The sequence below is a fragment of the Pseudomonas tremae genome (assembly GCF_023278125.1).
In the GTDB taxonomy this organism is placed as follows: Bacteria; Pseudomonadota; Gammaproteobacteria; order Pseudomonadales; family Pseudomonadaceae; genus Aquipseudomonas; species Aquipseudomonas tremae.
This window is the reverse complement of the sequence record NZ_CP066271.1, coordinates 57,672-98,897: the sequence shown is the minus strand read 5'-3', so window position 1 is coordinate 98,897 and position 41,226 is coordinate 57,672. Positions and strand designations below refer to the sequence as shown.

At 52.8% G+C, this 41,226-nt stretch carries 46 protein-coding genes and 6 pseudogenes (1 of these 52 cut by a window edge); 18 read left to right on the top strand and 34 right to left on the bottom strand.

Annotated features, from left to right (window positions below):
* Window positions 1-557 precede the first annotated feature (557 nt).
* From I9H09_RS26455 to I9H09_RS26440, 4 genes are all read right to left on the bottom strand, one after another.
* Window positions 558-911, bottom strand: coding sequence for a hypothetical protein (locus I9H09_RS26455; protein WP_024668964.1), 354 nt, complete (start codon window positions 909-911; stop codon window positions 558-560).
* Entirely contained in the window at window positions 902-1,552 is a 651-nt protein-coding gene (locus I9H09_RS26450) for an AAA family ATPase (RefSeq protein WP_024690823.1), read from the bottom strand. The genes I9H09_RS26455 and I9H09_RS26450 overlap by 10 nt, the downstream gene beginning before the upstream one ends.
* A 130-nt stretch (window positions 1,553-1,682) precedes the next feature.
* Entirely contained in the window at window positions 1,683-3,752 is a 2,070-nt protein-coding gene (locus tag I9H09_RS26445) for an LPD7 domain-containing protein (protein ID WP_327399554.1), read from the bottom strand.
* 314 nt (window positions 3,753-4,066) lie between these two features.
* Window positions 4,067-4,486, bottom strand: a complete 420-nt coding sequence (locus I9H09_RS26440) for a hypothetical protein (RefSeq protein ID WP_054990105.1) — start codon at window positions 4,484-4,486, stop codon at window positions 4,067-4,069.
* Between the two features lie 550 nt (window positions 4,487-5,036).
* On the opposite strand from I9H09_RS26440, the gene I9H09_RS27320 reads away from it, so the two are divergent.
* Window positions 5,037-5,270, top strand: a complete 234-nt coding sequence (locus I9H09_RS27320) for a hypothetical protein (RefSeq protein WP_032618268.1) — start codon at window positions 5,037-5,039, stop codon at window positions 5,268-5,270.
* A gap of 202 nt (window positions 5,271-5,472) precedes the next feature.
* Here I9H09_RS27320 and I9H09_RS26430 read toward each other — a convergent pair whose 3' ends face one another.
* Window positions 5,473-6,198 (bottom strand): plasmid mobilization protein, encoded by a 726-nt coding sequence (locus tag I9H09_RS26430; protein WP_236502506.1) that lies wholly within the window; start codon window positions 6,196-6,198, stop codon window positions 5,473-5,475.
* A gap of 219 nt (window positions 6,199-6,417) precedes the next feature.
* Here I9H09_RS26430 and I9H09_RS26425 point away from each other — a divergent pair, with 219 nt between their 5' ends.
* The gene (locus I9H09_RS26425; RefSeq protein WP_054990103.1) at window positions 6,418-6,957 is read left to right on the top strand and encodes a hypothetical protein; all 540 of its coding nucleotides are present in this window, start codon (window positions 6,418-6,420) and stop codon (window positions 6,955-6,957) included.
* 26 nt (window positions 6,958-6,983) lie between these two features.
* Here I9H09_RS26425 and I9H09_RS26420 read toward each other — a convergent pair whose 3' ends face one another.
* From I9H09_RS26420 to I9H09_RS26400, 4 genes and pseudogenes are all read right to left on the bottom strand, one after another.
* Window positions 6,984-7,556 carry a hypothetical protein gene (locus tag I9H09_RS26420; RefSeq protein ID WP_122347984.1) on the bottom strand — a complete coding sequence of 191 codons (573 nt, stop codon included), beginning with the start codon at window positions 7,554-7,556 and terminating at the stop codon, window positions 6,984-6,986.
* Window positions 7,553-8,303, bottom strand: a pseudogene (gene stbB, locus I9H09_RS26410) (StbB family protein). Before stbB ends, I9H09_RS26420 begins: the two are co-directional and overlap by 4 nt.
* 389 nt (window positions 8,304-8,692) lie before the next feature.
* On the bottom strand, window positions 8,693-8,968 hold the full coding sequence (locus tag I9H09_RS26405) for a type II toxin-antitoxin system RelE/ParE family toxin (RefSeq protein WP_060413327.1): 276 nt from the start codon (window positions 8,966-8,968) through the stop codon (window positions 8,693-8,695).
* A complete protein-coding gene (locus I9H09_RS26400) occupies window positions 8,968-9,240 on the bottom strand; it encodes a CopG family ribbon-helix-helix protein (RefSeq protein ID WP_015060662.1) in 273 nt (90 codons plus the stop codon). The genes I9H09_RS26405 and I9H09_RS26400 overlap by 1 nt, the downstream gene beginning before the upstream one ends.
* Window positions 9,241-9,457: 217 nt before the next feature.
* Between I9H09_RS26400 and I9H09_RS26395 the strand changes: the two genes are divergently transcribed.
* The 3 genes from I9H09_RS26395 to I9H09_RS26385 all read left to right on the top strand — a co-directional run bounded on the left by I9H09_RS26395 (window position 9,458) and on the right by I9H09_RS26385 (window position 13,707).
* Entirely contained in the window at window positions 9,458-10,081 is a 624-nt protein-coding gene (locus I9H09_RS26395) for a hypothetical protein (RefSeq protein ID WP_122346645.1), read from the top strand.
* Between the two features lie 95 nt (window positions 10,082-10,176).
* Complete coding sequence (locus I9H09_RS26390; RefSeq protein ID WP_122346646.1) at window positions 10,177-10,737, top strand: recombinase family protein; 561 nt, start codon at window positions 10,177-10,179, stop codon at window positions 10,735-10,737.
* A gap of 3 nt (window positions 10,738-10,740) precedes the next feature.
* Window positions 10,741-13,707 (top strand): Tn3 family transposase, encoded by a 2,967-nt coding sequence (locus tag I9H09_RS26385; protein ID WP_236502509.1) that lies wholly within the window; start codon window positions 10,741-10,743, stop codon window positions 13,705-13,707.
* A 50-nt stretch (window positions 13,708-13,757) separates the two neighbouring features.
* Here I9H09_RS26385 and I9H09_RS26380 read toward each other — a convergent pair whose 3' ends face one another.
* The 10 genes from I9H09_RS26380 to I9H09_RS26335 form a co-directional block, all read right to left on the bottom strand.
* Window positions 13,758-14,063: a conjugal transfer protein gene (locus I9H09_RS26380; RefSeq protein ID WP_122346904.1), complete on the bottom strand. Its 306-nt coding sequence runs from the start codon at window positions 14,061-14,063 to the stop codon at window positions 13,758-13,760.
* A gap of 67 nt (window positions 14,064-14,130) precedes the next feature.
* A complete protein-coding gene (locus I9H09_RS26375; protein WP_054990083.1) occupies window positions 14,131-15,063 on the bottom strand; it encodes a TrbL/VirB6 family protein in 933 nt (310 codons plus the stop codon).
* 10 nt (window positions 15,064-15,073) lie between these two features.
* Window positions 15,074-15,427 carry a hypothetical protein gene (locus I9H09_RS26370; RefSeq protein ID WP_054990082.1) on the bottom strand — a complete coding sequence of 118 codons (354 nt, stop codon included), beginning with the start codon at window positions 15,425-15,427 and terminating at the stop codon, window positions 15,074-15,076.
* Window positions 15,428-15,458: 31 nt separating this feature from the next.
* The gene (virB5, locus tag I9H09_RS26365) at window positions 15,459-16,145 is read right to left on the bottom strand and encodes a P-type DNA transfer protein VirB5 (protein WP_054990081.1); all 687 of its coding nucleotides are present in this window, start codon (window positions 16,143-16,145) and stop codon (window positions 15,459-15,461) included.
* The gene (locus I9H09_RS26360; protein ID WP_235667922.1) at window positions 16,142-18,640 is read right to left on the bottom strand and encodes a VirB4 family type IV secretion system protein; all 2,499 of its coding nucleotides are present in this window, start codon (window positions 18,638-18,640) and stop codon (window positions 16,142-16,144) included. Before I9H09_RS26360 ends, virB5 begins: the two co-directional genes overlap by 4 nt.
* Complete coding sequence (locus I9H09_RS26355) at window positions 18,546-19,031, bottom strand: VirB3 family type IV secretion system protein (protein ID WP_081032896.1); 486 nt, start codon at window positions 19,029-19,031, stop codon at window positions 18,546-18,548. The genes I9H09_RS26360 and I9H09_RS26355 overlap by 95 nt, the downstream gene beginning before the upstream one ends.
* 12 nt (window positions 19,032-19,043) lie before the next feature.
* The gene (locus I9H09_RS26350) at window positions 19,044-19,379 is read right to left on the bottom strand and encodes a hypothetical protein (RefSeq protein ID WP_016569406.1); all 336 of its coding nucleotides are present in this window, start codon (window positions 19,377-19,379) and stop codon (window positions 19,044-19,046) included.
* The gene (locus I9H09_RS26345) at window positions 19,379-20,086 is read right to left on the bottom strand and encodes a lytic transglycosylase domain-containing protein (protein WP_054990080.1); all 708 of its coding nucleotides are present in this window, start codon (window positions 20,084-20,086) and stop codon (window positions 19,379-19,381) included. Before I9H09_RS26345 ends, I9H09_RS26350 begins: the two co-directional genes overlap by 1 nt.
* Window positions 20,087-20,098: 12 nt before the next feature.
* On the bottom strand, window positions 20,099-20,341 hold the full coding sequence (locus I9H09_RS26340; protein WP_054990079.1) for a hypothetical protein: 243 nt from the start codon (window positions 20,339-20,341) through the stop codon (window positions 20,099-20,101).
* A gap of 88 nt (window positions 20,342-20,429) precedes the next feature.
* A complete protein-coding gene (locus I9H09_RS26335; protein ID WP_054990078.1) occupies window positions 20,430-20,963 on the bottom strand; it encodes a transcription termination/antitermination NusG family protein in 534 nt (177 codons plus the stop codon).
* 245 nt (window positions 20,964-21,208) lie between these two features.
* Between I9H09_RS26335 and I9H09_RS26330 the strand changes: the two genes are divergently transcribed.
* Window positions 21,209-21,565, top strand: a complete 357-nt coding sequence (locus I9H09_RS26330) for a helix-turn-helix domain-containing protein (protein WP_054990128.1) — start codon at window positions 21,209-21,211, stop codon at window positions 21,563-21,565.
* 305 nt (window positions 21,566-21,870) lie between these two features.
* On the opposite strand, the gene I9H09_RS26325 is transcribed toward I9H09_RS26330, so the two are convergent.
* Window positions 21,871-22,971: a polyamine ABC transporter substrate-binding protein gene (locus I9H09_RS26325; protein WP_054990077.1), complete on the bottom strand. Its 1,101-nt coding sequence runs from the start codon at window positions 22,969-22,971 to the stop codon at window positions 21,871-21,873.
* Window positions 22,972-23,079: 108 nt separating this feature from the next.
* On the opposite strand from I9H09_RS26325, the gene I9H09_RS26320 reads away from it, so the two are divergent.
* Window positions 23,080-23,853 carry a response regulator transcription factor gene (locus tag I9H09_RS26320; protein WP_054990076.1) on the top strand — a complete coding sequence of 258 codons (774 nt, stop codon included), beginning with the start codon at window positions 23,080-23,082 and terminating at the stop codon, window positions 23,851-23,853.
* A 27-nt stretch (window positions 23,854-23,880) separates the two neighbouring features.
* Here I9H09_RS26320 and I9H09_RS26315 read toward each other — a convergent pair whose 3' ends face one another.
* Entirely contained in the window at window positions 23,881-24,168 is a 288-nt protein-coding gene (locus I9H09_RS26315; protein WP_122346903.1) for a hypothetical protein, read from the bottom strand.
* Window positions 24,168-24,623 (bottom strand): annotated as a pseudogene (locus tag I9H09_RS26310) (DUF2778 domain-containing protein); the annotation flags it as partial. The gene I9H09_RS26315 and the pseudogene I9H09_RS26310, both read right to left, overlap by 1 nt.
* A 332-nt stretch (window positions 24,624-24,955) precedes the next feature.
* Between I9H09_RS26310 and I9H09_RS26305 the strand changes: the two are divergent.
* The 9 genes and pseudogenes from I9H09_RS26305 to I9H09_RS26265 form a co-directional block, all read left to right on the top strand.
* Window positions 24,956-25,321, top strand: a pseudogene (locus I9H09_RS26305) (saccharopine dehydrogenase NADP-binding domain-containing protein); the annotation flags it as partial.
* A 123-nt stretch (window positions 25,322-25,444) separates the two neighbouring features.
* Window positions 25,445-26,299: a saccharopine dehydrogenase C-terminal domain-containing protein gene (locus I9H09_RS26300; protein WP_235662928.1), complete on the top strand. Its 855-nt coding sequence runs from the start codon at window positions 25,445-25,447 to the stop codon at window positions 26,297-26,299.
* A gap of 21 nt (window positions 26,300-26,320) precedes the next feature.
* Window positions 26,321-27,043 carry a hypothetical protein gene (locus I9H09_RS26295; protein ID WP_024691566.1) on the top strand — a complete coding sequence of 241 codons (723 nt, stop codon included), beginning with the start codon at window positions 26,321-26,323 and terminating at the stop codon, window positions 27,041-27,043.
* Window positions 27,044-27,065: 22 nt separating this feature from the next.
* Window positions 27,066-27,779 carry a hypothetical protein gene (locus I9H09_RS26290; protein ID WP_234778524.1) on the top strand — a complete coding sequence of 238 codons (714 nt, stop codon included), beginning with the start codon at window positions 27,066-27,068 and terminating at the stop codon, window positions 27,777-27,779.
* 17 nt (window positions 27,780-27,796) lie between these two features.
* Window positions 27,797-28,135, top strand: a complete 339-nt coding sequence (locus tag I9H09_RS26285; protein ID WP_081032892.1) for a hypothetical protein — start codon at window positions 27,797-27,799, stop codon at window positions 28,133-28,135.
* A gap of 21 nt (window positions 28,136-28,156) precedes the next feature.
* Window positions 28,157-28,321 (top strand): rubredoxin, encoded by a 165-nt coding sequence (locus I9H09_RS26280; protein WP_081032891.1) that lies wholly within the window; start codon window positions 28,157-28,159, stop codon window positions 28,319-28,321.
* Between the two features lie 308 nt (window positions 28,322-28,629).
* Window positions 28,630-29,481 (top strand): annotated as a pseudogene (locus I9H09_RS26275) (IS630-like element ISPsy25 family transposase); the annotation flags it as partial.
* A gap of 64 nt (window positions 29,482-29,545) precedes the next feature.
* Window positions 29,546-30,708 (top strand): IS3 family transposase gene (locus tag I9H09_RS26270; RefSeq protein ID WP_122346372.1). Its coding sequence is split into 2 segments (ribosomal slippage): window positions 29,546-29,801 and window positions 29,801-30,708, totalling 1,164 coding nucleotides; the frame shifts between segments, so codons are not numbered across the junction.
* Window positions 30,709-30,717: 9 nt separating this feature from the next.
* Window positions 30,718-30,942, top strand: a pseudogene (locus I9H09_RS26265) (IS630 family transposase); the annotation flags it as partial.
* Window positions 30,943-31,358: 416 nt separating this feature from the next.
* On the opposite strand, the gene I9H09_RS26260 reads toward I9H09_RS26265, so the two are convergent.
* Both I9H09_RS26260 and I9H09_RS26255 read right to left on the bottom strand, forming a co-directional pair.
* Window positions 31,359-31,709, bottom strand: a complete 351-nt coding sequence (locus I9H09_RS26260) for a type II toxin-antitoxin system RelE/ParE family toxin (protein WP_054990073.1) — start codon at window positions 31,707-31,709, stop codon at window positions 31,359-31,361.
* Window positions 31,710-31,721: 12 nt separating this feature from the next.
* Window positions 31,722-31,970: a type II toxin-antitoxin system prevent-host-death family antitoxin gene (locus I9H09_RS26255; protein ID WP_054990072.1), complete on the bottom strand. Its 249-nt coding sequence runs from the start codon at window positions 31,968-31,970 to the stop codon at window positions 31,722-31,724.
* Window positions 31,971-32,291: 321 nt separating this feature from the next.
* On the opposite strand from I9H09_RS26255, the gene I9H09_RS26250 reads away from it, so the two are divergent.
* Window positions 32,292-33,254: a tyrosine-type recombinase/integrase gene (locus I9H09_RS26250; protein ID WP_054990071.1), complete on the top strand. Its 963-nt coding sequence runs from the start codon at window positions 32,292-32,294 to the stop codon at window positions 33,252-33,254.
* 125 nt (window positions 33,255-33,379) lie between these two features.
* Here the strand turns inward: I9H09_RS26250 and I9H09_RS26245 are convergent, their stop codons facing one another.
* Window positions 33,380-33,640: a hypothetical protein gene (locus tag I9H09_RS26245; RefSeq protein ID WP_122346902.1), complete on the bottom strand. Its 261-nt coding sequence runs from the start codon at window positions 33,638-33,640 to the stop codon at window positions 33,380-33,382.
* Window positions 33,641-33,901: 261 nt separating this feature from the next.
* Here I9H09_RS26245 and I9H09_RS26240 point away from each other — a divergent pair.
* Window positions 33,902-34,405 (top strand): annotated as a pseudogene (locus I9H09_RS26240) (IS5 family transposase); the annotation flags it as partial.
* A 152-nt stretch (window positions 34,406-34,557) separates the two neighbouring features.
* On the opposite strand, the gene I9H09_RS26235 reads toward I9H09_RS26240, so the two are convergent.
* The 9 genes from I9H09_RS26235 to I9H09_RS26195 all read right to left on the bottom strand — a co-directional run.
* A complete protein-coding gene (locus I9H09_RS26235) occupies window positions 34,558-35,169 on the bottom strand; it encodes a LysE family translocator (RefSeq protein WP_054990070.1) in 612 nt (203 codons plus the stop codon).
* 18 nt (window positions 35,170-35,187) lie between these two features.
* Entirely contained in the window at window positions 35,188-35,826 is a 639-nt protein-coding gene (locus I9H09_RS26230; protein ID WP_054990069.1) for an alanine--tRNA ligase-related protein, read from the bottom strand.
* 5 nt (window positions 35,827-35,831) lie between these two features.
* The gene (locus I9H09_RS26225) at window positions 35,832-36,593 is read right to left on the bottom strand and encodes a thioesterase II family protein (protein WP_081032889.1); all 762 of its coding nucleotides are present in this window, start codon (window positions 36,591-36,593) and stop codon (window positions 35,832-35,834) included.
* 9 nt (window positions 36,594-36,602) lie between these two features.
* On the bottom strand, window positions 36,603-37,025 hold the full coding sequence (gene cmaC, locus I9H09_RS26220; protein WP_004666824.1) for a coronamic acid synthetase CmaC: 423 nt from the start codon (window positions 37,023-37,025) through the stop codon (window positions 36,603-36,605).
* A 9-nt stretch (window positions 37,026-37,034) separates the two neighbouring features.
* Entirely contained in the window at window positions 37,035-37,964 is a 930-nt protein-coding gene (locus I9H09_RS26215; protein WP_054990068.1) for a chlorinating enzyme, read from the bottom strand.
* A 28-nt stretch (window positions 37,965-37,992) separates the two neighbouring features.
* Window positions 37,993-39,738, bottom strand: a complete 1,746-nt coding sequence (gene cmaA / locus I9H09_RS26210; protein WP_054990067.1) for an L-allo-isoleucine:holo-[CmaA peptidyl-carrier protein] ligase — start codon at window positions 39,736-39,738, stop codon at window positions 37,993-37,995.
* Window positions 39,735-40,583: an alpha/beta fold hydrolase gene (locus I9H09_RS26205; protein ID WP_054990066.1), complete on the bottom strand. Its 849-nt coding sequence runs from the start codon at window positions 40,581-40,583 to the stop codon at window positions 39,735-39,737. Before I9H09_RS26205 ends, cmaA begins: the two co-directional genes overlap by 4 nt.
* 10 nt (window positions 40,584-40,593) lie before the next feature.
* The gene (locus I9H09_RS26200) at window positions 40,594-40,824 is read right to left on the bottom strand and encodes an acyl carrier protein (protein ID WP_054990065.1); all 231 of its coding nucleotides are present in this window, start codon (window positions 40,822-40,824) and stop codon (window positions 40,594-40,596) included.
* A 233-nt stretch (window positions 40,825-41,057) separates the two neighbouring features.
* Window positions 41,058-41,226, bottom strand: partial view of a hypothetical protein gene (locus I9H09_RS26195; protein ID WP_162234135.1) — the 3' portion only. Its footprint extends 8 nt past the window's final position; the window shows 169 of its 177 coding nt (coding positions 9-177); its start codon lies off the right edge, out of view — the gene reads right to left on this strand; it ends in the stop codon at window positions 41,058-41,060.

The window sequence follows — 41,226 nt, the reverse complement described above, 5'->3', positions numbered from 1 at the left end:
GCTTCACCGCCCTGGCCAGCAAGTCGGCCAACAGGAAATGAAGCTACACAAGGGGCCAGTTGGGAGGGCAGGGTGCGATCATCGCCGGCACACAACTGCAGAAGAATTTTTTCCATAAGTCCACCGTTCAGCGGTGAACTGAAGGCTTCACTTTTGACGACTTGCACAAAGCCGCAGTGAACGCCATAATCAGCTCACGTTATGTGTGTGTTGAACAGGTACTCCGCAACCAAACGGCCTGTTCAAGATTTTCCAAAAAGCCCCGGCGCCAACCGGGGCTTTTTGGTTTCTGCTATTTGGCTAAATCGTTAGAAATTTTCCCGTCTACGCTCATTCGAGCATGAAAAATATGGCATCCCAGCAACGGTTGGCAGGCAAAGTGGGTGAACACTATCACCCGGATTCACCATCCGCAATGAAAATGCCATTTTTCAAAGCTTATATTCCGCCATTTTTTCAGCCTACTGCGTATGGTCATAGCCCTTGCATGACGTGGCTTTCAGCGGAATGAGTGATGTAATTTATGTAACCGAAATAACTTACGTAAGTTATAGAACTTACTCGTCTTCCGTAGAATCGGTTATGGGTTCAGCATTAGACGCATTCTCAAGCAGCGCAATGAGGTCTGCTTTATCAAGCTCCTGGAGAGCCATGATTCCTGCCCGAATCACATCGGATCTAGATATGCGGAAGGTCCGTGGCAAAAGAGAAATCTTATCTATCTGCCTGTTGACGTCCTTGGAGAGGGAAAAAGTAGTACGCACGAATGTAGAAGCTTTCTTACGCTTGCGCTTAGGCTCGGGCGTTGCACTTACAGGTGCCGCAGATATGAAAGCCAGTGCGGCTTCATCGTTGGCCTCAGACGATGGAGAGACCGGTTCAGCCTTACGAATCAAATCTTTCAATCCCATTTGGCATCCCCCCAAAGCTCTGCTGCCAACGTCTGTATTTCTTCTATAGCACGTGCGTCGGAGTTGCTTTCCAAGACGGAACAACCGTCTTCATCCGCATCGTCGTAGACATTGCGGGCTGTAGTAATAGCGTCAAGAGGTTGAATGCCGAAGGAGCGGCATGCTTCTTTGGCATCCAATATCCGCTGTATCTGACTAGGAAGGGCAGGGCATTGGGTGATCACTGCACGCACGTTCAATGCTGGGTTCACTGCAGTGGCCAACCGAGCCAGGTTATCGACCTTTGGGAGGGTTTTGAGATCTCGTCGCTTGGGTCGGAAAGGGATCAACATATGAGTTGCTACCGTCATAGCTGACCGCAGCGCCTCCGAATCAGACCCTCCAGCATCGACCACAATTTGCCTGTACCGGCCCCGAAGGTCTGTCAGTGTTTGACGAATATTGCCGTGTGCTTGCACAACAGGAATCGCAGGGAGGTCTCCCTGTGCAGAGCGTTCAGCAGCCCAGTCTGCAGTTGTACCCTGAGGGTCGGCATCCAGAAGTAGGACGTCACCTCCGCGGGCCTGCAGCCAGACGGCCAGGTTTTGAGCCAGACAGCTTTTACCGCTGCCGCCTTTTTCACCACCTAAAAGTAAGATCATGAACTGCCCTTGGTACTGATTATTGAAGTGACATAACTTACATAAGTTATGAAAATTTTGCTACGAGGAATCTACTGAGTCGTCAGAAAGGAACCCACCTCCATACTAAGGAGGTGGGTTCTCAAACGGCTCAGTCCACGCTCATGCCGTCATTTTCATCCGGCGATGACAGCTCCGGAGTGCCGGCAGCGATGGCCTGCCCTTTGGGCGTGGTTTCAGCGACTTCCCGCTCAGGCGCGGTCGGTTGCGCAGACCATTCGCGACGGTTTACCGTCTTGTCAGTCGTAGTGCCGTCCTCAGCAATTACCTGCACCACGACAGGCCGGGTGCCCAGGTCTTTCAAACGCACTTGGTCGCCTGGCTTCAGACCTGATTTGTTCATGGCATATTCAAGTCCTACGCCCCACACCGTGCGGGGTCTACCGCCCTCGGGCTTGAGCGTCACGAAGTAGCTCATCTGGTTGTCCTTCTTGTGATGATATGGCGCTTCCCCGTGCTCGATCAGCGCTCCCTCGATGACCTTGCTGCTGGAAGGGGTGGCCTGCGCGGATGCAGCTTGAGGTGCCGAGTACAGACGGTCTTCCACCTCATTGACGATTTCCGCAGCCATCGCCGTGAGGTGGTCCAGGTCATCAACTGACTGAGGCGAGTTCTCGACTGTTTTGTAAGCGGCTACGATGCTGCTTTTGAACGCTTCGCGGTAGCTATCGTTTTCCATATAAGACGCCAACATGGCAGCGGCTTCAGGAGTCTTGTCATCTGTAGCAATAATCCAGATGGCGTGGTCTTCACCTCGTAAGGCCATGACCGTATCAGAGGCCCTGACATCCGCTTCGGACATCGGGAAATCGCGACGCCATTGTGCTTCAAGCCTGACCAGCTCGCTGGGGCTCTGCAGGTCCGGGTCGTTGAACCGTGCAGGCTTCGCGGCCTCAGGGCTGGCCGACGCTGGGCTTGTGGCCACTGTCGGGGGCACCGCCCCGGGCGCGGTGTCTGAAGGCGTCGACACGTTGGCCTGCGCTTCAGACCTTGCCGTTGCTTCGGAATCCGCTGCCGGTTGGGCACGCTGCGCCTGCCACTGTGCAAACGCCTGGTCGCCCTTGGGCTCGCCACGTTCTGGAATGCCCAGAGTGATCGCCACCTTCTCCACGAATGCAATGCGCTCCGGTTCTGGCACGGTGTCCAGCTGGACGGCAAGCACCTGACTAACCTGCTCAGCGGTCTTTCCTTCTCCATACAGTGCCTCGATGCGCACCGTGACACCCATCCGGTCCGCTTGGTCCCGAACGTCACGTGTGGAATCGTCAACGTGCCGAGCCAGGTCAGTGGCAGGACCAATGCTCAAGCCATCACGTTCGATATCAAGCTCTGCTCGGCGATCCGCCAGGCTTTGGTTCATGGCCTTGTCAGTGAAATGCACATCCAGGCCGTTCTTGGCCACTGCCTCGATCACCAGCTTTTTAAATTCGGCGGTGCCGGTGATGGTCAGTGTGCTGCCGAACCTTTCTTTGGCCAACTGCAGGGCCACGGACACTCCGGACTCGGTAATCCCCGTGCGGCGCATGGAAATGGACTTACCCGTGTCCACAAACAAGGTCTTGTCGGTCTGCTTGTCCAGGTAATGCACGTTCTGGCTGAACTTGGCCTTGCGCGTGTAAAGGTCCTTGGCGCTAAGGTCACGCGCGCGCTGACTGGCGGCGGCTGGATCAATCTGTTTGGCAAAGCGATCCATAACCCGCTTTACTTGGTCGCGCACGCCTGCAGGGCCAGGCCCTCTGGCACCGCTGATGCTGAAGCCTGGGTCTTCCTTTTCGTCTTCTAAAAGATTGCGTATGGCTGCACTGCCCATGAAATTCACCTCGGTATTGGGTTGGGGTTTATGGAACTGTTCACGCGCTTTAAGCCGTTCGAAGGTCAGCACGGAAACCAGCTGCGCCTTGTCCTGGCGGGTTAATCGTTGATCGGAGAACACAGCGCGCCTGAGCGCGAAATACTGCTGATCGATGCGGCGTATGGCCTGACGATGAGCCGGGGCAATTCGGTTTTGCTGGGCTTCACGCGTGAAGTACGCAGCCACCGTCGAGGCCTGCCTGTTAACGGTCAGGGCCTTGATCGAGGCGCGCTTGAACACCAGCGCCTTGTCTGCGGGCCGTTTGAGCGGATCGAACAGCATCCGGCCGCGCTGCTCGATGTCAGCCACCGTCGCGACCCGGTGAGGGTTCTTGGCATAAGGTGGTACGACAGACCCTGGCCGCCATTGGCGGGGAGGGCGGGGCTTGCCTGTAGTCCGGGGCCTGCGTACGGCGGTAGGTCGGCCAGGCGTTGTCGTTGCAAACGTCGCCTTGGTCGCTTGGTCAGCCACCTGCAGGTGACTGGCAGACGTCCCGGCTGGTGATCTGTAGAACACCAGTGCGTTGTCAGATGGCCGTTTGAGTGGATCTAACAGCTGCCGGCCACGCGCCTCGATGTCAGCGATGGTGGCAACGCGGTGCGGGTTCTTGGCATACGGCGGGACTATGCGTCCAGCTCGTACTCTGGCGGTTCGGAGTTTTCCAGCTCCGGCCCGGCGTCGGCCTGTAGCGCCTGCAGGCGTTGCTGTTCCCTTTGCTTCCGCACGAACGGCGGCAGGCTCGCTTCTTCCTCCTCCTCGCTCAGTTGTGACCCTGCTCCCTCTTCCTCGTCCTCCTCCTGGTACAGATGGTCGCAATCCAGAATCTCCTCCTGGTTGCGACTGTCCCAAGTGAACGTGTGCATCACTGGGCAGTAACAGCGCACCGTCACGGCTTCGGGCCGATCCGGCTTGCCGGTGATCTGCCACATTGCTGACGGACAGGTTTTGCAAGCCATCGGCAGATGCGGCAGTGCGTCGCCTTGCAGTTTCAGCAGGACTTCGCTGGTGATCTCTCTGTCGTTGCCCGGTGTGTACTGAGTCATGGGATTCTCCATAAGTTTGATAGAACCTGGCTTCGCGCTCGGCCAGCAGCCGAACACGATCTTCAGGGGAGGCTTCGGAATAGGCTTTGCGAAACTTGGGGGTGGCCTTGTTGACGTACTTAATTTCCTTTGCGCGCTGTGGCCAGGCGAGCAAGCGTTCCTGAATCACACTGGCTTCAAGCGGTGGTTTCTTCAGTTCACGCCTGACAATGAAGTCATCCTGAAAGATGGTGTCTTTCAGATTCGTGCCCTTTGCGTCACCAGGTAACTTGACCGAAATATATTCAGTGTCCTTACCTTCGTTACGGATGCGTGTCTCACCGTGTTCAGCTACCAAGGCATAAAAGTCAGCCCGTGTAGTCACACCACGTTCAATTATCTGCTTGACCAAATCCTGTTTGAACTGGCGGTTCTTGCCGTAGAAGTCATCGCCCTTGTAACGAGACAGGACACTGGCCGCGTCGGTGATGTCCGCACGGACATTCTCACGCGGTGAAGACAGACCATACCTCTGATTAATGTGCTCCTGAAAAGCTTCAAAGTACTTCTCATGATTCTTATAAACATCGACCGGATTGGCCTCGTTGCCGCTCAGCAGGTTGATACGCGGGATAATGATATGGATATGGGGTTTGCGGTCGATCACCTCACCAGTTTTCCTGTCAGTGACAGTCTTCATTTTGGGCAAATGCGCTTCGGCATACAGATTAAATTCTTCAGGCTTGTACGCATGCATGAAAAAATCCTTAAAGTCGGTCGTCACTGCTTTAAGCAACTCAGGTGAAACCGTGTCTTCTTTGAAACTTAGCGTAAATGTCAAATAACGATCCTGACCATGATCAGGAATACTTTCATAGATGGCCCGAGTCACACTGAGTTGCCCCTCAATGATCAAGCGGTGATCCAATTCATCACGCGTAAACTCTCGACCTGATTTATTGCCTTGCTCTAAATACTCCTGCGCCCCTGCATTATAACCACTGTCTCTAATCAGCATGATCAATACCCGCTAATAAAATCGATTCGATGACCATCAGCGTTTCATACCATTTATCTCTCACACTTTCGGTGATGATCCCCCTATCACTCGCCGCTTTTGCGATGTAAGCCAACTGAGAAATGTTGTTGCCCGCCTTATTAACGATAAATACAATTCTCCTCTTAAACCCAGTAAACTCTCTAAATACTGGGAGTTGATTTAAGATCAGTCTCCTAAAGAAATCAGATACAGAACAGCCCGCCCGCTTGATCATGTCATCAAACTGGGCCATTTCGTCTTGTGTGAGTCGAAACCGGATGATATGAACCTTTTTGCCGGATGTATTAGGCGAACCACGGTTGCCGTTATGGACTGGCCTTATAGGTTTAGGTGGGTCAGTCTCAGGCAACACTGTGAGCAAAAGCTGTTGAATAGCGTTTAACCTATTAAGCCAGTGGAGATACTGCTTTTGATAAAGCGCGCCGTTATAGGGTGCCGAGTTCGCGGAGTAAGCAACTCGGTTTAGAGCATGTCCGGACTTTTCAAATACCTGCAGCATCTGCTTCTTGTCGATTGCAGACTGCTCGAAAGTAGGCGAACGACTGATCACCAGGTCACGAAAAAATCTTGCTGGCTTGAGACCGGATTGCGCGATGGGTTCGGCAAACCGGGCGAACTGTTCATCCGTTAAACGGCATGACATAGGGCACGACTTGTTCACTTTTTCAGCCACAAGATCACCTCCTGAGGGCTCCTAAAATGACGACAACCAACAACGACAACGCTTTCCCGCTCTGCGGGGTTCCAAAGGGGCTCCCCCTTTGGCACGTCGATTGGATACGAAAAAGGCGAAGCTCTTTTTTGTAGACAATCGGTAACGTGCCTGTTTATCGAATTCGAGATAGGGAGTCAGCAGGGTGAAACTGCGGGTTACATCAAAATTGCATCAGAAATGCTCGGGATTACGTCAGGATTGCTTTGCATTGCGTTTTTCTACATCACTGTTACGCTCAAACACGACAGATTTACATCACACCTACATCACTTTTCACGCAGCAAGGGGCAAACCGTGGCTCAAGACATACAAAACCGGCGTGAGGCTCTGGCAGAACTGGCCCAGGACAGCAAAGCCAGGTCGTACACTGCGCAAATCCGCGACCTGTATGACGTGATCGAAAACGCTCTGGATTCAGGTGTAAGCAGGACGGTGATCCACCAAAAACTGGTTGATACCGGACTCGCGATCAGCCTTCGTCACTTCGACCAGGCGCTGTACAGAATCCGTAAAAGCCATAAACGAGCCGGACAGGTCAAAAACCCCCTACCTGAAAAAAGCGACAGCGCAGCGGTCAGCAAACCCGCATTGCAGAATGGCGAGAAGACCAGGCCACAAGCCAACTTCAGGCAAAGCATGAAGCAAATCAGGGAGGAGGTGGAAAACACGAACTGGGCCGAAGTCATCAGTGAAGAAAACAGAACTTCCAAGCCATGACAGCTGTATGGTTGTTAGCTCAGTATTTACTGCGCGAACTGTTTTTTAATGGTAGACGGTAGCGTATCAATGACAGCCTGCTGTTTTTTGTATTCGTGATAGAACCATCGATTGGTTTCATTGACGTCCTGAGCCTTTATCGCTACACACCCCATTGCACACACCACCGCGATGCTCACGGCCACAAATCCCGCCAGGACAATGTAGTTGAACCGTGAGGCATGGGTATCACGGAAGTTACCGGATAAAGCACTAACCTGCTTTTCCAAAGCATCGATTTTGATCGCTGCGCGCTGCAAAGCAGGTTCGAACACTCGCTCTAAACTCTGGTGAATGGCCGTGGACATTTCCAGAGTAACGTCCACACCTGCTTTGGCGGCAGTCGCTTGAATGACTTCCTTTGTCGCTTCTTGCAACTGCAACGCGGTGTCTTCAGCATCCTCTACAGCGTCGGCCACAATATCCAGAGAATCCCTCATGGATAGTTCAAGCAACTGCGGAATGCGTTTCACATCATCGTGTAAACGACCTACATCGCCCAGAAGCTCAATGATCAGAGCATCACGCGCAGTAGAGGGAATAGTTTCGTGTTCGCTCATTTGATCACCTCAAGGTCAAACAACGCTGCGAAAACTCGATCAAGCTTGCGATTGACGCCTTTACACAAGAGCTTCAGCCCGAACATATCAGACCAACGATCACGCTCTTGTGCGCTGGCATCTTTATTCTTGAGGAGTGTTTTGTAATCGGTGTCATCGTCCATCACGGTTTGCATTGAGATACGGTGGATCGACAAGGCATCAAACAATGCAGATTCGAACACGGCACAGTCAGCATTCAGCATTCAGCGTGAAGACACCGGCGCGCTGGTGATAAGCAAAAATAATCGGAAACTCTGTTTTCACGTCTTTTTTGACACGATTGAACAATACAAGAATCTTTTCAGGGGGTACGCCAAGGGAGGACAGGCTGCCAATCATGCTGACGGTTTCTTTTTGCTCCTTGGTGCCCGAGGTGACCGGGACCACGAAGTAATCAACTTCCTCATGGGCTTCGTCAAACTCCTCCAGGCTGGCCATGAAGTCTTCAACGTTGGACGCTCCAACATCGATGATTGCCTGATCCTCAAGCATGAGTCGTTTGAACAGCTCACGGAATGCGTTGCCGCGCAGCTTCTCAACATCCAAGCCAAGGTTCTCAGCCGTTTCGTTGATAGACTCAATGGCATAGAGCGGCGCGCCGCCCATGCGTGGCCACAACAGGTTGGCAGCGATGGTAGTTTTGCCAACGGTGCCGGTGTAGTTAATGACGACGACTTTCTTTTTAAACCATCCGATCGCTTTCATTTGGGTATTCCTTGAATAAAGGGGTTCGCACCGGGTAATCACTACCCGATGTGCTTGATCTGAAATTTGAGGTCGCTGGGCGGTTTGAACACCAAGGGCGCGGCCCTTGTCATCCCGCAACGGCCGCGTTGACCTCGGGAGCGCGGGGTGGTGAAGCTACCCCACACTCCCAAGGTGAGCCTTTTCTGAACGAGGTAGCGTCAAGTGTGCGCTGCGCCCGTGCTTCCGTTCGCCGCGACGGTAAGGCGCGTCACGACGAGCCGGGAGCGCGGCACCTGACGTGTTCAAGTCCGAGAATGGGTATGGGGGAGCCTACAGAATTCGGAAAAAATCGTACGCTAAGGTTTTCCGATCAGTCGTAGGCCCGCCAGTTGATGTGTTCCGTTCCTCTATCGGTCTTCGCGGGTGTGCCACAGGCGCAGCAGGTAGATAGTGGAATCCGCTATCTCGTAACGCATCTCGTATTGGCCGATCTGAATTCGGCGTACGTCCCTTGGCTCGAATTCCTCCAGGCGTTCTCCAATGCGCGGATTGGTCAGCAGCGTGGTAGGTGCGGTGGTGAGTTGCTGCACTGCTCGTGCGGCAGCAGGTTGATTCACAGAGGCCAGAAACTCGTATAGCCGGGTAATGTCGGAAAGCGCCTTGCTTGTCCACTTCAATTCCATCAGCGCGGCACCGGCAACGGAGTGTCGGTGCTGAGACTGTCAGCCCAGGCCTGGACGGCTTGGTGGTCAATAACGCGTCCAGCGTCAACATCAGCCAAAGCCTCACGGGTCAGGCGACTACGCTCTTCTTCTTGGTCTATCCAAGCGGACAGAGCTTGCTTGACGATCCAGTTCTTGGAGCGCTCCAGACGCTCAGCCATCAAATCGACTTTTTCCGCCAGTTGCACCGGAACGTGAGCTGTGACGGATCGGGTTTTGGCGGTGGTTGCCATATTTGGTTAATCCTAATTTATTTCGATTTAACCTAAATCATAGTGAATAATCACGCGTCGTCAAGCTTGTTGTCAGGTTGGGCTATACCCTAACCAGATGTCAGGTTAATCTATGCCAATCCGTCAGATTAGAGCATCTGATTTTATTTATTGACACGTGCTATCACACATTAAAGAATTCAACCTGACATATTTGGGAGGTGGCATGAGTCACGTAATGAAGAAATTGATAGCTGTGCTGTCTCTTTACGCTCTCTCTGCCGCTACGCAGGCGGACACTTCAGTTCAGGCTGATTCGGCACCTGACTATTGCGTCGGTTTTTTACCTGAAGCGTGTTCGCGGATACGATCTATCGTGGAATCTAAAATTCGGCCGGACTATTGTGCTTTAGGGTTCGGCCTGACGGACAATGGCCTCAATCTAACGAAAGAACAGCTCCGAATTTGTTACGCCCTGCCACAAAAACCTCTAAGTCCCGAGATGGAGCGTGCTGTAACCAAAAGTGAGGCCATAAAAAGCCAAAGGACTGAGGATGCCAGAGCCGCCGTCAGAGAGAGTTGGGAAAACTATAGAGGATTAGTGGAGGCCATTGAGACTGGCTTTCAGTGCCAAGTGATAGATCCACTGCACGCTAATGTTTCGATCCTGAAAATTGAGGACGCCATGTACGAAGAGCAAATCCAAGCTGGTCTCATTGGTGATCCTACGATGAGCGTTAAAAGTTTCACTGCCGAGGCCGTACAGACAGGCAAATCCGCAGCAGCGGATGGCGCCTGCGCTCGCTTGACCCCAGCATGGCGCGGCAGACTCCGCTCTATGGTCTCAAATTTGATGCGATAAGCGTGGCCCGCACGCATTTCGGTACCTCCGCTTTACCAAGTGCTATATAACGTCGAGCCCGATCAGTAATCACATATCGAGCCTAGGGAGGCGCCTTGCAGGGACAACGTATTGGCTATGTCCGGGTCAGCAGTTACGACCAGAACCCGGAACGCCAATTGGAACAGACCGAGGTGAACAAACTGTTCACCGACAAGGCCTCTGGCAAGGATACCCAGCGTCCGCAACTGGAAGCCATGCTCGGCTTCGTCCGCGAAGGTGACACCGTTGTGGTACACAGCATGGATCGCTTGGCCCGCAATCTTGATGACCTGCGCCGCCTGGTGCAAAAGCTGACCAAGCGCGGCGTGCGTATCGAGTTTTTGAAGGAAGGCCTGGTATTCACCGGTGATGATTCGCCGATGGCCAACCTGATGCTGTCGGTCATGGGTGCCTTCGCCGAGTTCGAGCGAGCGCTCATCCGTGAGCGACAGCGCGAGGGCATCGCCCTGGCCAAGCAACGTGGCGCATATAGGGGCCGCAAGAAGGCTCTGTCCGACGAACAGACTGTCGCAGTCCGGCAACGGGCCGCTGCCGGTGAGCCAAAGGCCCAGTTAGCCCGTGAGTTCGGTATAAGTAGGGAAACCCTCTACCAGTACCTACGCATGGATGACTGATACATGCCCCGTCGCTCGATACTCTCGGCTTCTGAGCGCGACACTTTGCTTGCGCTGCCGGAAAGCCAGGACGATCTAATCCGCTACTACACCTTCAACGAGTCCGACCTGTCGCTGATCCGTCAGCGACGGGGTGATGCCAATCGCCTCGGCTTTGCCGTGCAACTCTGCCTGCTGCGCTACCCCGGTTACGCGCTGGTCACCGACAGCGTACTGCCCGATCCGGTCATTGAGTGGGTGGCACGACAGGTTCAGGCGGCGTCCGAAAGCTGGGCGAAGTATGGAGAGCGCGATGTCACCCGCCGTGAACATGCCCAAGAGTTGCGAACCTACTTGGGCTTGTTGCCGTTCGGGCTGTCGGACTTTCGTGCCCTGGTGCGCGAACTGACCGACCTGGCACAGCAGACCGACAAAGGTCTGTTACTCGCCGGGCAGGCCTTGGAGAGTCTGCGTCAGCAACGGCGGATCTTGCCCACGCTGACGGTCATTGATCGGGCCTGCTCCGAAGCAGTAGCGCGAGCCAACCGAAGGGTCTACCGTGCCTTGATCGAGCCGCTGAGCCAGTCGCATCGCAACAAGCTCGACGAACTGCTGACCATCAAAACGGGCAGCAACAGCACCTGGTTGACCTGGCTGCGGCAGTCACCGTTGAAGCCGAATTCGCGGCACATGATGGAACACATCGAGCGCCTGAAAATCTTCCAGTTGGTGGCCCTGCCCGAAGGGCTCGACCGGCACATCCACCAGAACCGGCTGCTCAAGCTGGCCCGTGAAGGTGGGCAGATGACGCCTCAGGATCTGGGCAAGTTCGAGAACGAACGGCGCTACGCCACCCTGGTGGCCATGGTACTGGAAAGCACTGCGACGGTGACCGATGAACTGGTGGATCTGCACGACCGCATCCTGGTCAAGCTGTTCAGCAGCGCCAAGAACAAGCATCAGCAGCAATTTCAGAAACAGGGCAAGGCGATCAACGACAAGGTGCGTCTGTACTCGAAGATAGGTCAGGCCTTGCTGGAGGCCAAAGCGTCGGGTGACGATCCATTCGCCGCCATCGAGGCGGTCATGCCGTGGGACGAATTCGCCCAGAGTGTGACCGACGCCGAGCTGTTGGCCCGCCCTGAAACCTTCGACCATTTGCACCTGGTCAGCGAGAACTTCAATACGCTGCGCCGCTACACCCCGGCTTTTCTGGAGGTGCTTCAGTTGCGGGCCGCACCGGCAGCGCAACGTGTGCTGGATGCCATCCAGCAGCTGCGCGAGATGAACGCAGACAACCTGCGCAAGGTGCCATCGGACGCACCAACCGCCTTCATCAAGCCGCGCTGGAAACCGCTGGTGATCACGCCGGAGGGTATTGACCGGCGCTTTTACGAGATCTGCGTCTTGTCCGAACTGAAGAACGCGCTGCGCTCCGGTGACATTTGGGTGAAAGGCTCACGGCAGTTCCGTGACTTTGAAGATTACCTGCTACCACCCGCTAAGTTTGCCGCGCTCAAGAAGGAACAGGCGCTTCCACTGACGATCAACCCCAACAGCGACCAGTATCTGGAGGAACGTTTACAGCTGCTGGATGAGCAACTGGCGACCGTCGCCAAGCTGGCCAAAGACAACGAGTTACCCGATGCCATCCTCACCGAGTCCGGACTGAAGATCACCCCACTGGATGCGGCGGTACCGGACACCGCCCAGGCGCTGATCGACAAGACCAGTCAGCTACTGCCGCGCATCAAGATAACCGAACTGCTGATGGACGTGGATGAATGGACAGGGTTCACCCGTCACTTTACCCACCTGAAGGATGGTGCCCAGGCCAAAGATCGAACGCTGCTGCTTTCGGCGATCCTCGGTGACGCCATCAACATCGGGCTGACCAAAATGGCCGAGTCGAGTCCGGGCATGACCTACGCCAAGCTGTCTTGGCTGCAAGCCTGGCACATCCGCGACGAAACCTATTCGGCGGCACTGGCCGAACTGGTTAACAGCCAGTTCAATCATGCCTTCGCGGCCAACTGGGGTGATGGCACCACCTTATCTTCCGATGGCCAGCGCTTCCGTGCAGGCGGTCGAGGCGAAAGCACTGGCCACGTCAACCCGAAATACGGCAACGAGCCGGGGCGGCTGTTCTACACCCACATCTCCGACCAGTACGCGCCGTTCAGCACCCGCGTGGTGAATGTCGGCGTACGGGACTCCACCTACGTACTCGATGGGTTGCTGTATCACGAGTCAGATCTGCGGATCGAGGAGCATTACACCGACACGGCGGGCTTCACCGATCACGTCTTCGCGCTGATGCACCTGCTGGGCTTTCGTTTTGCGCCGCGCATCCGCGACCTAGGCGAGACCAAACTGTATGTACCGAACAGTGTCCAGGACTACCCGACACTGCGCCCAATGATCGGTGGCCCGTTGAACATTAAGCACGTCCGCGCTCACTGGGACGAGATTCTGCGCCTGGCCGCGTCGATCAAACAGGGCACCGTCACTGCCTCGTTGATGCTGCGCAAGCTGGGCAGCTATCCGCGCCAGAACGGCCTGGCCGTAGCGCTACGGGAACTAGGCCGGATCGAACGCACGCTGTTTATCCTCGATTGGCTGCAAAGTGTAGAGTTGCGTCGTCGCGTGCACGCTGGATTGAACAAGGGCGAGGCGCGAAATGCCCTGGCCAGGGCGGTGTTCTTCAACCGCCTCGGCGAAATCAGGGATCGGAGCTTCGAGCAGCAGCGATACCGGGCCAGCGGCCTCAACCTGGTGACCGCCGCCATAGTGCTGTGGAACACGGTCTACCTGGAGCGGGCAACCCAAGGGCTGACCGACGCCGGAAAGCCGGTGAATATCGACCTGTATCAATACCTGTCGCCGTTGGGTTGGGAGCACATCAACCTGACTGGCGATTACGTCTGGCGGCAGAGCCGCAAGCTGGAAGACGGGAAATTCAGGCCGCTACGACAGGTCGGCAAACCTTAGCGTACGATTTTTTCCGAATTCTCTAGGCTCCCCTACACGTGCTTCGCGGATCAGTTCGCGGAGCATTTGGAGTCGTTGGGTGGGGCCTCGGCGGGCTTTGCCGGGGAGGCGCTTGCGGCGGTTGCCGGGCGCTTTGGACTGGTGGTCTTGAGCGACCGGACCTTGGGCGCAGGGCTCGCTGCTGGCAGTACCCGGCCAGGCGCGGGCGTTGTCACGGGGGCAGCCCGAGGCGCAGGGGCATGTGTGAAGGGCATGTCTTCCCATTGCCCTTCCGGTTCGGAAAGTTTGGGTGCAGAGCCACACCCTGACAGCAAGGCAGCCGAAAGCAGCCCGCTTAAAGCAAGTTTGAAATTCATAGTGGAGTACCTGAAAGAAGCGAGGGTGTTGCGAGTAGGAAGAGGGCGTAGCCGGTAAAGCCGAGTGTTATTGGATGGTGTTGCGTCCCCCCCGCAGTTTAGAAATGCCGGCGGCGGCACCACGGGTCATGCTTTTGGCTGCACTAAACCCTGAAATTTTGCTGATCATTCCGCCTCCGGAGGGGCCGCCGCCCATGATGGAGGCTGCTTGCTGAGGCAGTTCGATGACAAGTGCTGTGAACGTGCCAAAGACAAGCAGAATAACGATATTTCCCACCAGAGTGGTATTCAACGTTCCGTCTTTAATCATCACGGTGTTGATAAAGCCGATTTCGATCGCAAGCACGACCGATATCAATACCTGAGCCAACATAAAGCCCGCAATGGCTCCAACCCAGCCCCAGAAATACTGCCTAGTCTGATCAAATAGCAGAAAGGCGATGAACAGAGGCCCCACGGCCACGATAGCCGTTGACGTGACTTTCAGTACAAAGAGCGTCGCCACGGCGGCAAGCAAGAATGGGACACCTCCAACAACATAAAACACCACAGCCTGAATCCCTAACCAAATGTCGGCAAAGCTAGTTGTTAGCATATTGAAATTCATAGCCGCTATCAGGGCTTTTAAGTTGGAGCCGTAAACAACGATCAAGCTGTCGATCTGGTTGGTTTGCGTGCCCTCCTGGCCGGACAAGATTCCCCCCATCCAGTTGGGAAAGCCGGTGATAAAGGGCACAATCGTCTGTACGTACCAGTCTAGGTTGAATGCACATGCGGTTATGGCTGCCATTTTCATAATTTCTTTGGCCACATCCTCGAAGGCAACGTTCATCCCCCGGTACAGCCACTGCATGTTGCGAAGCGTGAAGTGGATCAGCCACATGGTGCCAAAGAGCGCCCCAAGCCCCAGCATCACCTTGGCCATCCCAGTGACCAAGGTGCTTTGCAGAGCGGCATCAACGAAATCAAACAACGTCTGGGCTATTTTTGTTACGTCCATGCCGCCTCCGTTATTTTGACTTTAGAAATTCTGTGCCATCAAAATGTAAAACCCCTCCTTCCAAACGCATGGTTGCGAGGCCGCCTAGCATACTCAGTACCGTATCCGACTCAGCCTTGGCTTCAAACTTTTGTACACTCGTGTTTGGCTTTTCGTTACCTGATGCTTCCAAGGTCCTAGCAAGATCAATATGGAAGTTCTCTCCATCTTTTGAAATGGTCATAACATAAGTTGGCTTGTACATTCTCTGAGTATTTTGACCTTCCCAACGCCCGATAAAGTCATCACCTTTCCCTCCGTTGCACCCTGAAACCAGAAATGCAAACAGCACTAAACAAGACAGAGCGCTCATTTTTTTAAACATGGTCATATTCCCTTTTGAAATTATTAATTAATCACTCGTAGCTAGGACGCACGCTCGTTTTACCGTTCATGTAATCGCGGAACGCTTGGGCCCGTTTTTCGTTTTCCATTTTCTCTTGCTGCTGCTGGAGCATCTGCATGTTGGCCAGCCGCATCTGCTGGTTTTGCAGCTCGATCAACTCCTGCTGGTAGCGCAGCTGTAAATCCTCCTTCTGCTGTGGGGTCTGCACCTCGTTCAACCGCGCCCGTAGCAGCTCGGCGTTCTTGACCCGTTCAGTGCTGGCGTTGTAATTGCGCTCCAGCGCATCCGCAGCCGACATCAACTGGTCGAATTTCGCCTGCACGCTGGCATTATCCGAAGTTAAGCCGTAGCGGTCACGCAAACTGGCGATATCCCGTCCAGTGCTGTACACATCGGCCCAGTCCCCAAGGGGCATGACCTTGTTCAAGGCAGGGTCGTTCAGGAACCCACCCAACATGTCGTTGCCGGTGATGATGCTTTTGTAGTGGTTGTATTGCTGCGCGACCTGGGTGATGCCTTCCTTGGCTGTACTCAGCGCGTCCATCGCCTGTTTGGCCTGGGCCAACGCATTCGCCTTCAGTGCAAGCAGGTTAGACGGATCCAGGACCGGAACACCTGGCACTGCTGCGTGGGCAGCAGGCATCACTGCGGTCAACATGAACATGCTCAGCGCACAAGCCATCACCTGTTTTTTCATGACGAAACCTCTACTTCGTTGTGTTCTTGAAGGGCCTTCCAGGCTTTTTGGAAGGCTGGCATCCAGCGCTGTGCATCCCGCGTTTTCATGGACTGGCGCAAGCCCTCGGCATAGTCGAACGCAGGCAGCCACACAGCGGCATCGTCGGTGTTCAGCCATTGGCGCACGGCTTCAGCCACCAGGAACGCGTCTACCCATAGCTTGGGATCGGTCGTGTCCAGGTGTTGCCGGATACGCTCGGCCACCGCCAGGTTCTTTTTCGTAGCTGATAACAGCGGCAACCAGTACTTGAGGGGGCCGTCCAGCTCCATCTTCAGCTTCACCGTCTGATTACCCTGCTGCACCACCATTTCCCGGCTCAGCGGCCCCATATCACGCACGGCCTCGAACAACTTGCCCGTAACGCCAAACTTCGCGTAACTCTCAGCCTGGGCTTTTTTGTTGGGCAGCCAGATGGGGGTCGTCACTTGCTGAATGACTGCCGCAGCGTAAGGCGTTGCCAGCGCTTGCTCGGGGTACTGGGTGTCCATGATCAGGATTTCCCCGCGCATGCGTCCGCTCTGCAGGACCTCCTTGATTGCATCCGCTGTGCTTTTGAACGACAACGGTGCCCAGTACTCGGCCACCACGTTCAGCAGCAGGTTGCCGGGTCGGGCCTGGTGCATTTCGCGCTTCATGTAGAACAGCGTGTTCAGAAACGCTTCCATGACCTCTGGGTGCTTCTGGGCGTAGTCGTTGTTAAGCAGCTGCGTGCAATCGAAGGCCAGACGCCGGTAGGTCTGCGCATTGAACTGGTTGACCGGCGAGTCCAGCACCCAGGCGTACTGGCCTTCGCGGCCTTCACCCGCCAGGCGGCACCATTTCGATAGCCGGGTCCGCAAGCAGTTTTCGCCTTGCTCAGGGATGTTTCGCAGCAGCAATGACATGCTGCGATTGCGCACGTTGGTGTGCGCCATGACAGCCTCGACCGAGTCCTTGATCCTTTTCTGGTCAGCGTCATTGCTCTTATCAGGTCCACCGGCGCAGCACAGCACCAGGTCAAACAGCATTTGCCGCAACCCCGGACTGTCGTGAAACTGAAACGGGTTGACGCCGGTGAAGTGCCCAGGCTGCACGGTGTAATATTCGGCCCCCAATCCACACAGCAGGTGCCTCAGCGACTCGTTATAGTCGATGCCGAAAATCAGCGGATCGAAGCGGCTGAGAAAGGTCAGCAGGATGGCCTCAGCTGTGGTTTTACCGACCCCCGTTTGGCCTGTGTAGACCGCGTGACCTGGAAGCATTTCACCGAGGTTATTCTGGCCGGGTGGGCTGTCATGCACGTTAAGGACATACAACGCTTTGTTGACCGTCAGAACCGGCATCACACCCGTTCCATCACCAATAGGGTTGCCCTTGACCTTACCCGTAGGAGTGGCGTGCAGGGAAAAGCCACCCGCCAGGTTCTCGGTCGATTTCATCATCGGGTACATGGCCTCGGTCACACCGGGGAACTGTGTGTACCAGGTATCGACGTTGCTCATGGTCGAACGTACAAAGTTCGCATCGTGGACCGTAAACACCGATTGCATCGCGGTGCCGTTCTCGATGGCCTGGTCCGGGGTCTTGCCGTATACAATCAACGAAGCGTGATAGCGGCCAAAGGCTTTATCACCGAGAGTGATGGCCTCGATAGCCTCATCAAGCTCTCTTGTCTGCTTTGAATCGTTTTCGACGGAGCCCAGATCTGAAATGTGCTTTTGGAATTTGTCCTTGGCCTTGTTGCGGTCCTCGAACAGAAACGTTTGCACCAGGGTGTATTCGAATTGCTGCTCGTTGGCTTCATCCCACATGCCGGGGTAGGTCCCGCCACTGGGGTAGTCGCGCAGGTCAAAGGTGGTCGCGAAACGCTGACCGCCCCGGTTAGGCCGGTTCTCGACAAAATCGTAGTTTTCAAAGTTGGTGACGCTATCAATAATCGCGTCACCAAGGCGGGTGTCGCTGACCAGCACGTCTTTTTCGTGCCCATTGATCAGCAGGCTGTAGTAGCGCCCGATCTGCGAGAACAATGCGCCGTGTTCGTTTTCCTCCAGTCCCATGATGGCCGGGTCATATTCGTCCAGCAGGGTTCTGGTCAGTGACAACAGGTCTTCCATACGCTGGATTCCGTCGTCAAGCTCCCGGTATTTGAGGACCAGAGCAATGCCGTACCCGACCTGGTAGAAGGTGCCGTTGCGAAATGGTGCGGTGTAAGCGTCCACGAAGTCCTGTAGCGCGGGCAGCGGCAACGAGTATTCCGTGTCTAGCTCGATGCCTGTTTTGGTGGTGTAAGTGTGCACCAACAGGTTCTTTCCTTCTTTCTTGCCCAAAGCCAGAAAGTAGCGGTTGCGGGTGTTGTACAGGCGGATCAGCTCTTCATCACTACGGGTCTCTTGAGAAACCCCCTTGAGCTGGATAAGGCTCACCAGGCGATTGCCGGACAGCGTCGTCATGAACTCGTGCACCGGATAGCCCATCAGCGGCACTTTCTCCTCCGCTGGCATAACGCTTTTGTGAAAATCGTGCGCCATAGAATTTGCTCCATTGCGGATTAATGGGGGTCAGCAACAACGGCTTGCCGTACTTGAAGTTCAGCCGGAGACGCCGCAGTGCAAAGCGGACGCGGCGTAAATATTGAGGATCGATCAGGCCAACAACCCTCAAGGCAATGAGGGCAATCAGGAATGGGGAGGCAACGACCAGGCCCCACACCCAGGACAGCAGAAACGTCGCGGCAACACCGAAGACCAAGCCGCCCATCAGCAATCCCACCATCGGCATGATGGGGATGTTCCAGAACATCGCGGGCCGACTCATCGCGTTGTAGCTTGGGGAAACCTCTTTTTTGAGCACTTCGTTACCGGCCATAAGCGCTCCTGGTCAACCCGGCACGCCGGTGCCGAATATTCCCCAAACCGCTGTGCCAATGGCAACTGTGGCTCCGACAACCATCAACACAGCAACCTGCTCCAGGTAGTCCATGAAGGTGTGCGAGCGGTCGCCCGTGGAGCGAGCAATCATCCATTTGGCACCTGACCAGATCAGGCAACACAGGCCCAGGGTGCCCGTCAGCATATAAATGCCCAGGCGAATATTGCTGCCATATTGCTGCAACGTGGTCAGCCAGTCAGCGGAGGCGATACCGGGCAGGTAGGCCAGAGCCACCAGCAGAATGCCCAGCTCGCCTTTGTTGGGCACAAGGGTACGTTTGATCATCATTGATCCTCTTGAGGGAGAGTTGAGGGTTGTTCTGGGGGTGACGCGGGCACTGCGGATGGAGCGGATGGCGCAGAAGCTGGCGGTGGTGCAGGCGGCAGATAGCGCGGGAACTGGCGCAGTACGTCCCAGCTTTCGTAGGTCGGATCAACGGTGGACGCCGGGGCCTGAGCGCGCTGGAGCTTGTTCGGTTCAGGTGATCCGCCTTCCAGTGCAGGGACCGTCACGGTGGTCGTGCCGGCGTTGGCCAACACACGTTGCACGTGGCTGCTGCCACCGAATTCGGCCTCGGCCTTGAAGCCGCGTTTGGGGTTGCCGCTGTAGTAGCAGGAAATAGCCTTGTGTAAAGCTGCCTGCCGGTTGGGCTCCTTGGCGCTGGCCCTTGCATAGCACTTTTCAAGAACAGCGGCGGCCATGCGCAGGTTGGTGCAGGGCTCAAATACAGGTTCGGGTAGGTTGACATCGAAATGCTGCCGGTTGATTTGGCCCAGGCCGATGCTGAAGTCAGCCCCCTCCGCGACCAGCTTTTTCACCACCAATACAGCTTCATCCAAGGTTTGCGGTTGACGCGGCAACACTTTGCCGACCACGCCAATGGCATAGGGATTGAAGGAGGATTCTGTCTTGACGATGGGGGTAAGCGTGGCTGGGTGTATCGAGGGAGCGCATTGCATGGCCAGGGCCAGAAAGGCACTGGTGGTGAGCATTGCAGGTTCCTTCTAGTCAGTAACAGTAAGAGGCGAGCCAGGTGCCGCTTTTTTGGAATCTTCAATCAACTGCTCAACGGCCATTTCAAGAAAATTATCGATCAGATAACGAGCGAGTTTTGAGGGTGAAATCTGCCTGGGGCTTTTAGTTTCATAGCTCACCCGTGTCGCGGCTTTGTTCAGCGCCTCCACCCTGACCGCTCGGATATAAACGCTTACTGTCTTGGTGGTTGCTTCATCTTCGGATGACGCCATGGGAACTCCTGAAGGTTGTGAGAACGCAAAAAAACACCGCCTGGCTAGACCATGCGGTGAAATGGGAAATCGTGGGAAGTGGTAAAGCCTAGGCGGCACTTACCATCGAGTAGCAAAGGGTGCCGGATCGTCTAACAAGACGCTCCAGCGCTGCATCCTGGGCCAGGAGCGCAAAGAACGCTGCTCGGCGCGCAGCTTCAGATTTCATGTCGATGATTAGACGTAGCGTCTTTTCCAGCTCAGTCGGCAAATTACGAAACTCGATGCAATCAAGCGCACGGTTGGGACGAACCAAAGCCGCTGCCTTTAATGCCTCTACCGTGCTGTCCTGCATGACACACGCTTGACCGCCGAACTCACACGTTTGACCGCCGAACTGAACGAACCCATGAGCACCATTCAACGCTGTGATGGTGGTGGTATGCGTCACTTGGGGATCGAAGCGCAACAGCAGATACCCCGGAAACAAGCGCACCTCTTTCTCTATTGATGAGGGACGATCCGTGCGTTTGCGAGAGGTCTTTCTGGTGGGGGAGTACACCTCCACACCCAATCGCTCGATCGACGTGATAAGTGACTGGTAAACGGAGGAATTGTGCATCAAAACACGCCAATTTTTCATAATCGGATCCTTTTGATCAGGCGCTCTTTCGAATTCCCAAACCGCTGAGAGCAGGGGCGAGTGGTGTGCTGATGAAAACCAGCTCCATCTGTATCTGGGCCATGGGATGGCCAGCAGGTGATGGATTTGTAGATAACAAAATAGATCAAACAGAATAAAAAGTAAACAGAAACCTATCTATTAGATAGCTTTAATTCTTTTCTGCAAGGCATGCCCATGAAATCATGAGATTTTATGGGCTAAAAATGGACACGCTTCGAAGCTTTGTAGGAGCAAAAATCAAGGCTCTTCGTAAATTGTCAGGTATGAGCCAAGCCGCTCTAGCTGAGAAAATAGGCTGTGACGCTCCACTTGTAGGTTGTTACGAAAGGGGCATTTACCTCCCTGGTGTCGAGCAATTGATAAAAATCTCGATGGCTTTTGACGTAGCTCCTGGCGAACTGCTTCCAGGCGGCCAAGACGCACTGAGGACGCGCCTAATATCGCTTAGGCAGGCCATCGCTGACAAAGCAATAGAAGTCGACTCTCCAGAATCTCTGGAAGAGATACTGGCGTTCATGAATAAATTCACAATTTATAATAAGCCAGACGAAAAAAAATAGACCACTTCAAATCTCATTTAAGGCCGTATTTACGTGAAATCTCAATGATTCTAGAATGTCGCTCGTAATTTAGTTCAATTGCCTCGCTATCTATTGGAAAGATACCATCAGACAACAAAGAGTAGTACATATCGTCTAGACGTATCAAATCAATCAATTCTTTGATTTCTACCTGACATTGCTTTGTGAATACACTTGTTAGAGCACTCATAGCTTATTATAAACCTCAACTCAATACAGTCATTTGAGAACCCCTAAACTAAAAAAGTAAGCAAAGGGGCACTCAATATTAAATATATTAAGGATTACATACCGCTTTTTATTTTAACCCAAGCACGGGTACGAATCCGTTCCAGCTTCAAAGGTAGTGGCTCCAAAGGGAAAAGCCTAGCGATAGCATCTTTATCCAGATATATAGATGTGTTACTACTAAGCTTTGCGTCTACAAACTGCAGAGCATCTTTGTTCGCGCTAGGGTACAGTGTATGATTTGAAGTTTTAGCAATCACCTCAGGACGCAGAATATAGTTTATGAACTTCATGCCCTCTTGAGGATGAGGGGCATCTTTCAACAAAACCATATTTTCAGACCATACTAAAGCGCCTTCACGTGGAATGGAGTACGCAATCCGTCGTCCAGTCCTGTTCTTTTCGTTTATTTCTTGCGCGGCAAGTGCACCATTTGCCCACCCGACAACGACGCAAATGTTTCCATCAGCAAGATCAGCGTCAATTTTGGACGAGTCAAAATAGCGCACATAAGGACGAATCTTAAGCAGCAGGGCTTGAGCTTTCTTATAGTCCTCAGGGTTCTTGCTGTTGTGAGGCAATCCAAGATAGTGCAATGCAATAGAAATAATTTCACTAGGGGAATCGAGCATTGCTACACCGCATTGCTTCAGCTTGCTAATATTTTCTTCCTTGAATACCAAATCCCAGCTATCGACCGGGGCATCATCGCCGATGGCAGCCTTCACCTTATCGACATCATAGCCGATTCCGGTAGTACCCCAGAGGTAGGGCACTGCGTAAAGATTTCCTGGATCATTGACAGAGACCTTAGCCAACATATCTGAGTCAAGGTGAGACCAGTTACTGAGTTGACTACGATCCAGAGGTTGGAGAACTCCAGCAGTGATCAAATTTGGTAACACATTTGAAGTGGCTACTACTACATCATACCCTGTGCGTCCAGCCATAACCTTGCTTTGCATGATCTCGGCGCTGTCAAAGGAATCAATGAGCAATTGGTTGCCGGTTTCGTGCTCAAACTCCTTAGGGGTATCTGGTGCGATGAAGCCATACCAGTTGTACAGATTAACACTGGGCGGGCTTGCCACCGCTGTAGTCAGGCCCACGCTGAACAAAGAGGCAGTCAAGAGGGTCAATAGACACACGTTTTTCATAGGCTTTCTCCATGCCGGTTGTCAGTAATCATTAGTAGGCTCCGAATCCGCGAGGCTGCAATATAATCGTACCGAGTCCGATTTCAAATAACCCAAAAGGGGTAGATGATGCTAAACCAGCTCCAGTGCAATATTTGGCACAGATCAATAGCCAAGCTGATCGAGAAGCTAAACCGGCCTGAGTTTTGGAATTCGCTAGTCAGGTTGCTGAACGAATACTCTCCAATTGACAACTGGGTAGTGCTAGTTTTCGGGAACAATGGCGTGCAGGCACTCTGCCACATCGAAACTGCAGATGCAGAGGAAATAGACGGTCTGATCAACCACTATGTTAAGGGGCTTTACATGCTTGACCCTTTTTACATAGCCAATCGCGAAAATCCGCAAAGTGGTTTTTTTCATCTTTTAGATATTGCACCTACTCACTTTTCTGAAACTGAATACTATCATCTGTATTTTGAGGAGTTTGTTTCAGTCGATGAGGTACAATTTAACGTTCAGCTTGATTCTGATAAAACACTATGTCTATCATTAGGAAACAAGAGCCGCTTTACTCAAGACAATATCGCTACATTTGACCTGATTAAACCTTGGGTATTAGCCTTAATGAAGCAGCAAATAGCCTCTGAAATCGGCGAGTCAAAAAACTCACGCCCGCAGCAATGGCAGGACAGAATTGTAGCACTCGCACCAAAACTCACAGGTCGTGAGATCGAAGTTTTAAAGCTAGCATTGAGCGGCTTTTCAAATAGCGAGATTGCTGGAAAACTATCAGTATCTCCAGAAACTGTTAAAGTACATCGGCGAAATTTGTACAGCAAGCTCAATATAAAATCGCAGTCAGAGCTTTTTGCTTATTTCTTTCAAAGCACTATAAGTTAATACCAGAAGACCCAAAAGGATAAACCTCTATTTGCTTTTGATTTTTGGAGAAAATTTTAGAACTAACCTCGACAGGAACCAGGCAGAAACTGAAACCAAAAGCAATGAAGCTAATAGCACTACGCAAATCACCATTGTTTCTGCATCCTCGATTCCTTTCGCATCGAAGAAATCATGCAAGAACAGATAAATTGCGCGACCAGATGGCGTCTCTAATCCGGCACGCACGAACCCGCTTAGAATCAGGGTTCTTGTGAGTATAGAAGCCACTATAACCACAGCAAAGACCTTCATAGCAGCTTTAACAAGGCTCATTATTTTCCAGTCCTCGGATCAATAACATCCAGAATTCCAAAGTACTTTTTTTCAGTTCCGGGAATTCGGTCTCCATCCATGTTGTGCAGGTAGATGCTGAGCTGATTGAAAGCAATTTCAGATATCATAGTGACACATCCCTCGCTTAAACCTAATGGACCAATAGGATGCAGCCTGAAATTACCTCTGATCACGTTATTGACTGTCGTCGCATCATCAACACTTCCATCATCACGGTAAAGTGAAAACCAACGACTCCGATCAGTCCGGGCAAAAAAATCTGAGAGCGGTTCTCGCGCCCAGCCAAATCGGCCGCCGCTTTCCCGATCAAGAATATAATACCGGCCAGGTGGAAGCGGTCCTTTTTTAGATCTCCCACTGCAGCAGCAGATCATTGGCAAAACCAGATAAGCCTGAAAAAGCCTTTAGCTCTCGTTATTAATGCACATCAGCACTCACTGAACTGTGGACGGACAGGGTAGCCCAACGGGGTGGATCGGGTGAGCCGTTCAACACGCGTTACATATTAACCCCTCGAATTTCCAACGTTTCGGGCACTGCCGCGTGGTTCTGAGCAACCACTTGTGATATTGGATCCAATCGACTAGGATCATGGACCAAGTGGTAATAACGAACACGGGATGAGCTAAACAAAATGATATTAAAATGCTACCAAAGGTAGCCGAGTTAGTCCTCTATGAAATGATTACGCGGAGACAGCCATTTGGAATAGTGGTTGGTTTTCTATTTGTGGGCATGGACATTGGAAAAATAAAGGAGATCTAGTATGAAAACCATCGATAATATAGTGATTGTGGGGTTTGGAAGCATCGCTCAGGCACTGATTCCTCTATTGGTGGAACGATACGAGTGCAAAATAACAATTTTTGAAAAGGACATCGATTCCGAAAAGGAAAAAATAGCGAGCGAGTTTAAAGCGATTATAGTAAACAGAACAATAACATAGCATAATTTGGAAACGCTTATATCACCGCATTTGAGCAAAACAACTTTTCTCCTAAATCTAGCAGTATCTGTTTCAAGCGAAGCGATGATCGAACTGGCACAACGTTTCGAAGCGCTATATCTTGACACATGCATTGAGCCTTGGGAATATTTGAGCGAAGACGACTCAAGCTTGACAAGTAATTTCCATCTCAGAGAGAGCCTGAAGAGATTTTCAACTGCCCAGAAAATCAATGGTAGTACCTCAATCGTCGCACATGGAGCAAATCCAGGGTTTATTTCAGTGCTTCTAAAAAAAGCATTAGTGACGATGGCACAGATAAATAAAATAGAATTTTTCCCTGTCAATCATCAAGACTGGGCGATTCTCTCTAAAAAGCTGGGCATCCGTGTTGTGCAGATTTCAGAGCGTGATACGCAAATATCTTCAGCCGAAAGACCGTCGGCACACTTCATGTGTACCTGGTCAGTAGACGGTCTTATAACCGAATGTCTACAGCCAGCGGAAATGGGCTGGGGAAGCCACGAGAATAAAGTGCCTGAGGGCAGCAAGCTTAGCCGATATGCAATAGCAATGACCGAGCAAGGCCGTGAAGTATTGGTAAAAAGCTGGACACCTAACTATCTAGACTTTGAAGGTTATCTGCTCACTCATAATGAGTCTCTATCTATAGCTGAGTATCTAACCGTGGGCGATAGCTCCAATCCCGATTACCGACCCACTGTTTACTATGCCTATCACCCATGCGATCAAGCTGTGGCATCAATGGGTCTTTTGAATGATGGACGTGAAAAAAATATTCGCTCCAAAGAAGTTTTGAAAGACAGTATAAGTTCTGGTATCGACGAGCTAGGTATATTTCTCATTAGCGATACGTATAAATCGTTATGGATGGGATCTAACCTTTCTATAGGCAAAGCTCGGAAGATGGTAAAGTACAATAGCGCTACAAGCCTGCAGGTCGTATCGAGCATCATTGCTGGAATGGCGTGGGCTGAATCAAACCCGAATGCCGGCGTTATTGAAACAGAGATGCTCGACTGGGAGTTTATTTACGAGATAGCTGAAAAATACTGGCAGCCAATAATTTGTCAAGAAGTAGATTGGCGACCTGTTAGGTCAAACAACTCGTTGCAGTTTGAACAATTCCGAGTTCGGAGCTGAACCAATTTCAAGGATGGAAAAATGACTACATCTAATCACTTTGCAATTCGATCTACACCGGACGCAGCCACGGTTCTGGCTGGCTTTAAGTTTCCGGATGTGGAGTTATCCGATACCCTTCGTCAAGAATGGAAAGACGTGTTCTTTGACTCAATCATCACTGAGTATGATGCAAGACGTCTTTACTGGTACTTGGAAGGAAACCATTCGGAGGTATTTTCTAGTATCGTCGAAGTGTTGAACCCTTGGCTTAGGGATGAAATAGATCATGCACACGGCTTTGCCGTTATCTATTCCTCGTATGCAAAGATCCCTTTCGATGAGGTGCTGTTAAGTGTCGAGCTGAGGAAGCCAGACTTTAGTATCATCGAGTCAATAGCTACAGATCCGCTGATGCTCCTAGTGACCCTCGCCTACGATGAGATAATTACGACCCATGTCTATCATCGCAGCATCGAAATTTATGACAACTTTGACTCACAGCAATTGTCGACTTGGATACGTAAGACTAAAAAAGACGAGGTGACACATTTTTTTTCGTTTGTACAGAAAGCCAAGGAAATGTTCCCTGACAGACTCCATGAGGTGCCAAGAATCCTGGACGAAATATTCAGAATCGACTTCGAGAAAGAGAGTTATACCGGTACATTCGTTTTGGATCACAACGCTCCCGATTTCCCGATCACCAAAGAAGAAATTGAAACAATGATAATTCCAGCGATCATCAAAAAATTTCGCGACTAACTGGAAAACTAAGGGAATTAGGATGATGTCCACAAACTTTTTGAAAAAGAGAAACTGGAGCTCCAAGGCGATATTTGAGGAAGTTGCGGCTAGTGGTTGGATCAATCCGGGAATCAAAGAATCGTTCCGAGATTTTTTTATGGCCGATCTTGTGTCAGAATACGACTCCGTCAACCTCTACAACTTTCTTTATCCTTACCGAAAAAGCTTTTCACCATACTTTGTCCAATACCTTGACTACTGGTATGTTGATGAGCGCAATCATGCCGACGGCTTTTTTGAACTACACCGTCTTATTTTTGGAACCGAAGAAGTTAGTCTGTTGAGAGTTTTGCACGACCGTACAGCAGACTTCACAGGTCTAGACGATATCTTATCAAGTGAGTTCAATCTGTTATTAATGTTCGCCTATGATGAGTACGTATCCGTAAAGACTTATAAGAAAGACACCTTCTATGCTGATTTTGGGCACGATGGATTTAAGTTTTGGATCAAGAATCTTATTGCTGACGAAGCCGTACACTTTGGTAATGCCATTAAGATTCTTAAGACCTATTACCCTCACAGGCTACATGAGGCTGAAAAAGTTCTTAGAATGATCGCAAACTTCGAAGGTGGAGATTATAAAAACACCTTCTTATTCGATCACGACGGACCACATTTCTTGCTAGATCATCATGAGGTGGGTGATGTAGTGATAAAAGAGATTCTGCAAATATTGGATAAGAGGTCTTAGTGAAAAAAGAATACTACATGCTTTTCGCCCTAGCTTTGATGGTGTTCGGGGAGATCTTGACGATCTACAGTGAAGTATATGCTGCCAAGCTACCTGGAAAGTTTCTGGAAACGCCGGGTATGTTTTTAAAGCCCATGCTTCTGATATGTATTGCCGGAGTCAGTTTAGTACTTGCCTATTGGCTAGGATATCAAGCGTCTGGCAATATTTGGGTTGTAACTGTAGCGTCATTGACTCTATTACTCATCTTAGAACCTATCGTTATCTACGCCATGCTGCACGAGTTACCAAAGAAAGGTGCAGTGATAGGCTTCATATTAGGTGCTGCCGGATTGATTTCAACCGTAATTTTATAATTATAGACAAGGATATGTGGTATGGCTTCGGAAAATGATATCAAGACCTGCACTGTTTGTGGTTACGAATACGACCAATCTAAAGGCGATCCGGCTAATGGTGTACCTCCGGGCACGCACTGGAACGATGTCAGCGACTCTTGGCTATGTCCAGACTGCCAAATGCCTAAAAGCGACTTCGAATAATCGTGCTCTAAACTATAAGTTCCGCTTCGGCGGGACTTTTCGTACGTGCTGTTTATGCACAGCCAATAGGTGACACAGGCCTTACGCGAGAGTGACTGTTTTGTGGGTCGATAACGAAACCTCCCTTGCCAACCAGATCGAGGGAGCAAGCTATACAGGCTGTTCGGCTATGTTTCACCTGACACATACGTCGAAAGCTAATTGACTGAGTAAACGAGATCGATGGCTGCTAGTGTGCTGTTCGCGAAATAGCTTTTCGTTATTTTCGGCTACACTTCAGATGCCATCCCAGCCTTGGAGAGCTTATCGTGAGCGCTCTGGACATCACGCTTAGCCCTGAAGAAACGATCGAACTCAAACGGCGCGTTCGCTCTGCCACCATCCCTCAGCGAGAAGGTCGGCGAGCCCGCATAATCTTGCTGGCTGCCGAAGGCGAAACCCGAGACAACATTGCACGGTTGACGGGCTTTTCCTGCCCAACAATCACGCTCTGGTGTCAGCGTTTCCAAGCACGTCGACTGGATGGACTGGTCGATGAGCCTGGGCGTGGACGCAAGTCATCGTTGCCTGAGGAAACGGTTCGCCGGGTCTTGGAACAGGTCACCCGACCCCGCATCGGAGAACCGCGCTGGAGCTGTCGGAGCATGGCAAGGGCAGCGGGTATTTCCTCGACCACCGTCCATAAGTTGTGGGCTGCCAATGATTTAAAGCCTCACCTGACGCGCACATTCAAGTTGTCCAACGATCCGCAGTTTGAGGAGAAATTCTGGGATGTGATCGGGCTCTATCTGGCTCCGCCGGACAAGGCTTTGGTGTTGTGCTGCGATGAGAAAAGTCAGGTTCAGGCATTGGAGCGAACACAGCCGGGTTTACCTTTGGGCATCGGCCATATCCAGACTAAATCCCATGATTACACCCGCCATGGCACGGTTACGTTATTCGCCGCACTGGATTACCTCCAAGGGAAATTGATCAGCAGCATCGAGCGTCAGCACCGGCATCAAGAGTGGCTGGCCTTTCTCAAGAAGATCAATAAAGAAACGCCCAAGCACCTCCAGCTTCATCTGATCGTCGATAACTACGCTACCCACAAGCATGCCGCAGTGAAAGCCTGGCTGGCGAAGCATCCGCGTTTTCATATTCATTTCACACCAACCTCTGTAGTGGTCTAATGATTCCGGACACTCATTTAGGCGAGAATATCGCCAGATATAGAGGTGTCTGATGACCAAGCAACGCCGTACCTTCTCCGCTGAATTCAAACGTGAGGCCGCAGGCCTCGTGCTCGATCAAGGTTATAGCCATGTCGAAGCTTCTCGCTCGCTTGGAGTGGTCGAGTCTGCGCTGCGTCGCTGGGTTAGCCAGCTCCAGCAGGAGCGCAATGGCGTGACGCCTCAGAGCAAAGCCCTGACGCCCGAGCAGCAGAAAATTCAGGAGCTGGAAGCGCGCATCGCTCGTCTTGAGCGGGAGAAATCCATTTTAAAAAAGGCTACCGCGCTCTTGATGTCGGAAGAACACGAGCGCTTGCGCTGATCGATCAGCTAGGTGCCCATGAGCCGATCGAATTGCTGTGCGAGATGTTCGAGACACCTCGCTCGTGCTACTACGACCATTGCCAGCGGCGTCGGGCTCCAGACACCGAGCGGGTTCGTTTACTCAGTCGAGTCAATGAGCTGTTCGGGCAAAGTCGAAGCGCTGCTGGCAGCCGCAGTATCGTTTCGGTATTGCAGGAAGATGGCGAGCAAATTGGCCGGTTCAAGGTACGTGGCCTGATGCGGGAACTGGGATTAATCAGCAAGCAACCTGGCTCTCATGCTTATAAAAAAGCAACAGTGGAGAGGCCTGACATTCCGAACATTTTGAATCGGCAGTTCGATGTACCCGCGCCCAATCAGGTTTGGTGTGGCGACATCACCTACATCTGGGCGCAAGGAAAATGGCATTACCTGGCGGTGGTTATGGATCTTTATGCGCGTCGGGTGGTGGGCTGGGCGTTTTCAAACAAACCGGACACGGACTTGGTCATCAAGGCGCTGGACATGGCTTATGAGCAACGCGGCAAGCCTCAGGGCCTGCTGTTTCACTCAGATCAGGGCTCCCAATATGGGAGCCGACAGTTTCGCCAGCGGCTTTGGCGATACCGCATGCGCCAGAGCATGAGTCGCCGAGGTAATTGCTACGACAACTCGCCGATGGAGCGTGTATTCCGCAGCTTGAAAACCGAGTGGATACCCGCCGTGGGCTACATGACGGCCCAAGAGGCACAGCGGGATATCAGTCATTATCTGATGCATCGCTACAACTGGGTTCGGCCACACCAGTTCAATAATGGACTGGCACCCGCTCAGTACGAGAAAAAACTTAACGTCGTGTCCGGGATCAGTTGACCACTACACTCCAGCTCTTGGATGAACATGGTTGAGCGCTTCTTTCGAGACATTACCGTGTACTTGCGTGACGGCAGCTTTGCCTCCGTGCGTGAGTTAGAAAGCTCCATCACAACGTTCATGGCGTTACGCAATGCTCAGCCGACCCGATACGTTTGGAACGCAAAGGGAGAAGATATTTTGAACAAAATTCAACGTGCGCGTGAGGTGCTTGAAGCCGCGCAAGGAAAGTAAGCTATTTCGAAAACAGCACACTAGAGCGGAACGCAAGGATCGCAAAGGTCTTGATGTGTCCCGGTCACGTGGATACCAGCACCACGCAGATTATAAGACCCGCGGCAATCCGCCTCTGTTATCACCTTCTGGGAAGGAATGCGATCACCGTCGGCAATCCCGTACACGCGTTAAATGACCCTCGTTACAAAGCAACGAACGGTAAGCCCCGGCAATGTGTGATGACCCGGCGAAGGCGCTGCCCGATGAGTCGGGTTCTGTAGGACCGGAGCCCTTTCACCGCAGAACGACTGTGCATGCCCATATCTGGTTTAACATAAGCCCCGTATCCTAAAGGAAGAACGAATTTAAGCGTATTCCCTTTCATGATATTGATGCTGTGAGAGACTAGGCTGGAGCGGATAGCATAAGCGTGTCTAAATAGGCTGTAGCAGACAGTAGCGGATCAAAGCCTGTTCAACACTCTGTTTACCACCCAATACGAGCAATACGACGATGACTGTAATACCTTCTGAATCCATCACCTCGTAAAAGATCCGGTATCCGTCAGTGTTCAACTCACGATAGTGCAGTACACCCAGCTCACTCAATTGAGGACTGACCGGGTAGCCCAAAGGGGTGGACAGGAGCTTGTCCTGGATGGCATCGATAAGGGAATCTATGCGTTGAGCAGCTGATGAGAATCCCTGATGGACAGCCAGGTGTTCAACCTGATCCTCAAGGCTTTGCTGGGCAACATCGGTAAAGCGCAGTGCAAACGTATTCATTAATGCTCCTATTTATTTCTGGATAAACCTCCTGCTCAATCGGGCTTTGAGTTCGTCAGTGGAACAGTGCTTGCCTTGGGCGTACTCGCGGGAGCTGATTGCCAGGAGCTTCACCAAGGCGATTGACTCATCGCGGCGCTTACGATCAGCGTAAGACTCCACCACGTAGGCCGGGACACCGTTTTGCGTGACGACCAATGGCTCATCGAGAGGCAGGTCGGCTGCGTTGCGTTTCAGATAGCTAATTGTTTCAACTCGCATGAGTTGAGACCTCCTTCTTAGTTGCACCGAGGAACTGATGCATATCGCTTGGCTGCTTTCACATTGCCGAAGCCGCATGTTTGAAGCCCAAATATAGTCCAAATATAGTCTTTATTCAATTTTTATTTTTCCTCCCGAGTCGAGTCCATTGATTAGGAGCAAAAATGACACAATCTGATTTTTTACCATTACTGGTGATAAAATACGTTATCACCAATTATTGACACGTATTGTTGAGGGTGTACGCTGATCACTAGCAGCGGCGTTTTGGTGACTAAAATCTTCATCTGTGATCATTGATAGTCCTACCGAGGGATTTGCATGCAGGATGTGACGAAGGTCGTCTCAAACGACTCGCGCAGGCTGACCGCCGTCGAATTTCAGCAATTGGCGGCTGTACCCTCAGCGGTCGAGTGGTTTGCCAACCTTGACAACCCGCGCACACGCCGGGCCTATCAAAATGACCTGACCGATTTCTCTGCCTTTATAGGGCTGGCCAGCGCCGACGACTTTCGCCAGGTCACCCGTTCGCACGTATTGGCCTGGCGCGCCGCTCTGGAACAACGCGGCCTAGCCGGGGCCACTATCCGCCGCAAACTGGCCGCGCTGGCCAGCCTCTTCGATCACCTCCTGGAAAGCAACGCAATCGCTAGAGGCAATCCCGTGCACGGCGTGAAACGTCCGAAGATAGAAAGCAATGAAGGCAAGACGCCTGCACTGGGCGATCACCAAGCCAAGACCTTGCTCGAGGCGCCGGATGAGTCCACGCTCAAGGGGCTGCGTGATCGAGCTATTCTAGCTGTGCTGCTCTATCACGGCCTGCGCCGTGAAGAAGCGGCGCTGCTGCAGGTGGGCGATATCCAGGAGAGACGCGGTATTCAGCATTTGAAAATCCATGGTAAAGGCGGAAAGGTGCGGTACCTGCCGTTGCATCCAGTGGCGGCTGGACGCATTCACCTGTATCTGGAAAGGTCTGGTCATCATTTGGCTGACAGGAAGGTGCCGCTGTTCATACCGTTACGCGGCAAGCTGACAGGCGCCGGCATCTCGGCCAATGGCATTTACACCGTGGTCGAGGCCTATGCCAAAAAGGCCGGGATACAAGTCGCCGGGCTGGGCGTGCATGGCCTCAGAGCGACGGCAGCGACCAACGCATTGGAGCATGAGGCCGATATCGCCAAGGTCCAAGCCTGGCTGGGCCATGCCAATATCAGCACGACCAAAATTTACGATCGGCGGGAGAACCGGCCTGAGGATTCACCGACCTATAAGGTGAAATATTGACTTTCACCTCATGAGCCACACAACGAATTGAGAATCCCGGCCCGGATGTTTTTATGAGAGGAGGCTTTTTATGGCGAGGTTACAGCCGCAGGCGATAAGGCTGCGGCAGTGAGTTGACGGCGACGTTAGCGGCATTCCTCCGGCCAGTACTCGCAGGCGTTGTAGATTTTTCTGCCACTTCCTAATGTGAGGCGCGCTTGTAAAGGAAGTACTTTGATACTACCGGTTTGGTTTTTTTCCGCGTCCTTGACGACTGAGTAATTAACGCCTGTAACAGATGCAGGGGGCTTGGCTTCGATCGCGAACGCGGTACCTTGAAGGCCGATGACGGCAAAAGTTGTCAAGGCAAGCACTTTCAATGCCGATTTTTTTTTGACGCTGTTCATGGTATTTCCTCTGTAGAGCGGAAGAGTGGGGCATGAATTACAAATATGTTACGCATGGCGAATGGCGACTTATATGCTACCTGGATAACCTACAGAGTTTGTGACGGTAGCGGTATTAAATCGCTAATGAAAAAAGTTTCACTTAGGGTGCTTATTATTAGACTGGGTACGAAGTGGCTGCGCTCGGTGATGCAGTGTTTAGAACAGGCTGGGTGTAGTGGTCATGGGGCTCTCTGTCAGGATTGGTGACGAATCGCGAGCGATCCTGAGATGCATCAGACGAAGAAAGGAAATCAATATTTCTTTGGCATGAGGGCGCATATCGGCGTCGATGCCGAGTCGGGTTTAGTCCATAGCCTGGTGGGGACTGCGGCGAATGTGGCGGACGTGACTCAAGTCGATCAGTTGCTGCACGGCGAGGAAACCTATGTCATTGGCGGTGCAGGCTACACCCGCGTGGACAAGCGTGCGAAGCATCAGGGTCGTCAGATGATATGGTCAATTACGGCCCGTCCAAGCCGTTACAAAAAGCATGGCAAGACCAGTTTTATCATACGGGTATACCGCAAGATCGAGTTCGCGAAAACCCAGGTGCGAGCGAAGGTTGAACATCCATTTCGTGTGCTCAAGCGCCAGTTTGGTTATACGAAAGTCCGGTTTCGCGGACTGGCTAAAAACACCACGCAACAGGCCACACTGTTTGCCTTGTCGAACCTTTGGATGGTACGAAAACGGCTGTTGGCGATAGGAGAGGTGCGCCTGTAATGCGGAAAAACACCTTGGAAAGGTGCTGTTTGAAGAAAAGTCGATGAGTTAAACGCGAAAAAAGTCTGATTATCTGATCGGGCGTGCGTTTTATGAATCTCAGGGCACGAGGGCATCAAAGATCGATGCCTACTTCAGAGCTTCCCTAACACCTAAAATGCCAATTTGGTCTTGATCAGTGAGTCAGTCAATTGGGAAAGGATCGCCACCGCGAAGCAGCAAATGATCACCGAGGCTGTGCGATTAATATTCAGCGTTGTCAGCCAAGCATGCCCGCTGCGTTTGATGTATGCGCCAAGCAGCACCCAGGCGCAGCCAATCGGGATTACCACCATACTGAGTTGCGCGACAAAATACATGTACAACTTGATATCGGTAAAGGTCTGCTCGGGAGCGATGAACGAAACCACCAGTAGACCCTTGGGGTTGATCAGGGTCAGCCGAAAAAAGTACATTCCGGAGATATGCACGTTGGGTGAGGAATGGCAAGGGTTATCGGGGTTGCGCCATAGCCGGTGTGAGGTTTTGAACAGATAAGCCATCGACGCCAGTTGTACCACCTTCAGGCACCAGGGAGCGCTGTCACCGATATGGCTGAGCAGATACCCCCAAAAGGAAATCTGCAGCAGGTAGGCCGAGTACTCCAGCAGGCTCAAAGACCAGGCGTGTCGGAATCCGCTCAGTGCTCCAGACCGCAGCAGCAATGTATTCGTTGGCCCTGGCATCAAGAGCAGCAACCCAAGTACAGACATGATGTTGAACATGATAGCTCTCCTGGGCGGTCAATCCACTAGGTAGATTTCGACACGCTCTTTGTGCGCGCCGATGTTATTGCGCTTGAGCCGAATACGCCCGACCTCGCCCGTGGTACGCAGGTGTGTACCGCCACAAGGCACCTCTGAAAACCCCTTGATGTACCAGGAACGGCGCAAGCACTCGGTGTCCGTAAAGCGGCTTTCAATCGGTAGGCCGGCGGCTACGAGGTGCTCTACACCCTGCAGGATTTCCGGAAAGTACTGGCTGACATTACCCTCCAGCGAGAAGTCGATCCGCGCTTTGTGTTGGCCGATATGGGCACCGATCTTTTCCAGGTCCGGGAATTTTTTATAGAAAAACCCCAACACAATTTCAGCGGCGAAATGCAAACGCATAAGCGCATACCGACGAGGCCAATCGATCTCCACGCTAACCAGATCGCCCACGGCAAAGTCCGGATCTTCGGCAAGGCGATAGATGATGCGCTCGTCAACAACCGTGGCCTGGGTGACTTCGATACGGTTGATGCAACCCTTATCCGATTCCTGGCCGCCGGATTCGGCGAAGAAAATCGTCGGGCTGATCACCACGTCGCGCCCGTCAATACTTAGCACCCGGGCGTCTAGGGACGAGAGATAAGGGGTGTTCCAAAATGCACGTTCCATAACGCTCAACTGCCTTGTTCATCTAGAGCGGTTAACAGAGGCAAATACAAAAGCTGAAAATTGATGTTGAAGAAAAAATGTCCGCCGGGTACGTACTCGCTATGGAAGCTTGTGCTGGTGTAGCGCTGCCATTCGTCTAGGCGATGGAGCTCAAGCAACGGGTCGTCCTGGCCATTGAGAACGTAAAGGGGCACTGGCAGCGGTCGGATAAAGCGATAAGTGAGTTGTGCATTGAGCGCTAGATCGGCTTTGAGCTTGCCCAGCGCATGCCTGGCGAAACTGCACGAGGCATCCGTCGGCAGTGGTAAGAGGCTCTCTGAGCATACGTGCTGCCACAGTTGGTTGTCGTCCATCGCACCCAGTAGCGGTGAGTAGCCGGTGTGGGGCGGCATGCGCCCGGACAGGACCAAATGCGTCGGCAGCGGCCGGTCGCGTTCGGCTAACGCGTGGGTTACATCAAGCGCCAACCCGGCACCGAAGCTGTGACCGTAAAACGCGTACGGTATGCCTACGCTTTGCAGTTCATCGACGATCGCCTCGATAACATTCGCGACCCGCGTGACCGGCGTTTCCATACTTCGGTCCTCGCGTCCAGGTAGTTTCACTGCCCATGTCGCAACGCCGACATCGGCCAGTCGGCTCAAATCATTGAACGCTGAGGCGCCACCCCCTCCGTAGGGGAAACACAGCAGCAGGCGACATGCGTTCATAGGGGCGCCTGGCAGTGGTGCAAGCCAGGGTCGTTGCACCACAAAAGGATCGGCCATGGCTGCTCCTTAACCGGTGATCTCGAACAGGCCCACCGCGGGGTGGAACATGTGCGAGGTTGTCAGCGAGCGATGTTCCTCGGTGGCCGGGTACGGAATGGTCATGGGTTTGGTTACCGAGACGCCTCCGATACTGGCCAGAGACGTCTGAGTAGTCTGGATATCGCGGACCCTAAAGGCCGCGTGGTAGATACACGCCTCCACATTCACCAGCAGCCGGCTGACCACGCTGTCAGGTCGAAAGGGTTCGACCACTTCCACGATTTCGCCTGCTGGAGAGCGGAGCTTGGTTATCAACACGCCAAACTTTTCGATGGGTTGTTTATGGAACAGCACCTCGAACCCCAAGGCCGTGAAGAACGCCGAGGTTTTCTCCGTAGACCGCGTGGCATACGCGATGTGATCGATTGCCAGGTAGGAGGGCTGTTCCATGATCAATCCTCAATAAATGACTAGGGGCTTCAGGTCCATGCCGCTTAGGCTCTTGCTGGCCACTTTGTTTTTGGGGTCGGTGGTGGTACCGGCCACCTGCACCACGCCGAACCGATCAAGTCGATACTCGCCCCCGAATTCCTTAACGTAATCTGTATCTGGATAAACCTTGACCCGTCCGGGTACGTAGCGGGCCACATAGCCCAGGCGGGTCTTGTCGGTTGTCGAATTGGGTAGCGAGGAGTGCATAAGCATCGAGCGGAAGATTACAAATTGGCCCGCTTTCATCACGATCGGTACTGCCGAGGCTTCATCCGGCTTCCATGACTTGTCCTTTTGCAGAGTGGTGTAGTCGTAGCCGTTGAATCCACGTGGGTACTGCCCCTTGACCACATTATTGTTGGTGACCGGGTCGAAGGTCATGCCTCTGGTTTCGTCGTAGTTCATTTGCTTGTGGCTGCCGGGGATGAACTGCATGCAGCCGTTTTCTTGGGTGGCATCAGTGAAACCCGTCCACACATTAATAGCGCCGCCGAACGGCTCGCCCTCTGGCCACACTAGTTGCGGCTCGCCGGAGGCGTGAGCGAAAGTGTCTGCCTGGTGCCAGTCAGTGCCTTCGTTACCTGGGTATTTGGGGATGAACTCGCTGCGCCAGCAGATTACATCCGGGCCGAGGATGCTTCGCACTCGATGCACAATTTCCTTGCGAAACACATGACTAGTCAGCAAATCCACATCCAGGTGCCGGTCGTAGTTGGTGATCGCGACATCCAGTGGCGCGTCGTAGGGAGCATGGGTGCGGTTGAACAGTTGTGCTCGGATGGTCTTATGCATCTGTTTCATCTCTTCAGGCTCATAGAGCGTGAAGGGACCGATGAACCCATCTCGATCAAACTGCTGAAGTTCCAGTTTCGTCAACGAAAAGTCAGTGATTTCCATGTTGGCTCCTGAGAGAAGTTACTGGGTCTTAATGTGTTGCGTAGTACTGCACCCACTCTTGAAAGGTGCTCAGCCTGGAGACTTCGTCGAAAGGGGTCGTTCTGCCAAGTATCTCGTTGATGCGGCTATGGGCCATGACCACGCTCAAAGATGAGGCGCCATAGCCGTAAATTGAGTGTTCCAACTGCAGGTTGCGGGTGCCGAGGATGCCGGACCAGATCTCTAGCACTGCCGAACCGGCCTGAGGGGACGCCGCCGCTGCTTTCTCCGGTGGCTGTAAGGAACGCTTGTCGACCTTGCCATTGGCCGTCAGCGGAAGTTCCGCTAGGTAGTGGATCCGCCTCGGTACCATGTAATGAGGAAGCCGGTCGCCCAATAGGCTCATGAGCTTGCTTTCTTCGATAGTTGGCGAGCCATGCCGGAGCACGATGAAAGCGTGTAGGCTGTTTTCCAAATCGTTCATGACGTGCGCCTGCACCACAGCCTGGGCGACGCCAGGCAGTTGGGTCAGCGCATGTTCGACCTCGGCGATCTCCACCCGGAAGCCTTTGATTTTTACCTGTTCGTCGATGCGGCCTTGGTAGAAAAGCATGCCGTGCTCATCTTGGATGACATAGTCACCGGTCCGGTAATAGGTGCCTTCCGGCAGTTGTAGAAAGCGGGTTTGGGTCAAAGCTTCGTCGAGGTAACCTAGGGCTAGATTCGCACCCGTGAGCAGCAACTCGCCGGGCGTGCCGACCTCCACCTCTTGCAGTTTGGCATCGACGATTTTGCCGTGCACCTGGTGTAGGAACTGCCCGATGGGCATTACGTCTCGCTCGGCGTCCTCAGGTTTGTTCAGACTGTACCAAGTGGAGAACACAGTATTCTCGGTCGGGCCGTAGCCATTCACCAAGGTAATGCGAGGATTGGCCAACAGTAGCGCGCGGGCATGCACCGGTTTAAGTACTTCACCGCCGACATAGAGCACGCGCACAGCGTCGAGCATTGAAAGGCGGTGTTGCGCCACCAGGTGGAACAGTGAGGTGGTCAGTAACAGCACATCGCAGCTGGCCGCGCGTACGCAGTGATCCAGTGCATCTATATTGAACGCGCCAGGTTGCAGGGTGACGCAGGCGCCGGTCAGCAGCGGTACCCAAACTTCAAACAAGGCAGCATCGAAGCCGATGGACGAGTGATGTACGTAGCTGCGGGGCTTGCCTTGGACCTGTTGCTGTATGTTGTCTACTAGATTCAGCAACCCGTCATGGCTGATGCGTACACCTTTGGGGATGCCGGTAGTGCCAGAGGTAAACATCACGGTTATCACCGAGGCATCATCCAGACGCCTTCGGATAGGCGGACGTAGGGCAGGGCCGTCGTAGCACAGAGTGCCGCAGTCGTCCAGGCGAAAGCATGTCAGCGTTGGGTCAGGGCGCAAGTCCGTTGGCTGACCGAGCAGTAGCAAATGATTGCAGCCCAATTGTTCCAGCACAGCGATCAGGCGTTTGCTTGGCGTGCCTAGCTCGATGGAGATGTAGGTAATTCCCAGTTTGCAGCAGGCCAGCATCGTTATCAGATACTCAAGGCAACGGTTGGCCATCAGCGGCATGTAAGGATGGTTTGCCAGGCCTTGACGTATCAGTGCTTCGCTACGTTCCAACACCTGCGTCTGGAGCTGTTGATAAGTGACTGGTTTTCCTTCGTCCACCACCGCAATTGCGTTTGGCGCTTGCGTGCAGACCGACTCAAATCGGCGGTAGGCTTTGGGGGGATGTGAATGGTAGGAGGTCATTGAATGGCCCTCTGCTTGTGACGGGTCAGAAAATGGGTCATCGTCAGGTACAAACGTTCGTGGCCATCGACAAAATCGTGATGCTGGCCATCAGGATCTTCCACCAGTTCACTGTGAGGCAGCAGCTGGGCAATGTACCGGGAAGATGCGGTGTCGGTATAACGGTCCTGGCTGCCGCACCACACCAGCGTGGGGGTCTTTACGGTCTGCGCAATTCTGACCGATTCCAAGCTCGCCAGGCTGTTGAGGAACGTAAGGTACTGGCGGAACGCAGACAGTTCTCGCAGAGGGCGAACCTGCTGGTAGCGGTAGTCACTCGGGGTATAGGCGCTTTTGGTGTGCAACAGACTCACGGCTTCGTAGACTTGGGCGCAATTGCCTTGGGGAATGGACTGCATCATGCGCTCCACGTCGCGCTCGTATTGGCTCTTGATCACCCCGTCGTCTTTGAGAAAGTACGCGCCATTAAGCAGTAGCAAGGTGCGACAAGCACCTTGGTTGGCTGCCAAGAGTGCCAAAGGCGCTGAGGAGCAATAGCCCACCAGTGCATCTACACGCACGGGTTCTGGCAGCGCTGCATTGAACTGGCGGATGAAGTCCGTAACGCCTTCTTCGGGATTTACCCCGGCTTCGTTGGCGTACGCCAGCCAAGTGTCGCTTTCCAGGATGATCAGATTGAAATGGCTGATCAGAAATAGTGCAGCGTTCTTCATGTAGCAGCACTGGGTGCCCACGGGCGACAACAATAGGAGGGTTTCCCGGGCAGTGTCGAACGGCAAGCTCTGGACACAGATCACCTTGCCCGCTCGCTCTAGGTCCAGGTTTAGTGTGAACAGGCTGTGCATGGCAACCCTCTCAGGCTTTATCCGCCGCAGGGGCGACTTGCAACTGCGCAAGCACCGTTTGCTTGCAGGGCGTCAAGAAGAACTGCTCCATATTGATATTGGCGCCAAACGCTTCGTTGACCTGACCAATCAACTGGATAGCGGTAAGAGAATTGGCACCCAGGTCGAAGATATCTTCGTCATTTTCCACCGGACGCTGAAAAATTGCCTCGAAGATCTGATCGAGTTTTGCTGAGCTCATGGTTTACATGCCTCGTCGTCAATAAGGGAGCCGGTTCCCCGGCACATTGGTAAGCTTCACGCCGAAAGCCATCTGCTCGCTCAGGGAGATGGCCCACGCTGAACCACGAACCGACTTTAAAGGCGTACCGCGCGGGCGCCCATCGTCCATTTTGACCAAAAGCGCCCCGGGGATACGCTTTACTGGAGGTATACGTAGTCCATGCCGAGCTCTTCGATCTTGCTCATCGATGATCACGCCTTGTTCCGTTCCAGCGTGGCCCTAATGTTGGAAATGAGGCTGCCACGGACGACGGTCAGCGAAGCCAGCAGGATCGAGGAGGCGTTTGCCCAAGCGTGCCGGCCCCCGATCTCATCTTGCTCGATTTGCAAATGAAAGGTACTCACGGTCTGGAAGGCATAG

Excerpts from the sequence above, each read along its gene's own strand:
- I9H09_RS26455 (WP_024668964.1), bottom strand. The coding sequence starts at position 911 with ATGGGATTGAAAGATTTGATTCGTAAGGCTGAACCGGTCTCTCCATCG.
- I9H09_RS26450 (WP_024690823.1), bottom strand. The coding sequence starts at position 1,552 with ATGATCTTACTTTTAGGTGGTGAAAAAGGCGGCAGCGGTAAAAGCTGT.
- I9H09_RS26440 (WP_054990105.1), bottom strand. The coding sequence starts at position 4,486 with ATGACTCAGTACACACCGGGCAACGACAGAGAGATCACCAGCGAAGTC.
- I9H09_RS27320 (WP_032618268.1), top strand. The coding sequence starts at position 5,037 with ATGATTCTTATAAACATCGACCGGATTGGCCTCGTTGCCGCTCAGCAG.
- I9H09_RS26425 (WP_054990103.1), top strand. The coding sequence starts at position 6,418 with ATGCTCGGGATTACGTCAGGATTGCTTTGCATTGCGTTTTTCTACATC.
- I9H09_RS26420 (WP_122347984.1), bottom strand. The coding sequence starts at position 7,556 with ATGAGCGAACACGAAACTATTCCCTCTACTGCGCGTGATGCTCTGATC.
- I9H09_RS26405 (WP_060413327.1), bottom strand. The coding sequence starts at position 8,968 with ATGGAATTGAAGTGGACAAGCAAGGCGCTTTCCGACATTACCCGGCTA.
- I9H09_RS26400 (WP_015060662.1), bottom strand. The coding sequence starts at position 9,240 with ATGGCAACCACCGCCAAAACCCGATCCGTCACAGCTCACGTTCCGGTG.
- I9H09_RS26395 (WP_122346645.1), top strand. The coding sequence starts at position 9,458 with ATGAAGAAATTGATAGCTGTGCTGTCTCTTTACGCTCTCTCTGCCGCT.
- I9H09_RS26385 (WP_236502509.1), top strand. The coding sequence starts at position 10,741 with ATGCCCCGTCGCTCGATACTCTCGGCTTCTGAGCGCGACACTTTGCTT.
- I9H09_RS26380 (WP_122346904.1), bottom strand. The coding sequence starts at position 14,063 with ATGAATTTCAAACTTGCTTTAAGCGGGCTGCTTTCGGCTGCCTTGCTG.
- I9H09_RS26375 (WP_054990083.1), bottom strand. The coding sequence starts at position 15,063 with ATGGACGTAACAAAAATAGCCCAGACGTTGTTTGATTTCGTTGATGCC.
- I9H09_RS26370 (WP_054990082.1), bottom strand. The coding sequence starts at position 15,427 with ATGTTTAAAAAAATGAGCGCTCTGTCTTGTTTAGTGCTGTTTGCATTT.
- virB5 (WP_054990081.1), bottom strand. The coding sequence starts at position 16,145 with ATGAAAAAACAGGTGATGGCTTGTGCGCTGAGCATGTTCATGTTGACC.
- I9H09_RS26360 (WP_235667922.1), bottom strand. The coding sequence starts at position 18,640 with ATGGGCTATCCGGTGCACGAGTTCATGACGACGCTGTCCGGCAATCGC.
- I9H09_RS26355 (WP_081032896.1), bottom strand. The coding sequence starts at position 19,031 with ATGGCCGGTAACGAAGTGCTCAAAAAAGAGGTTTCCCCAAGCTACAAC.
- I9H09_RS26350 (WP_016569406.1), bottom strand. The coding sequence starts at position 19,379 with ATGATCAAACGTACCCTTGTGCCCAACAAAGGCGAGCTGGGCATTCTG.
- I9H09_RS26345 (WP_054990080.1), bottom strand. The coding sequence starts at position 20,086 with ATGCTCACCACCAGTGCCTTTCTGGCCCTGGCCATGCAATGCGCTCCC.
- I9H09_RS26340 (WP_054990079.1), bottom strand. The coding sequence starts at position 20,341 with ATGGCGTCATCCGAAGATGAAGCAACCACCAAGACAGTAAGCGTTTAT.
- I9H09_RS26335 (WP_054990078.1), bottom strand. The coding sequence starts at position 20,963 with ATGAAAAATTGGCGTGTTTTGATGCACAATTCCTCCGTTTACCAGTCA.
- I9H09_RS26330 (WP_054990128.1), top strand. The coding sequence starts at position 21,209 with ATGGACACGCTTCGAAGCTTTGTAGGAGCAAAAATCAAGGCTCTTCGT.
- I9H09_RS26325 (WP_054990077.1), bottom strand. The coding sequence starts at position 22,971 with ATGAAAAACGTGTGTCTATTGACCCTCTTGACTGCCTCTTTGTTCAGC.
- I9H09_RS26320 (WP_054990076.1), top strand. The coding sequence starts at position 23,080 with ATGCTAAACCAGCTCCAGTGCAATATTTGGCACAGATCAATAGCCAAG.
- I9H09_RS26315 (WP_122346903.1), bottom strand. The coding sequence starts at position 24,168 with ATGAGCCTTGTTAAAGCTGCTATGAAGGTCTTTGCTGTGGTTATAGTG.
- I9H09_RS26300 (WP_235662928.1), top strand. The coding sequence starts at position 25,445 with ATGGCACAGATAAATAAAATAGAATTTTTCCCTGTCAATCATCAAGAC.
- I9H09_RS26295 (WP_024691566.1), top strand. The coding sequence starts at position 26,321 with ATGACTACATCTAATCACTTTGCAATTCGATCTACACCGGACGCAGCC.
- I9H09_RS26290 (WP_234778524.1), top strand. The coding sequence starts at position 27,066 with ATGATGTCCACAAACTTTTTGAAAAAGAGAAACTGGAGCTCCAAGGCG.
- I9H09_RS26285 (WP_081032892.1), top strand. The coding sequence starts at position 27,797 with ATGCTTTTCGCCCTAGCTTTGATGGTGTTCGGGGAGATCTTGACGATC.
- I9H09_RS26280 (WP_081032891.1), top strand. The coding sequence starts at position 28,157 with ATGGCTTCGGAAAATGATATCAAGACCTGCACTGTTTGTGGTTACGAA.
- I9H09_RS26260 (WP_054990073.1), bottom strand. The coding sequence starts at position 31,709 with ATGAATACGTTTGCACTGCGCTTTACCGATGTTGCCCAGCAAAGCCTT.
- I9H09_RS26255 (WP_054990072.1), bottom strand. The coding sequence starts at position 31,970 with ATGCGAGTTGAAACAATTAGCTATCTGAAACGCAACGCAGCCGACCTG.
- I9H09_RS26250 (WP_054990071.1), top strand. The coding sequence starts at position 32,292 with ATGCAGGATGTGACGAAGGTCGTCTCAAACGACTCGCGCAGGCTGACC.
- I9H09_RS26245 (WP_122346902.1), bottom strand. The coding sequence starts at position 33,640 with ATGAACAGCGTCAAAAAAAAATCGGCATTGAAAGTGCTTGCCTTGACA.
- I9H09_RS26235 (WP_054990070.1), bottom strand. The coding sequence starts at position 35,169 with ATGTTCAACATCATGTCTGTACTTGGGTTGCTGCTCTTGATGCCAGGG.
- I9H09_RS26230 (WP_054990069.1), bottom strand. The coding sequence starts at position 35,826 with ATGGAACGTGCATTTTGGAACACCCCTTATCTCTCGTCCCTAGACGCC.
- I9H09_RS26225 (WP_081032889.1), bottom strand. The coding sequence starts at position 36,593 with ATGGCCGATCCTTTTGTGGTGCAACGACCCTGGCTTGCACCACTGCCA.
- cmaC (WP_004666824.1), bottom strand. The coding sequence starts at position 37,025 with ATGGAACAGCCCTCCTACCTGGCAATCGATCACATCGCGTATGCCACG.
- I9H09_RS26215 (WP_054990068.1), bottom strand. The coding sequence starts at position 37,964 with ATGGAAATCACTGACTTTTCGTTGACGAAACTGGAACTTCAGCAGTTT.
- cmaA (WP_054990067.1), bottom strand. The coding sequence starts at position 39,738 with ATGACCTCCTACCATTCACATCCCCCCAAAGCCTACCGCCGATTTGAG.
- I9H09_RS26205 (WP_054990066.1), bottom strand. The coding sequence starts at position 40,583 with ATGCACAGCCTGTTCACACTAAACCTGGACCTAGAGCGAGCGGGCAAG.
- I9H09_RS26200 (WP_054990065.1), bottom strand. The coding sequence starts at position 40,824 with ATGAGCTCAGCAAAACTCGATCAGATCTTCGAGGCAATTTTTCAGCGT.